This window comes from Enterococcus columbae DSM 7374 = ATCC 51263 (genome assembly GCF_000406925.1).
Lineage (GTDB): Bacteria > Bacillota > Bacilli > Lactobacillales > Enterococcaceae > Enterococcus_E > Enterococcus_E columbae.
Genome location: NZ_KE136349.1, coordinates 1 through 57,671, shown reverse-complemented (window position 1 = coordinate 57,671; position 57,671 = coordinate 1). Strand labels below are relative to the sequence as shown.

53 protein-coding genes, 1 rRNA gene and 1 pseudogene (1 of these 55 running past the window's edge) are annotated in these 57,671 nt (G+C 37.3%); 47 read left to right on the top strand and 8 right to left on the bottom strand.

Annotated features, from left to right (window positions below):
- The 7 genes from RK02_RS08005 to RK02_RS07975 all read left to right on the top strand — a co-directional run.
- Positions 1-833, top strand: the final stretch of a protein-coding gene (locus RK02_RS08005) for a macro domain-containing protein (RefSeq protein ID WP_016183730.1). It extends 1,240 nt beyond the left edge of the window; 833 of the gene's 2,073 nt are visible here — the last part of the coding sequence; its start codon lies beyond the left edge, outside the window; it ends in the stop codon at positions 831-833.
- Positions 834-1,027: 194 nt separating this feature from the next.
- Positions 1,028-1,489 (top strand): phosphate-starvation-inducible PsiE family protein, encoded by a 462-nt coding sequence (locus tag RK02_RS08000; protein ID WP_016183729.1) that lies wholly within the window; start codon positions 1,028-1,030, stop codon positions 1,487-1,489.
- 186 nt (positions 1,490-1,675) lie between these two features.
- Complete coding sequence (locus RK02_RS07995; RefSeq protein ID WP_016183728.1) at positions 1,676-2,020, top strand: hypothetical protein; 345 nt, start codon at positions 1,676-1,678, stop codon at positions 2,018-2,020.
- A complete protein-coding gene (locus RK02_RS07990; protein WP_016183727.1) occupies positions 2,014-2,442 on the top strand; it encodes a biotin/lipoyl-containing protein in 429 nt (142 codons plus the stop codon). The genes RK02_RS07995 and RK02_RS07990 overlap by 7 nt, the downstream gene beginning before the upstream one ends.
- Before the next feature lie 43 nt (positions 2,443-2,485).
- A complete protein-coding gene (locus RK02_RS07985) occupies positions 2,486-3,880 on the top strand; it encodes an oxaloacetate decarboxylase subunit alpha (RefSeq protein WP_016183726.1) in 1,395 nt (464 codons plus the stop codon).
- Positions 3,881-4,048: 168 nt separating this feature from the next.
- Positions 4,049-4,678: a nitroreductase family protein gene (locus RK02_RS07980; protein WP_016183725.1), complete on the top strand. Its 630-nt coding sequence runs from the start codon at positions 4,049-4,051 to the stop codon at positions 4,676-4,678.
- 190 nt (positions 4,679-4,868) lie between these two features.
- Positions 4,869-6,188, top strand: a complete 1,320-nt coding sequence (locus RK02_RS07975; RefSeq protein ID WP_016183724.1) for an FAD-dependent oxidoreductase — start codon at positions 4,869-4,871, stop codon at positions 6,186-6,188.
- Positions 6,189-6,238: 50 nt separating this feature from the next.
- Here RK02_RS07975 and RK02_RS07970 read toward each other — a convergent pair whose 3' ends face one another.
- Positions 6,239-6,583, bottom strand: coding sequence for a winged helix-turn-helix transcriptional regulator (locus tag RK02_RS07970; protein ID WP_016183723.1), 345 nt, complete (start codon positions 6,581-6,583; stop codon positions 6,239-6,241).
- Between the two features lie 194 nt (positions 6,584-6,777).
- Here RK02_RS07970 and argF point away from each other — a divergent pair, with 194 nt between their 5' ends.
- The 27 genes from argF to RK02_RS07835 all read left to right on the top strand — a co-directional run bounded on the left by argF (position 6,778) and on the right by RK02_RS07835 (position 37,226).
- Positions 6,778-7,794, top strand: coding sequence for an ornithine carbamoyltransferase (gene argF / locus RK02_RS07965; RefSeq protein ID WP_016183722.1), 1,017 nt, complete (start codon positions 6,778-6,780; stop codon positions 7,792-7,794).
- A 327-nt stretch (positions 7,795-8,121) separates the two neighbouring features.
- Positions 8,122-8,271 carry a teichoic acid D-Ala incorporation-associated protein DltX gene (locus RK02_RS07960; RefSeq protein ID WP_016183721.1) on the top strand — a complete coding sequence of 50 codons (150 nt, stop codon included), beginning with the start codon at positions 8,122-8,124 and terminating at the stop codon, positions 8,269-8,271.
- Between the two features lie 11 nt (positions 8,272-8,282).
- Positions 8,283-9,800 carry a D-alanine--poly(phosphoribitol) ligase subunit DltA gene (gene dltA / locus RK02_RS07955; RefSeq protein ID WP_016183720.1) on the top strand — a complete coding sequence of 506 codons (1,518 nt, stop codon included), beginning with the start codon at positions 8,283-8,285 and terminating at the stop codon, positions 9,798-9,800.
- A complete protein-coding gene (gene dltB, locus RK02_RS07950; protein WP_016183719.1) occupies positions 9,797-11,002 on the top strand; it encodes a D-alanyl-lipoteichoic acid biosynthesis protein DltB in 1,206 nt (401 codons plus the stop codon). The genes dltA and dltB overlap by 4 nt, the downstream gene beginning before the upstream one ends.
- A 27-nt stretch (positions 11,003-11,029) precedes the next feature.
- A complete protein-coding gene (gene dltC, locus RK02_RS07945) occupies positions 11,030-11,263 on the top strand; it encodes a D-alanine--poly(phosphoribitol) ligase subunit DltC (RefSeq protein ID WP_016183718.1) in 234 nt (77 codons plus the stop codon).
- Between the two features lie 9 nt (positions 11,264-11,272).
- The gene (gene dltD / locus RK02_RS07940) at positions 11,273-12,556 is read left to right on the top strand and encodes a D-alanyl-lipoteichoic acid biosynthesis protein DltD (protein ID WP_016183717.1); all 1,284 of its coding nucleotides are present in this window, start codon (positions 11,273-11,275) and stop codon (positions 12,554-12,556) included.
- Positions 12,557-12,689: 133 nt separating this feature from the next.
- Entirely contained in the window at positions 12,690-13,553 is an 864-nt protein-coding gene (locus tag RK02_RS07935; RefSeq protein WP_245555705.1) for a DMT family transporter, read from the top strand.
- Between the two features lie 174 nt (positions 13,554-13,727).
- On the top strand, positions 13,728-14,762 hold the full coding sequence (locus RK02_RS07930; protein ID WP_016183715.1) for a LacI family DNA-binding transcriptional regulator: 1,035 nt from the start codon (positions 13,728-13,730) through the stop codon (positions 14,760-14,762).
- Positions 14,763-14,939: 177 nt separating this feature from the next.
- Positions 14,940-16,196, top strand: coding sequence for an extracellular solute-binding protein (locus RK02_RS07925; RefSeq protein WP_016183714.1), 1,257 nt, complete (start codon positions 14,940-14,942; stop codon positions 16,194-16,196).
- 29 nt (positions 16,197-16,225) lie between these two features.
- Positions 16,226-17,098: a carbohydrate ABC transporter permease gene (locus RK02_RS07920; RefSeq protein WP_016183713.1), complete on the top strand. Its 873-nt coding sequence runs from the start codon at positions 16,226-16,228 to the stop codon at positions 17,096-17,098.
- A gap of 19 nt (positions 17,099-17,117) precedes the next feature.
- The gene (locus RK02_RS07915; protein ID WP_016183712.1) at positions 17,118-17,942 is read left to right on the top strand and encodes a carbohydrate ABC transporter permease; all 825 of its coding nucleotides are present in this window, start codon (positions 17,118-17,120) and stop codon (positions 17,940-17,942) included.
- Positions 17,943-17,981: 39 nt separating this feature from the next.
- The gene (locus RK02_RS07910; RefSeq protein WP_016183711.1) at positions 17,982-20,159 is read left to right on the top strand and encodes an alpha-galactosidase; all 2,178 of its coding nucleotides are present in this window, start codon (positions 17,982-17,984) and stop codon (positions 20,157-20,159) included.
- A 65-nt stretch (positions 20,160-20,224) separates the two neighbouring features.
- Positions 20,225-21,673, top strand: coding sequence for a sucrose phosphorylase (gene gtfA, locus RK02_RS07905; protein WP_016183710.1), 1,449 nt, complete (start codon positions 20,225-20,227; stop codon positions 21,671-21,673).
- A 1,289-nt stretch (positions 21,674-22,962) separates the two neighbouring features.
- A complete protein-coding gene (locus RK02_RS07900; RefSeq protein WP_026231401.1) occupies positions 22,963-24,414 on the top strand; it encodes an aminotransferase class I/II-fold pyridoxal phosphate-dependent enzyme in 1,452 nt (483 codons plus the stop codon).
- A 5-nt stretch (positions 24,415-24,419) separates the two neighbouring features.
- On the top strand, positions 24,420-25,259 hold the full coding sequence (speE, locus tag RK02_RS07895; protein ID WP_016183708.1) for a polyamine aminopropyltransferase: 840 nt from the start codon (positions 24,420-24,422) through the stop codon (positions 25,257-25,259).
- The gene (gene speB / locus RK02_RS07890; protein WP_016183707.1) at positions 25,259-26,107 is read left to right on the top strand and encodes an agmatinase; all 849 of its coding nucleotides are present in this window, start codon (positions 25,259-25,261) and stop codon (positions 26,105-26,107) included. The genes speE and speB overlap by 1 nt, the downstream gene beginning before the upstream one ends.
- Before the next feature lie 23 nt (positions 26,108-26,130).
- Positions 26,131-27,333, top strand: coding sequence for a saccharopine dehydrogenase family protein (locus tag RK02_RS07885; protein ID WP_016183706.1), 1,203 nt, complete (start codon positions 26,131-26,133; stop codon positions 27,331-27,333).
- Positions 27,333-28,481: a carboxynorspermidine decarboxylase gene (nspC, locus tag RK02_RS07880; protein WP_016183705.1), complete on the top strand. Its 1,149-nt coding sequence runs from the start codon at positions 27,333-27,335 to the stop codon at positions 28,479-28,481. Before RK02_RS07885 ends, nspC begins: the two co-directional genes overlap by 1 nt.
- Before the next feature lie 829 nt (positions 28,482-29,310).
- Complete coding sequence (locus tag RK02_RS07875; protein ID WP_016183704.1) at positions 29,311-30,210, top strand: hypothetical protein; 900 nt, start codon at positions 29,311-29,313, stop codon at positions 30,208-30,210.
- Positions 30,211-30,300: 90 nt separating this feature from the next.
- Positions 30,301-30,837, top strand: a complete 537-nt coding sequence (locus RK02_RS07870) for a signal peptidase I (protein ID WP_245555703.1) — start codon at positions 30,301-30,303, stop codon at positions 30,835-30,837.
- Positions 30,812-31,648, top strand: coding sequence for a SipW-dependent-type signal peptide-containing protein (locus RK02_RS07865; protein WP_016183702.1), 837 nt, complete (start codon positions 30,812-30,814; stop codon positions 31,646-31,648). The genes RK02_RS07870 and RK02_RS07865 overlap by 26 nt, the downstream gene beginning before the upstream one ends.
- 18 nt (positions 31,649-31,666) lie before the next feature.
- Positions 31,667-32,443 (top strand): hypothetical protein, encoded by a 777-nt coding sequence (locus RK02_RS07860; RefSeq protein ID WP_245555701.1) that lies wholly within the window; start codon positions 31,667-31,669, stop codon positions 32,441-32,443.
- Entirely contained in the window at positions 32,440-33,828 is a 1,389-nt protein-coding gene (locus tag RK02_RS07855; RefSeq protein WP_016183700.1) for a collagen-binding domain-containing protein, read from the top strand. Before RK02_RS07860 ends, RK02_RS07855 begins: the two co-directional genes overlap by 4 nt.
- 37 nt (positions 33,829-33,865) lie before the next feature.
- Complete coding sequence (locus RK02_RS07850) at positions 33,866-35,017, top strand: hypothetical protein (protein ID WP_016183699.1); 1,152 nt, start codon at positions 33,866-33,868, stop codon at positions 35,015-35,017.
- Positions 35,018-35,209: 192 nt separating this feature from the next.
- On the top strand, positions 35,210-35,923 hold the full coding sequence (locus RK02_RS07845) for a hypothetical protein (protein ID WP_245555699.1): 714 nt from the start codon (positions 35,210-35,212) through the stop codon (positions 35,921-35,923).
- Positions 35,924-36,052: 129 nt separating this feature from the next.
- Entirely contained in the window at positions 36,053-36,760 is a 708-nt protein-coding gene (locus RK02_RS07840) for a hypothetical protein (RefSeq protein ID WP_016183697.1), read from the top strand.
- Entirely contained in the window at positions 36,747-37,226 is a 480-nt protein-coding gene (locus RK02_RS07835; protein WP_016183696.1) for a signal peptidase I, read from the top strand. The genes RK02_RS07840 and RK02_RS07835 overlap by 14 nt, the downstream gene beginning before the upstream one ends.
- A 278-nt stretch (positions 37,227-37,504) precedes the next feature.
- Here RK02_RS07835 and RK02_RS12145 read toward each other — a convergent pair whose 3' ends face one another.
- Positions 37,505-37,639, bottom strand: coding sequence for a putative holin-like toxin (locus tag RK02_RS12145; protein ID WP_018451797.1), 135 nt, complete (start codon positions 37,637-37,639; stop codon positions 37,505-37,507).
- Between the two features lie 467 nt (positions 37,640-38,106).
- Here RK02_RS12145 and RK02_RS07830 point away from each other — a divergent pair, with 467 nt between their 5' ends.
- Genes RK02_RS07830 through RK02_RS07820 form a run of 3 tightly spaced genes read left to right on the top strand, consistent with a single transcriptional unit; the run spans position 38,107 to position 42,173 of the window.
- Positions 38,107-38,571, top strand: a complete 465-nt coding sequence (locus tag RK02_RS07830) for a MarR family winged helix-turn-helix transcriptional regulator (RefSeq protein ID WP_016183695.1) — start codon at positions 38,107-38,109, stop codon at positions 38,569-38,571.
- Positions 38,564-40,300, top strand: coding sequence for an ABC transporter ATP-binding protein (locus tag RK02_RS07825; protein ID WP_016183694.1), 1,737 nt, complete (start codon positions 38,564-38,566; stop codon positions 40,298-40,300). Before RK02_RS07830 ends, RK02_RS07825 begins: the two co-directional genes overlap by 8 nt.
- Entirely contained in the window at positions 40,290-42,173 is a 1,884-nt protein-coding gene (locus RK02_RS07820; RefSeq protein ID WP_016183693.1) for an ABC transporter ATP-binding protein, read from the top strand. Before RK02_RS07825 ends, RK02_RS07820 begins: the two co-directional genes overlap by 11 nt.
- A 94-nt stretch (positions 42,174-42,267) precedes the next feature.
- On the opposite strand, the gene zwf is transcribed toward RK02_RS07820, so the two are convergent.
- The 5 genes and pseudogenes from zwf to RK02_RS07795 all read right to left on the bottom strand — a co-directional run bounded on the left by zwf (position 42,268) and on the right by RK02_RS07795 (position 48,138).
- Complete coding sequence (gene zwf, locus RK02_RS07815) at positions 42,268-43,791, bottom strand: glucose-6-phosphate dehydrogenase (protein ID WP_016183692.1); 1,524 nt, start codon at positions 43,789-43,791, stop codon at positions 42,268-42,270.
- A 331-nt stretch (positions 43,792-44,122) separates the two neighbouring features.
- On the bottom strand, positions 44,123-44,773 hold the full coding sequence (efaR, locus tag RK02_RS07810) for a transcriptional regulator EfaR (RefSeq protein ID WP_016183691.1): 651 nt from the start codon (positions 44,771-44,773) through the stop codon (positions 44,123-44,125).
- Positions 44,774-44,976: 203 nt separating this feature from the next.
- Positions 44,977-46,113 carry an RNA-guided endonuclease InsQ/TnpB family protein gene (locus RK02_RS07805; RefSeq protein ID WP_016183690.1) on the bottom strand — a complete coding sequence of 379 codons (1,137 nt, stop codon included), beginning with the start codon at positions 46,111-46,113 and terminating at the stop codon, positions 44,977-44,979.
- Positions 46,076-46,633, bottom strand: a pseudogene (locus RK02_RS07800) (IS607 family transposase); the annotation flags it as partial. The pseudogene RK02_RS07800 and the gene RK02_RS07805, both read right to left, overlap by 38 nt.
- 269 nt (positions 46,634-46,902) lie before the next feature.
- Positions 46,903-48,138, bottom strand: coding sequence for an aminopeptidase (locus tag RK02_RS07795; protein WP_016183688.1), 1,236 nt, complete (start codon positions 48,136-48,138; stop codon positions 46,903-46,905).
- Between the two features lie 320 nt (positions 48,139-48,458).
- Here RK02_RS07795 and RK02_RS07790 point away from each other — a divergent pair, with 320 nt between their 5' ends.
- Positions 48,459-49,049, top strand: coding sequence for a TetR/AcrR family transcriptional regulator (locus tag RK02_RS07790; RefSeq protein WP_016183687.1), 591 nt, complete (start codon positions 48,459-48,461; stop codon positions 49,047-49,049).
- 99 nt (positions 49,050-49,148) lie between these two features.
- Here RK02_RS07790 and RK02_RS07785 read toward each other — a convergent pair whose 3' ends face one another.
- Entirely contained in the window at positions 49,149-49,601 is a 453-nt protein-coding gene (locus tag RK02_RS07785; RefSeq protein ID WP_016183686.1) for a flavodoxin, read from the bottom strand.
- Positions 49,602-49,781: 180 nt separating this feature from the next.
- Here RK02_RS07785 and map point away from each other — a divergent pair, with 180 nt between their 5' ends.
- The 9 genes from map to RK02_RS07740 form a co-directional block, all read left to right on the top strand.
- Positions 49,782-50,546 (top strand): type I methionyl aminopeptidase, encoded by a 765-nt coding sequence (gene map, locus RK02_RS07780; protein ID WP_016183685.1) that lies wholly within the window; start codon positions 49,782-49,784, stop codon positions 50,544-50,546.
- Positions 50,547-50,598: 52 nt separating this feature from the next.
- Entirely contained in the window at positions 50,599-51,534 is a 936-nt protein-coding gene (locus RK02_RS07775) for a YihY/virulence factor BrkB family protein (RefSeq protein ID WP_016183684.1), read from the top strand.
- 2 nt (positions 51,535-51,536) lie between these two features.
- A complete protein-coding gene (locus RK02_RS07770) occupies positions 51,537-52,697 on the top strand; it encodes a glycosyltransferase family 4 protein (RefSeq protein WP_016183683.1) in 1,161 nt (386 codons plus the stop codon).
- Between the two features lie 263 nt (positions 52,698-52,960).
- On the top strand, positions 52,961-53,410 hold the full coding sequence (locus RK02_RS07765; protein WP_018451798.1) for a CopY/TcrY family copper transport repressor: 450 nt from the start codon (positions 52,961-52,963) through the stop codon (positions 53,408-53,410).
- Between the two features lie 60 nt (positions 53,411-53,470).
- Positions 53,471-54,010 carry a hypothetical protein gene (locus RK02_RS07760; protein ID WP_016183681.1) on the top strand — a complete coding sequence of 180 codons (540 nt, stop codon included), beginning with the start codon at positions 53,471-53,473 and terminating at the stop codon, positions 54,008-54,010.
- 139 nt (positions 54,011-54,149) lie between these two features.
- Complete coding sequence (locus RK02_RS07755) at positions 54,150-54,737, top strand: peptidylprolyl isomerase (protein ID WP_016183680.1); 588 nt, start codon at positions 54,150-54,152, stop codon at positions 54,735-54,737.
- A gap of 165 nt (positions 54,738-54,902) precedes the next feature.
- Positions 54,903-55,277 (top strand): CvfD/Ygs/GSP13 family RNA-binding post-transcriptional regulator, encoded by a 375-nt coding sequence (locus tag RK02_RS07750; protein WP_026231402.1) that lies wholly within the window; start codon positions 54,903-54,905, stop codon positions 55,275-55,277.
- Between the two features lie 177 nt (positions 55,278-55,454).
- On the top strand, positions 55,455-55,829 hold the full coding sequence (locus RK02_RS07745; RefSeq protein ID WP_245555697.1) for a hypothetical protein: 375 nt from the start codon (positions 55,455-55,457) through the stop codon (positions 55,827-55,829).
- A gap of 304 nt (positions 55,830-56,133) precedes the next feature.
- Positions 56,134-57,671, top strand: a 16S ribosomal RNA gene (locus RK02_RS07740); the annotation flags it as partial.

Below are 57,671 nucleotides of genomic sequence, written 5' to 3'. Positions count from 1 at the left end.
TAGAAAAGATGAAGGTACACGAAGAATATCATACCACCCCTAAAGAAGAAGTATTAACGACCGATGATGGCAAAACTTGGGAGCCGTTTCGTTTATTTGTTGAAAAGGACAAAGAAACCTTTGTTTGCTTTACTAGTTCGGATGAGTTTATGAAAGATGGTCAGGCTCGTGGTGTAATTTATCCCATTGCGTCAATTTTAGAATTAGCTCTAAAGACGCCAAATATTCAAGGACTATTAATCAATCCGTGGGGAAAACCATTTTTCTTATCTAAAGAACTAATCAAACTAATCTTTATTCGTAATCAAGATACAATGAAGAAAAGTCAACTTTATTTGGAATATGCGGATGTAATCCATTTACAGTCTGATTGTATTATCAATAATGTGAAGTTTTCAACTGCCGAAAAAGATACGATTGACTATGCTCTTCGCCAGTTGTGTGGTCCAGCAATATTACCCTACTATGATCAATTTGTGGACTTAGATCCAGGGGAAATTATGGTGTCCCCAGGGTTTGGTTCTAATGCAAAATATATTTTTCATACCGTGATTCCTGATTATCGTCTCGTTGCCAATGCAGAAGAATGTATTGTTGATAGTTACTGGGAGGCATTAGACCAAGCTAGAAAGTTTAATTTAAAGCTGATGGTTTTACCAATTTTTGGCTTTGGCAGTGCAGGCTTTCCACGTGAAAAGTTAATTCCATTAATTATAGAGACCATTGCTGATTGGATGTCGGAAAATCGCGAATACATCCTACATGTTGTTTTAAGCACCGATAATTACGAAGTGTATCAAGCCTTTCATCAATATCTAGAAGCTGAAGATTAATTAAAATAGTGAGTCTAAGTATTTTAGCTAGCTACAAAGTCCAATTGTCAGACTGATTATCAGGCATTTGAAAAATAGCCTAATCATAAAAATATCCAACTGATTACAAATATGTTATGATAAAAAGGGGATTAAGATAAAAAGGAGGAGGCTGAATCAAGGGGATTTTCCTTAGATTCAAGCTTAGATTGTGGATGAAAGAAAACCAATTTGAGAAGATGCAAAAGATCGTTAGTACTGTTGTCGATATTTTATTAGGCATTTTAGTGGTGATTATCATCATTGTGATGGGCGAAGCCTTATATTCCATTGTCCATGAAGTGATTCCATTAAAATCAACAGAGTCCTTGTATGTATTGATTGAAGAAGTCGCAACTTTATTTATTCTTTTGGAGATTATTTTGATGTTATTACGTTATGTCCGTGATGACCATCATATTCCCGTTAGATATCTAGTTTTAATTAGTATTACGGCTATTTTACGTCAATTATTACTGGCTCATGGTGGTGGATTAGAAACCTTATTTTTAGCTGGTGCGATTTTAGTCTTAGTGATTGTTCTATATATTCTTGAACATTTACGCTCATTTAGTAAGCCGGAGATTGTCGCTAAAAAAGTTTTAGAGAAAATAAAGGCGCATGAAAAAGAAGAATAAGCTTAGAGTCGTTTCTCTAATCAAGTTGATTAGGAAACGACTATTTTTATTTTGTGAAACAAAGTCCGACTGTCTACCAAATAAGACTTGATTTTTGTAATAAAATAAGCGTAAAATTATAACATAAACAAGGGAATAATTATTTATTACGAAACATTTGAAAACGCTATCAAAGAAGGTGAGTAGATGAGTTTGTTTAGTCGTTGGTTTAAGAAAAATAAAAAAAAGGCAACTTCTACAGATGAAAAGCCGGTGACTACTCCTTTAAAACAGGTTGATTATTTGGCCCTACCGACTTATACCTTAGTGACGGATGAGGAAGAAAAAAGGCGAGTGAGCTTGATTGCTAGTGCGTTAGCTGCAGATAGTCATCCGAATTCACAATTTGTAGTCAAACACATTTATCAAGTTAATCCAGCGATTAGTACAATCAGTATTATTGCTGCGAGTTTAGCTGCTGAGCAATACCCAGAAAGTAAGTGGAAAATCAAAGCCATTTATGAAAAAGTGAGTGAGGAAAAATCATGTTAAGAAAATTCAAAATAGCCATTGATGGAAAAGAGTATTTGGTCGAAATGGAAGAATTAGATGTCCAAACGAATCAGCCACTGAATCAGCCAAGTACGCCGCAGGGAGTAGTCAATACTCCGACACAAATGCCAATGAATCAGGCGATGTCAACACCACCAGTGCAATCAACAACAAAAGTAGCACAAGACCAAGATACGCTACCGGCTAGCCAAGAAGCATTATTGGCACCAATGCCAGGAAATATTTTAAAAATTTTGGTAGAAGTAGGACAAAAAGTGGAGGAAAACCAACCAATTTTAATTTTAGAAGCAATGAAGATGGAAAATGAGATTGTAGCGGATAAGTCAGGAATTGTTCAAGCGATTTATGTCACGCAAGGTGCAATGGTTAATCCTGGTGATCCCTTAGTACTCATTAATTAATTGCACATAAACAGCCAAAAATCAAAAGAAACGAGAGAAGCTTATGAATAGAATCATTCGTTTTACTGAAACAGTATTGCGCGATGGTCAACAAAGTCAAATTGCTACGCGCATGCCAACTAAAGATATGCTACCGATTTTAAAAACCATGGATCAAGCCGGCTTTTATGCGCTTGAGATGTGGGGTGGGGCGACCTTTGATGCTTGTTTACGTTTTTTAAATGAGGATCCTTGGGAAAGATTGCGCCAAATTAGAAAAGAAATTAAACATACCAAGCTACAAATGCTTTTACGTGGCCAAAATTTACTCGGCTATAAAAACTATGCCGATGATGTTGTGTACAAATTCGTCCAAAAATCCATCGAAAATGGGATTGACATTATTCGCATATTCGATGCTTTAAACGATGTGCGTAATCTACAAACAGCCATTACGGCGACCAAAGAAGCCGGTGGTCACTGCCAAACAGCGATTTCATATACGACAAGCCAAATTCATACGGTGGATTATTTTGTCCAACTAGCCAAGGAGATGGCTGCTTTAGGCGCTGATTCTATCTGTATCAAGGATATGGCGGGTGTCTTGATGCCGCAAGTGGGTTATGAATTAGTGAGTCGGATGAAAGCAGCCGTCGATTTACCTTTAGAGGTGCATACCCATGCAACGAGCGGCATTGCAGAGATGACCTATTTGATGTGTGCAAAAGCCGGTGCGGATATCATTGATACGGCGATTTCTTCTTTTGCAGGGGGGACGAGCCAACCAGCGACTGAATCTGTGGCCATGGCTTTAAATGAAATGGGCTTTGAAACTGGCTTAGCGATGCCTGTTTTACCTAAAATTGCGGAGCATTTTAATCCAATTCGTGATCGTTTCCGCAATGAAGGCTTATTGAATCCTAAGGTCAAGGATACTGAGCCAAAAACGCTCATTTATCAAGTTCCTGGTGGGATGCTATCGAACCTATTAAGTCAGCTAACTGAACAAGGATTAGCGGATAAATATGAAGAGGTCTTACAAGAGGTGCCAAAAGTGCGGGCAGATCTGGGTTATCCTCCGCTAGTTACCCCACTTTCACAGATGGTTGGTACGCAAGCCTTGATGAATGTGATTGCTGGTGAACGTTACAAGCTAGTCCCTAAAGAAATCAAGGATTATGTCAAAGGGCTCTATGGCAAACCGCCAGTAGCGATTAATCCTGAATTAAAGGTCAAAATTATTGGCGAAGAAACGCCGATAACCTGTCGACCAGCTGATTTAATTGCTGATCAGCTACCAGGTTTTGCTGAGGAAATCAAACAATATGCTAAAAGTGAAGAGGACCTCTTGAGCTATGCGCTGTTTCCACAACAAGCCAAAGACTTCCTCGGTCGTAGAGAAGATCGTTTTTATGATGTTCCTGTGCAAAACGTAACCGTCACCATTGAACCAACCTAATCAATCCATCCTTTGCCTATCAGCTTGGTAGTGCAAAGGATTTTTTTTAAAGCAAGTTTTTTTGTTAATTATTTTTTTTATGCTAAGATAAAAATATTCGTTGTAAAAAATCGGTAACCATTATCTGAAAAATGATGATGGTCACTAGTTTTGAAGGAGGATATTTTTATGTTACATAATAATGATTTTGCGCAAGTAGTTTTTGAACGCAAATCGATTCGAGTTTATGACCCAACTGTCAAAATTGCACATAGCGAAATGCACCAAATTTTAAGAGAAGCAGACTTAGCGCCATCTTCTGTCAATATGCAGCCCTGGCGCTTTGTAGTGGTTGAGTCAGCAGAAGGCAAGGAGCAATTGAAGCCTTATATTCGTTTTAACACGCGTCAAAATGAGACTTCAGCAGCGATGATTTTAATCTTTGGTGATATGCAATGCCATGAATATGCAGAGGAAATTTATCAAGCAGCCGTTGATCAAGGGAAAATGCCTCAAGAGGTTAAAGATCAGCAGTTAGCGGCGATTGTGCCGATGTATCAAAGCTTGTCAACAGAACAAATGCAACGAATTGTTCAGATTGATGGTAGCTTAGTGGCTATGCAATTAATGCTAGTTGCGCGTGCACATGGCTATGATACGAATCCAATTGGTGGCTTTGATGCAGACAATCTTGCTGAAGCTGTTGGATTAGATAAAGAACGTTTCCACCCAATTATGATCGTCTCTATTGGTAAAGCAGCTGAAGAAGGCTATCAATCAGTACGCTTACCAATCGAAAAGATTACAGAATTTAAATAAGTATTAAGGCTAAATGAGCTGCTTAGCTTAGTCTAGTGAGTTCAGTCTAATAATCGTTTGCGATAGGAGAAATGATTTCATTTCACCTAGTTGGCAAACGATTATTTTTTTTACTAGTTACTTTAAAGTACCTAATTGTCGCTAAGAAAATCACGTGTTAGCATAAGGATGAAGAAAGCGAGGGAGTTTTATGGAAACAATTCAAAATTTAATTATTGGCTTTGGTAAAGGTGGAAAAACCTTAGCAAAAAGCTTGGCAGCCAAAGGTGAAAAGGTAGTAGTTATTGAAAAAGATGCACAAATGTATGGAGGAACTTGTATCAATGTCGGTTGTATTCCATCAAAAGCATTAATTACGCAAGGTTTAAAGCAACGTAGTTTTACGGTGGCAGCTGCCAATAAAGCTGCTTTGATTAATAAATTACGGAATAAAAATTACCACATGTTAGCGGATGATCCCAATATTCAAGTAGTGGATGGAACCGCTCAATTTGTCAGTGACCATCAAGTGAGTGTGCAAACTACTGCAGGTAAGGAAGTTACTTATGAGGCAGAGCGTATTTTTATCAATACAGGTGCTACAGCGGTTATTCCTGAAATTGCCGGTCTAAAGCTAAGTGAAAAGGTAGGAACTTCTAAAGAATTGATGGCTTTGACGACTAAACCTGAGCATTTAGTGATTTTAGGGGCTGGTTATATTGGCTTAGAGTTTGCCTCAATGTTTGCTTCATTTGGTAGCAAGGTAACCGTTATTGACCCATTCGCGACTTTCTTACCACGTGAAGATCGCAGCTTTGCTGAAATTATTCAACAAGACTTAACGGAAAAAGGGATTGAATTTGTTTTAGGTACGAATATCCAATCAATTCAAGAAACGCAGCAAGTTAGCGTAGCCTTAGCTGATGGGCGGACCATTACTGGTGATTATTTATTAGTCGCAACTGGTCGCAAGCCAAATACTGATCAATTAGGCTTAGAAAATACGGCCATTAAGGTCAATGAACGTGGGGCGGTAGTTGTAGATGAAAAGCTACAAACAACCGTTGCGAACGTTTGGGCTTTAGGTGATGTGACGGGTGGATTACAATTTACTTATATTTCATTAGATGATTATCGTATTGTTGAAAATCAATTGTTTGGTGATCAATCAAGAACAACCAATAATCGTCCAGCTGTTCCTTATTCTGTTTTTATTGAACCACCGATTTCACATGTCGGCTTACATGAGTATGAGGCGCAAAAACAAGGGATTGATTATAAGAAATTTGTCCATCTAAATGCCAATGTACCAAAAGCACATATTTTAGAAAATGCAAAAGGCATGTTCCAAGTATTAGTTGATCGTCAAACGGATTTAATCCTTGGAGCCACCATTTATGGAGAAGAATCACATGAAGTTATCAATTTATTGACTTTAGCGATGAATGTGAAGGCAAGCTATCAAATCTTGAAAAATCAAATCTATACGCATCCAACAATGAGTGAAGCTTTAAATGATGTGTTAAAATAAAAAAACCAGCAAGGCTAAGTCAGCAACTTAGCTTTGCTGTTTTTTTGCTTTTAGTGACAGGCTAAATTTTCTTGGCCCCAGCTTTTCATCTGAGCGACAATTAAAAAGAGGTTTTTACCTTTTGGGGTTAAACCATAAGTCGATTCGACAGTATTTTGAATGGTTTGCTTTTCATTGGTAATGATGCCATTTTGTTCTAATAAATTTAATTGTTGCTTGATCATTTTAGGGGTACTACCTGGTAGACGGCGACATAATTCGCCAAAACGCAAATTATGCTGAGCAAGCTGCTCGATAATCTGAGGCACCCATTTACGACCTAATAAATTGGCTAGCGCTTCAGCCGGACAAGAAAAAGGAGCGACATCAGCATTTTCAAAGGTATAAGCTTGCATTATGACACCTACTTTTTTTCTTTCATTATAGTTTGGAAAACAAACAGATTCAAATGTTTAGCCAAAACATTTTCTGCCAACGAGTTTTTTTTGAAAAAATAATAGGAATATTTATACATAGTTATTGCAAAAAAAGAATTTTAGGCTTATAATTTCGTATAAATATACTGATTTTTTGTAAAAGGAGTGTTTTTATGCAATCTGTATTTCAAGGGAAGAGTTTTTTAGCGGAAAAAGATTTTACTAAGGATGAATTGCTGTATTTCATTGATTTTGCCGCACATTTAAAAGCATTAAAGCAAAAAGGCATTGCCCATCAATATTTAAAAGGAAAAAATATTGCATTATTATTTGAAAAAACCTCCACTCGTACGCGGGCCGCTTTTACTGTTGCGGCGAATGATTTAGGCGCACATCCAGAATTTTTAGGAGCGAATGATATTCAATTAGGCACGAAGGAATCCACTATTGATACGGCGAAGGTTTTAGGGAGTATGTTTGACGGCATTGAATTTCGAGGCTTTGCTCAAGAAACCGTAGAAACCTTAGCGCAGTATGCTGGGGTACCTGTATGGAATGGCTTAACCGATTTATGGCATCCCACCCAAATGATTGCCGATTTTCTTACGATTAAGGAACATTTTGGTAAAATTGCTGGCTTGAATTTGGCTTATTGTGGCGATGGTCGGAACAATATGGCAAATTCCTTATTGGTCACTGGCGCAATTTTAGGACTAAATGTGCGTATTGTTAGCCCTAAAGCATTATTTCCGAATCCAGAAATCATTGCTTTAGCCAAATCCTTTGCTAAAACCTCAGGTAGTGAGCTTGTCATTACCGATGATATTGATCAAGGTGTTTTAAAAGCGAATATCATTTACACGGATGTATGGGTCTCGATGGGTGAAGAAAGTCAATTTGCTGAAAGAATTGAGCTACTCAAGCCCTATCAGGTCAATCAAGCGATGCTAGAAAAAACGCAAAATCTTGATCAGTTTATTTTCTTACATTGTTTACCTGCCTTTCATGATACGCAAACGACGTATGGTCAAAAAATTGCTGAATTATATGGCTTAACTGAGATGGAAGTCACGGATGAAGTCTTTCAAGGCAAGTATGCCAAGCAATTTCAGCAGGCAGAAAACCGAATGCATGCCATCAAAGCAATCATGGCAGCTACCTTGGGCAATCTATTTATCCCTAAAGTATAGCTTTTAAGCCAAACACGTCTACATTCAGGCGTGTTTTTTGCTGCTTAAAAAGGCTTCATATAGATAAAAAAACAAATAATTATAGTGCTTTAATAACGATTGATAATAATAACTGAATTTTAGGCCCTTAGACTTAGGTGTTAAAAAAAGTGGTGTGTTATAATACATATTGAATAAAATAGGCAGATAACGCACACTGCTTTTATTTTTTTAATAATTGTTTAAATTTTATGTGAAAAAGTAATGAATTGTTAAAGAAATAAAAGTTTGATTGCTCAATTGCCTAAAGCTATCTATAATAACGGTGAAATGAAGGAGGAAAAATAAATGAATTTTTTAAAATCACGACCTAAATTAAATTATTGGCTATTTTTTACTGCTAAGACACTCTTTTATTTCGGGATTATTCTCGCTTTGATTTATTTATATCATTATAAAAATATTCAAGGTGGCAGTTTTATCTATAATGAGTTTTAGGAGTGAAAGCTATGGAGCAATTATCAATCATTCAACAAATTGATCAGTTTGCCTACAATCATCCGCAAAAGGTAGTCTATCAAGATCATGAAAAAGCATATACTTATCAACAATTAAAAGAAGCTTCAGATAAAATTGCTGGTTATCTGGCGCAGCATTTTCCTAACCGCAAGCCAGTGGTGGTCTTTGGTGAATTAGAATTTGAAATGCTAGCGGCTTTTTTAGGAGCAGTCAAAGCCGGGCATGCGTATATTCCGATTGAGCGGCATACCCCAACCCAACGCATTGAGTTAATTTTACAGACTGCCCAACCAACCTGTATCTTAGCAGTTGCTGAATTTACGGATATTCAGGTAGATTGTCCAGTCTTGGATTATGCCCAATTGATGCAAACAACAGTGGATCCAGCTAAGCTAGCTCAATTACAACCAGTTAGTGGTGCGGAAAACTTTTATATTATCTTTACCTCGGGAACAACAGGAGTTCCTAAGGGAGTGCAGATTTCACATGATAATTTACAATCCTTTGTTGATTGGGAGTTAAGTGATTTTGCTTTACCAAAGGAACCAGCCTTTTTATCTCAGGCACCGTATTCCTTTGACTTATCCGTCATGAGTATTTATCCAGCTTTGGCTTCAGGAGGTCGCTTAATTCCTTTACCTAAAGCAGTGGTGGATGACTTTAAGCAATTATTTACTCGTTTACCTGAGCTGGCGATTAATGTCTGGGTGTCTACACCATCTTTTATCGATATTTGTCTGATGGCACCAGAATTTGATCAAGCGCACTTACCAAAATTGAGTCATTTCTTATTCTGCGGGGAAGAACTAACGATTCAAACCGCGAAAAAGCTAAAAGAACGTTTCCCACAAGCACATATTTTTAATACTTACGGCCCTACTGAAGCAACGGTGGCTATCTCAAGAGTAGCCATTACTGATGAAATGCTTGCGAATGCTACGCGTTTACCGATTGGTTATGTGAAGCCTGATTCACAGGTAATTATTATGGAAGAAAATCAAGTAGTTGCTCCTGGTGAAATTGGTGAAATCGTCATCGTCGGACCAAGTGTTTCAAAAGGGTACCTCAATAATCCAACCAAAACAAGTGAAGCCTTTTTTGACTATCAGGGTCAACCAGCATATAAAACAGGAGATGCTGGTCAACTAACTGAGGATGGTTTATTGCTTTACAATGGTCGAATGGACTTTCAGGTAAAACTGCACGGTTATCGAATGGAGCTAGAAGACATTGATCATCATTTGATGCAGGTTTCCTATGTCGATAAGGCGACTGTCGTTCCCAAATATCATCAGCATAAGGTGCAGCAGTTGGTCGCTTTTGTGGTCGCTAAGCCTAATGAATTTGAAAAAGAATTTGCTCTAACCAAGGCGATTAAGGCGGAGTTAGCCCAATCGGTGATGGATTATATGATTCCACAACGTTTTATCTATGTAGATGAATTGCCACGAACAGCTAATGGCAAGATTGACCGTAAAGGCTTGATGAATGAGGTGAACTCTGCATGAGCTTTCCACACATGATTCCTTATGCCAATCCTAGTTATTTTGGGTACTTGTTATTACTGCTTTGGCCAATCGCTCTTTCTTTCTTAAAAGGCCGTCATCGACTATGGACCTATGAAGCACTCGTCACTTTATTCTTCCTTTATGTCAGCTTTGGTGGGGAGGATTATCGTCAAGGGATTGCCTTAATTGGCTATGTCCTATTTCAAACGGTGCTTGTCTGGCTATATTCGCTACATCGCCAGAAAGCAAATACAGCAATTGGCTTTTATTTAGCTGTTATTTTAGCAATTTTACCGTTGACCTTAACGAAAATAGTACCGTTTATCGATCATGGCAAGGTGTCGTTCTTTAGCTTTTTAGGGATTTCTTATTTGACCTTTAAGTCGGTGCAAATGGTCATGGAAATTCGCGATGGCTTGATTAAAGAATATCATCCTTATCGCTACATTCGCTTTTTACTCTTTTTCCCAACCATTTCATCTGGACCGATCGATCGTTATCGTCGTTTTGAAAAAGATGTGGAAACGACGCCAAGCCCAGAAGAATATGCTGATTTACTAGGCAAAGGAATCCAACGCATTTTCCTTGGTTTTTTATATAAGTTTATTATCGGCTATTATTTAGGCACCTTATTATTGCCGTTGGTTTCGCGCTTAGCCTTGATGTATCATGGCATTTCGCTGCCGCTTGTCGGTTATATGTATGTCTATAGTATGTATTTATTTTTTGACTTTGCTGGCTACAGCTTATTTGCAGTCGGGGTAAGTAATGTGATGGGCTATCAAACGCCAATGAACTTCCATTTACCATTTTTATCATGGAATATCAAGGAATTTTGGAATCGTTGGCACATTAGCTTATCATTTTGGTTTAGAGATTATGTCTACATGCGTTTGATGTTTACCCTCTTGAAGAAAAAAGTCTTTAAGAGCCGAATTGTTGCCTCAAATGTCGGTTATTTTGCCCTATTTTTATTAATGGGGGTTTGGCATGGCTTAACCTGGTATTATATCGTTTATGGCTTATATCATGCTTGCCTAATCTGTCTAACCGATGCTTGGCTACGCTTTAAGAAAAAGCATAAAGACAAAATCCCATCGAATAAATTTACGCATGGCTTAGCAGTTGTTGCGACCTTCCATGCCGTATGCTTTAGCTTTTTGATTTTCTCAGGATTTTTAGATCAACTATTTTTTAAATAATTTCAAATATGAATGGAGCGTTTAATCATGCAAGAAACAATTTTAACAATTTTAGAAGATTTAACTGGAACCGATGAAGTACGTAACAATTTAGACCTTGAGCTATTCGATGAAGGGTTATTAGATTCAATGGGAACAGTCCAACTATTAGTAGAATTAAGTGGCCAATTAGGTGCTGAGGTGCCGGTTTCTGATTTTGAACGTGAAGAATGGAGCACACCAAATAAAATTATTGCCAAAGTAACTGAATTAGTTGGCTAGGGGTTATTGATGAAAGCAAAACTTTGGACGATTTTTGGACCAATTTGCGCGGCTTTAGTCCTGTTAGCTGGATTATTTTTTAGCCCGATTGATTTTCATTTAGTCAATCAAAAGGAAATTTCCCAAGCTGCTACTTCTATGTCAGCGCAAGTAATCAAAGGCAATGCGATTAAAAACCGTGCCTTTGAGGAAAAGCACTATGTTCCATTTTTTGGTTCATCTGAGCTTAGTCGAATTAGTGCTTTTCATCCTTCAACCCTAGCTGAAAAATACCAACGTGGTTACGTCCCTTTTTTACTCGGTGCTCCAGGTACGCAATCATTGACTCATTTTTTGATGTTACAGTCGATGGGAAAGGAATTAAGTGATAAAAAAATTGTCTTTGTTCTTTCGCCACAGTGGTTTGTCCCAACAGGAGTAACGACGGATTATTTTGATCGGTACTTTTCTAAGCAGCAAACCTACCAATGGTTAGCTCAATTAACAACCATTAATCAAGAAGATCAATATTTTGCCAAACGCTTGTTGAATTATCAAATGGTGCAAAAGGATTGGCTGTTATATCCAGCTTTACAAAAAGTAGCGAACGGTCAGTATCCGAGCCATCTTCAGCTATTAGCCAGCCAATTGATGGAAAATTTCTATAAACATGAAGATCAATTATTTGGTGGTTTGGATTTAATAAGTAAACAAGAGCCAATTGAAAAAGCTAAGCGAATTTTACCTAAAGCTTATAGCTATGAAAAATTGGATCAGTTAGCGTACCAAATTGGCTCAAAAAGAGTGGGCAATACCCCATTTATGATTGATCGTCATTATTATCAACACAAGATTAGACCGTTATTACATGAATTAAAGGGAGCACAGCAAACCTTTGATTATCGCTACTCACCTGAATTTTCGGATTTTGAGTTGGTATTAGCGACCATGGCGAAATATCATATTCAACCATTGTTCATTATTCCACCAGTTAACCAAGAATGGAGTAATTACACCGGTCTTTCTCAGGAAATGCTACAGCAATTCGCTGAAAAAATTAAGTTTCAGTTAACGAGTCAAGGCTTTACCAATATTGCTGATTTTACGAATCAAGCAAATACGCCTTACTTTTTACAAGATACCATACATCTAGGGTGGCGTGGCTGGTTAGCAAGCGATCAGTATATTCGTCCGTTTTTAATGCAGAGTATGGTTAATCAAGCACCAAAGTACAAAATTCAGGATTACTTCTTTTCTAATCAATGGCAAGAAGCCAATCCGACCCAGCTACAAATTTTAAATAAGACAGCGTAGCTAAGGGTGTTGGCTTTACAAAAGCGTAAAGCTGTGTTAATAATAAACAACATAAGTACAAATAAGGAATGTTCTAATATTTAGACGTTCCTTATTTTGTTGGATTGAAAATGAAAATAAAGGTGTGATCGATGTGACCATAAATAAACGCCGAGGAATCACTATGATTATTCTTTCGGCCTTTTGCTTTGCGATGATGAATGTTTTCATCAAGTTATCAGGAGATTTACCGGTTTTACAAAAGAGCTTCTTTCGAAATTTTGTTGCGTTAATCATCGCATTGATTGTAATGAGACAAGAGAAAGTGGGCTTTATCGTCCCTAAGGAATCTAGAGGTTGGCTTTTTTTAAGAGCATTGTTTGGGACAATTGGCTTGATTGCTAACTACTATGCGGTGGATCATTTGGTTTTAACGGATGCATCGATGATTCAAAAGCTAACGCCCTTTTTTTCAATGCTCGCTTCTTTATGGATTTTAAAAGAAAAACCCGCACGTTATCAGTGGTTAGCGATGCTGGTTGCTTTAGTGGGCATGCTTTTTGTGGTGAAACCAAGCTTTCATAATACGCAGTTGTTTGCTTCCTGCATCGCTTTAATTGGTTCGATGGGAGCAGCACTAGCTTATACCATGGTGCGCAGGCTATCATTTACCCCAATTAAGGGCGCGAGTATTGTTTTTTACTTTTCATTGTTTTCCTGTGTAAGCGTGCTGCCTTCGATGATTATTGATTTTCATGTGATGACGTTACCTCAATTGACTTATCTATTAATTGCAGGATTAATGGCGGCAGGTGGGCAATTTTCAGTTACAGCCGCTTATCAGGCAGCTCCGGCTAAGGATATTTCGATTTTTGATTATTCGCAAGTATTGTTTGTCGGTATCTTCGGTTATCTATTGTATCAGGAAGTACCTGATTTTTGGTCATTGATTGGCTATGTGATTATTTTTGCAACTGCCTATGGGATGTATCGGATAGGTAAACGGAAAGCACTTTAAACAGGAAATATTTTTGTTTAAGCAACGTTTCTTTTGGACGTTGCTTTTTTAGGTTATTAACCAAAGTAGTCCGAGATTATTTGAAATAGCTAAGTAAACGCTGTTGATTTGTTCACTAAAAAATGGTAGAATGTTTACTGTGATGAAAACGCTTATAGAAAGGAGTTGAAGAAAATGGCAGGGATTCGTACAGTGGCTAAGCGTGCAAAGGTTTCACCGGCAACGGTATCACGTTTTTTAAATGAAGATGCAACATTAAAAATTACCGATGAAACCAAGCAACGTATTTTAGAGGCCGTGTCTTATTATGACTATAAACCTCGAGAAAGAGAACGAAAAAAAGTGTTTGAAATAGGAGTGTTGACCTCGGTATCAGAAATTCAAGAGTTAGAGGATCCGTATTTTAGATCGATTCGCGTTGGGGTGCTAACCGAGTGTAATCAAAGTGAGGTTGAAGTCAAAAAAATACTATATTATCAAGCAAGTCAAGAATTTGATCTTTCACAATTAAAAGATTGTGGGGCGATTTTAGTGATTGGCCGTTTTCAAACGGAGGTATATGCCGAATTAATACAAATGAATAGCAATATTGTAGCCATTGATGTACCGAGTGAGGAGATTTCATTCCCAATTGATACAGTTTGTACTGATTTAGCCAAAGCTACAGTTGCACATCTTGATCGGCTTTATCAAAAAGGACATCGAGAAATTTGTTTTATTGGAGGTCGTAAAAAATCATTAGGTAAAGATGGTTGGATACTAACGGACGATCAAGAAGTACGTTATCAAGCCTATTTGAAATGGATGAAGCAATACGACTTACAATCAGCTGTTGACTGTTACATCGGCGATTGGGGCTATGAAGAAGGCTATCGCTTAACTGAAGAATTATTAGCGAAGCGACACGATCATTTACCGACAGCAATTGTCGTCGCTAGTGATCCAATGGCGGTAGGCGTTTATCGGGCGTTACAAAGAAAAGGTATTCGCATTCCAGAAGATATTTCAATTGTTAGCTTTGATGATCTGGAGGTTGCGCAATTTTTGACACCAACATTAAGTAGTGTGGCGATTTCAGCTGAAGAGATTGGCAAAGTTGCGGTGCGTTTAGCCAAACAAAGGTTAACAGGGGAACGGAAAATTCACATGAATGTTGAAGTTGGATATCAAATTCAAGTTCGTGAAAGTGAACGTTCACTTAATGAATGAAGGATTTATACATACAAAGAAAGCGAATCTATCAGGGTTTTAAGCCGAAAGATTCGCTTTCTTTTTCGTTTAGTAAAAAACAAAAACTTTTTACCAAGTAAACTATTGACATTTATTCACTAAACAGCTATAGTATAAGTGTAATAAGAAAGCGTATCCAAACGAGGAGGATGTCAAATGAAAATCGCAAAAAAATTACTTGTAGGTATCAGTGTCTTAAGTGCGGTCGGTTTATTAGGTGCTTGTGGGAACGGTTCTAAATCTGCTAGTAGCAGTAAAACGACTGAGATTGAATTCTTCAATCAGAAAAAAGAAATGCAACCAACACTGCAAAAAATCATTAAAGAATTTGAAAAAGAAAATCCAACAATTAAGGTTAAGTTTACCAACGTACCTGATCCAGGTAAGGTCTTAAAAACACGTATCGCTAGTGGTGATGCGCCAGATATTATCAATATCTACCCACAAAACACAGATTTCCAAGAGTGGGCAAAAGCGGGTACTTTTGAAGATTTAACTGGTAAAGATTTCTTAAGCAACTTAAAAGCAGGGGCTGCAGAAACTTATGCTGTCAACGATAAAATTTATTCTGTACCATTAACTAATAATGCTTGGGGCTTCTTCTACAATGCTGATAAATTTAAAGAATTAGGCTTAGAAGCACCTAAAACTTGGGCAGATTTTGAAAAATTAGTTGCAACGATTAAAGAAAAAGGTGAAACACCATTTGCTTTAGCATTAACGCAAAATGATTCTTGGACTTTAAATGGTTATCATCAATTAGCTTGGGCAACTGTCGCTGGTGGTTTTAAGGCAGCGAATGATGAATTGGTTCGTAGCCCTAAAGATGGAATCAAAACTTCAAGTGAAATTTTCCAACAAGTAACAAAGGAATTAGATTTATTACATGGTAACGGTCAAAAGAATGCAACTGGTGCGACTTATGATGATGCAATCGCTACTTTTGCTAAAGGAGATGCTTTAATCTTCCCTAATGGTATCTGGGCTTTACCAGCAATCAACAATCAAAATCCTAAATTTGAAATTAAAATGTTTGCTTACCCAGGTGTAAAAGCTGATCAACAATTAACAGTTGGTGCTGCTGACCTTGCTTTATCTGTTTCAAGTAAATCTAAACATAAAGCTGCTGCGAATAAATTCTTAGCATATATGACAACTAAGAAAGCAATGCAAAAATATTATGATGTTGATGGTTCACCAACTTCAGTAACTGCTGTTGATACAGAAGGTAAATTCCCAGAAACAGAAGGCGTTACCCAATATGTATTTACAGACAAACAAATCGTATGGTTGCAAAAAGAATGGACTTCTGAAGAAAAATTCTGGCATGCAACAGTGAACTATGTAAATTCTCAAGACCAAGATCAATTGGCAAATAATCTAAATACCTTCTTTAATACAATGAAGAAATAAGTTTAGAGTAAAAAAGGGGCACACACATCATGTTTAAAAAGGGGTTTATCAATCGTACTTGGGCCTGGTTATTTTTAATTGTACCTATTGCCTTACAGTTAATCTTTTTCTATGTACCAATGGTGCGTGGATTCTTCTATAGTTTAACTGACTGGACTGGGTTAACATCTGATTATCATTTTATCGGCTTTAAGAATTTTCAGGCAATTGGCTCTGATCCTTATTTTATGAAATCAGTCGGCTTTACAGTAGCTTTTACTATTGCGCTGATTGTTGGTGAAGTTGTGCTTGGTATTGCAATTGCGCGTTTATTAAATCGCAAGGTGAAAGGAGTAGGCTTTTTTAGAACAGCCTACTTCTTCCCAGCAGTACTTAGTACGGTAACTTTAGGTTTGATTTTTAAGCAATTATTCAATTACGGTTTACCACAATTAGGCGAAAAATTAGGCATTGATTTTTTAACACAGAATTTAATTGCAAATGAAAAAACGGTATTTTGGGGTGTGCTTTTTGTGGCACTATGGCAAGGTGTAGCAATGCCAGTTGTCATTTTCTTAGCAGGCTTACAAAGTATTCCCGAAGATATCTTAGAAGCAGCTGAAATTGATGGTGCATCACCTTGGCAAAAGTTCCTAAGTATCGAAATACCTTATCTATTACCTTCATTAAGCATGGTCTTTATTATGGCATTGAAATCAGGGTTAACTGCCTTTGACTTAATGTATGCCTTAACAGGTGGTGGACCAAACGATAAGACGACTACCTTGGGGTTATTAGTTTATAACTATGCATTCCAAAACAACCAATATGGTTATGCCAATGCAATTGCAGTTGTCTTATTTGCAGTCATTGCTGTGATTTCAATTATCCAAATTACTTTATCTAGAAAATTTGAAGTATAGTACTTAGGAGGAAAAAAACATGAAACAAAAAGGCTCGGTTTTTAGCTATCTTATCTTAATATTAGGTTTCTGTATGATTTTCATTCCGCTGTACTTTACGGTATTAAGTTCATTTAAGGAAACCAGTCAGATTACCGGAAATTTCTTCGGTTTACCAAATCCGTTTACAACAGATAACTTTCAACGACTTTTAGATGATGGCATTAGTCAATATTTCTTAAATTCAACAATTATTTCTGTTGTCTCAATTCTATTAATTACCTTTTTTGTACCAATGGCAGCTTTCTCCATTGCACGAAATATTTCTAAAAAGAAAGCATTTGGTTTAATGTATTCATTTTTAATCTTGGGAATTTTCGTTCCATTCCAAGTAATTATGATTCCAATCACTACTATGATGACGAAGCTTGGTCTTTCAAATATTCCTGGATTAATCATTTTATATTTAGCTTATGCAATTCCGCAGACTTTGTTCTTATACGTTGGTTATATTAAAACTTCTATTCCAGAAGAATTAGATGAAGCTGCTGAAATCGATGGTTGTAGCAAGTTTAGAATGTATTTTCAAATTGCCTTTCCATTGATGAAGCCAATGCATGCCACTACTTTGATTATCAACGCTTTGTGGTTATGGAATGACTTCTTACTACCATTATTAATCTTAAATAAAGATAATTCTAACTGGACATTACCGTTATTCCAATACAATTATCAAGGTCAATATTTCAGCGATTATGGTCCATCATTTGCGTCTTATGTTGTCGGTATCGTTGTTATCCTAATTGTTTATTTGATTTTCCAAAAGAATATTATTTCAGGAATGACGAATGGTTCGGTAAAATAAAAATTGCTCGACAGATGGGCATATAAAAGGAGAAGTCCAATGATTATTTTTGATGAACAAACACGTGTTTTTCATTTAACAAATGAAAAAATTAGTTATCTAATCCAAATTGAAGATTTTGATTATGTTACACATCTTTATTTTGGTAAAAAAATCGGTCAATACTCTAATCTACGTAAATATCGTCGGATTGATCGTGCTTTTTCACCAAATCCAGAAGGTTGGCAAGATCGCTGTTTCTCACTGGATACCATGCTGATGGAATATCCAGCTCACGGTGGGGGGGATTTCCGTGAGGGAGGTCTTCGCTTGAAATTTGGCGATGGCAGTAAAGTGAGTGATTTTCGTTATGACGGTTATCAAATTCTTCAAGGAAAACCAGCTTTAGCCGGATTACCAGCGACCTATGTTACGGCCGATGACCAAGCGGAAACTCTAGAATTATATCTAGTAGATGCTTTAAGCCAGTTGCGTTTGACATTAAGTTATACGATTTTTGCTGATCAAGCAGTGATTACAAGACATACTAAACTAGAAAATCTAGGGACTGAAACCGTTGAGATTAATCGTCTAGCCAGTGGGGTGTTAGATTTTTATGCTCGTGATTTAGAGGTCATTCAGCTAAACGGTGCTTGGGGCCATGAAAGACAGATGACGCGTGAAGCGATTTATCAAGGTATCAAGGTTTATGATAGTAAACGTGGTGCAAGTAGTCATGAACAAAATCCTTTTGTAGCTTTAGTTGAGCCAACGACAAGTGAATTTACTGGTGAAGCAATCGGTTGTTGTTTAGTATATAGCGGCAATCATGAAACAGTGATTCAACAAGATCATTACCGTCAAACACGTGTCATTATGGGGATTAACAGCTATGATTTTGCTTGGCAATTAACACCAAAAGATAGCTTTACTACACCAGAAGTGGTCTATACGTATAGTGATGCTGGTTTAAATCAAATGTCAGCTACCTTCCATGATTTATTTAATCAACATCTTGTTCGTGGTAATCATCAGTTCAAAGAGCGTCCAACCTTAATCAATAACTGGGAAGCGACTTATTTTGACTTTAATGAAGAAAAAATTATGGAAATTGTCAACGAAGCTAAAGCGCTAGGCATTGAAATGTTTGTCTTAGATGATGGTTGGTTTGGTGAGCGTGATGATGATTATCGTTCATTAGGTGATTGGTTTGAGTATGAAGAAAAAATCAATTTACAACGTTTAGCTGAACAAGTTCACGCCAAAGGAATGAAATTTGGTCTTTGGGTAGAACCAGAAATGATTTCAGCTAACAGTCGTTTACACGAACAACATCCAGACTGGGTATTACATGTACCAAATCGTGGACGTTCACTTAGTCGTAGTCAACACGTGTTAGATTTCTCACGTGAAGACGTGCGTGAAAACATCTATCAACAATTAAAAGCGATTTTTGATCGGGTGCCAGTTGATTATGTGAAATGGGATATGAACCGTAATATGACTGAAGTCTATTCCTTATTGTTATCTCCTGAATGTCAAGGTGAAGTTGCCCATCGCTATATCTTAGGATTATATGATTTTCTTGAACGTTTAGTGAACGAATATCCAACTATTCTTTTTGAAAGTTGCTCAGGTGGTGGCGGACGTTTTGATGCAGGAATGCTTTATTACATGCCGCAAACCTGGACCAGTGACAATACCGATGCGATTGCTCGCTTAAATATCCAGTATGGAACTAGCTTAGCCTATCCGATTTCAACGATGGGTTCTCACGTTTCAGCTGTGCCTAATCATCAAACCCATCGCAAAACTAGCCTAGCTATTCGGGGAAATGTGGCAATGTCTGGGGTATTTGGCTATGAATTAGATTTAACCAAATTAACTGAAGAAGAAAAAGCGGAAATTAAAGAACAGCTAGTCTTTTACAAGGCACATCGTCGGTTATTCCAATTTGGTCGTTTTATCCGTTTAGTTTCACCGTTTGATCATAATACTTGTGCTTGGATGTTTGTTGATGAACAAAAAGACGAAGCGATTGTCTTTTACTTTAGAAAATTAGCGCAAGCCTCAAGTCCAGTAGAAACCATTCGCTTAGCCGGTCTTGATCCAGAAAAAGTTTATACCTTAAATGGCAATGACATTACTGGTGCTGAATGTATGTATTTAGGTCTATATATTGATGAAACTTTAATGGGCGATTATGCAACACAAATGTTCCATCTAAAAGCAAAATAAAAATTTTTTAGCAGATTTACTGATAAGGTAGGTCTGCTAAAAATTTGAGAAGGGAAGTCAATTTGATGAAAATTAAAAATGAAGCAATGCTAATTACCTATTGTGATAGCTTAGGGAATAACTTAAAAGATTTGAATCAAGTCTTAGATCAACACTTGCAAGGCGTGGTTGGAGGAATTCATCTATTGCCGTTTTTCCCATCAACTGGTGACCGCGGTTTTGCGCCAAGTGATTATACGGTCGTTGATTCAGCCTTTGGTACTTGGCAAGAAGTCGAAGCACTAGGTGAAAAATACTATTTAATGTTTGATTTTATGATCAATCATATCTCACGGGAATCAAAATTTTTCCAAGATTTCAAACAAAATCATGAAGCCTCACCTTATAAAGAGATGTTTATTCGTATTCACGAATTCTTCCCTGAAAATCGGCCAACGCCAGAAGATATTGATTTGATCTACAAACGCAAAGACAAAGCACCGTTTCAAGAAGTGACTTTTGCCGATGGTACGACTGAGCAAGTGTGGAATACCTTTGGGGAAGAACAAATTGACCTTGATGTAAATAAAGAAGTAACCAAGCAATTTATCAAGGATACACTTAAGGACATGGCCAGTCATGGTTGCTCATTAATTCGTTTAGATGCCTTTGCTTATGCCATTAAAAAGCTTGATACGAATGATTTCTTTGTCGAACCTGAAATTTGGGACTTACTTGATGAAGTGCGTGAAGAAGCAGCTAAATATAACTGCGAATTATTACCTGAAATTCATGAGCACTATACTATTCAAATGAAAATTGCTGATCATGATTATTATGTGTATGATTTTGCTTTACCGATGATTACCCTTTATTCATTATATAGTGGTAAGACCAATCGACTAGCTAATTGGTTAAAAATGAGCCCAATGAAGCAATTTACGACTTTAGACACGCATGATGGAATTGGGGTCGTTGATGCTAAGGACTTATTAACCGATGAAGAATTAGATTACACTTCAGAAGAATTGTATAAAGTCGGCGCCAATGTGAAGAAAATTTATTCCTCTGCGAGCTACAATAATTTGGATATCTATCAAATTAATTCAACTTATTATAGTGCGCTAGGTGATAATGACCGTAGCTATTTATTAGCCCGCGCGATTCAATGTTTCGCACCAGGTATTCCTCAAATTTATTATGTGGGCTTACTGGCTGGTAAAAATGACCTCGAGCTGTTAGAAAGCACAAAAGAAGGACGCAATATCAACCGTCATTATTATAGCCTAACTGAAATTGATGAAGAGGTAAATCGTCCAGTAGTCAAAGCGCTATTTGATTTACTACGCTTTAGAAATCGCGCAGCTGCTTTTGATTTAGCAGGTGAAATCACTGTAGAAACGCCGAGTGAAGAAACCATTATCATTACACGAAAAGATGCAAATGGCGATCGTGCAGTATTAACAGCTAATTTGCAAACCAAAGATTTTACCGTTACACATAATGGAGAATTAGTCTTACAACAACTAGACTAAGCATTATTTATCCGTAAAAAATGGATGTATCCTAGCAGAAAAGTTGGTTGTATAGTAAAAAAACAGAGCAAATGTTAAAATAATGCTTGCTCAATTAAACGTTCCATGTTACTATTTCTCTTGCAATGATTTATTGCGAACGAGAGAGGCTGAGTATGACTTTGCCAAACTTATTGCTGCCAGTTAAGTGGGCAGATTTGATGTAGTAAAGGGGCTATCGCGCCCATTGAAGAGACAGTTTAATACGGTCGACTCAAATTTTTTATAACATAATGTGATGGATTTTGGATCATTATGCTTGTGAAAACGATTAGTAAGAGTGGTAAAAGTATTGTACTAAATAGACTCTAACGTTCTATCAATAATAAAGAGATAGGGTTTAATAGGATAAATAATGTCTAGGTATCACTATGCCTTACAACCAACCCTTGATGAAATAAAATGAAGAAATCGAAACTCAAGTATTGACACTAAACCATCAATACTTGAGTTTTTTATTTTAAGGATGCTAGGCAACTTGCCCAGACATGAGAAAATTCGAGTGTTACTCAGTCTTGAAGAAATTAAAAAAAGGAAAAAATTTATTCAAGACTGAGGCGAATTTTCGCCATGTCTAGTTGACTAGCACAGATTGCTTAAGGATGTTAGGCAACTTGCTTAGCTACGAGAAAATTTGAGTGTTACTCTCCGGTTGAAAAATAGAAGGATATCAATTTTTTCAAACGGAGAGGCAAATTTTCCGAGTAGCTAGGCGTTGAACACTGATTACTTTAGGATGTGAAGCAAGTCGGTCAGCTCCGAGCAAATAAGCTCCGGTCTGGCAGAAAAATCCACAGCTTTAAAGATTTTACTAGCCAGACAGGCTTATTTGACGAAGGAGTTACTTGCTGAGCACTGATTACTAAAGGATGTGAAGCAAGTCGGTTAGCTCCGAGCAAATAAGCTCCGGTCTGGCAGAAAAATCCATAACTTTAAAGATTTTACTAGCCAGACAGGCTTATTTGACGAAGGAGTTACTTGCTGAGCACTGATTGTTTAAGGATGCTAGGCAACTTGCCCAGACATGAGAAAATTCGAGTGTTACTCAGTCTTGAAAAAATTAAAAAAGGAAAAAATTTATTCAAGACTGAGGCGAATTTTCGCCATGTCTAGTTGACTAGCACTGATTGTTTAAGGATGTTCAACGACTTGCTTAGCTCCGAGCAAATTCGAGTGTTACTCTCCGGTTGAGTAAAAATGAATCAATTATCCTAAATATTTATCGAAAATGAATAGAGAGGTGAGCTTATATCATGCAATACAATCAAGAAGAAACGCCAATTGTCGATGCGTTATTAGCCTTGAAAAAACAACGTCTGGTGCCTTTTGACGTACCTGGTCATAAACGAGGCAAAAGTAGTAGTGACTTGGTGCAATTCTTCGGTGAAAAAACGATTTCTATTGATGCCAATTCAATGAAATTATTAGATAATCTAAGTCATCCGGTTTCGGTTATTAGAGAAGCAGAAACCTTGGCGGCACAAGCTTTTTCAGCAAAACATGCCTTCTTTATGGTTAATGGTACGACACAAGCTGTGCAGAATATGATTTATGCGACCGTTCAAGAAGGCGATAAAATCTTGCTGCCAAGAAATGTACATAAAAGTGTGATCAATGCCCTAGTAATGTGTGGAGGAATTCCAGTCTATGTGCAGACACCTTTACAAAGAGAATTAGAAATCTCAACAGGGATGCCTTTTGAAAGTGTCAAACAGACCATTGATCAACATCCCGATGCGAAAGTCATTTTAGTGAATAACCCGACTTATTATGGCATTTGTTCCGATTTAAGACGAATTACTGAATACGCTCATGAAAAAGGACTATTGGTCTTAGTCGATGAAGCGCATGGTACCCATCTGTATTTTGGCAAAGGACTACCAATTAATGCGATGGCAGCAGGGGCTGATATGGCAGCGGTCAGCATGCATAAATCAGGTGGCTCATTAACCCAAAGCTCATTCCTTTTATGCAATGAATCGATGGATCCTGAATACGTGCGGACGATTATCAATTTAACCCAAACGACAAGTGCCAGTTATCTTTTGATGGCCAGTCTTGATTTAGCAAGACGCAATTTAGTGCTAAATGGAGAAGAAATCTTTAAAAAAGTGGTAGAGCTATCCCAATATGCTAGAGATGAAATCAATGAGATTGGCGATTACTATGCTTATTCGACTGAAATCATTGATCGTGAAGGCATTTATGATTTCGATGTGACGAAATTATGTATCAAGACGACAGGGATTGGTCTAACGGGTAGTGAGGTGTATGATTTACTGCGTGATGAATACAATATTCAGGTCGAATTTGGCGATACAGCGAATATTTTAGCCTATATTTCAGTAGGTGATCGGATTCATGATATTGAGCGTTTGGTTTCAGCACTATCGGATATTCGCCGTCGTTACAAACGTGAATCACGTGATTTATTAGTCTTTGATATTGCTAAAACGGATGTAGTGATTTCACCACGCAAAGCATTTTATGCTGCGAAGGCTAGTCTGCCTTTAGAAGAGAGTATTGGCGAGATTTCAGCTGAGATGGTGATGTGTTATCCACCGGGGATTCCAATTGTGGCACCAGGCGAATTGATTACCAAAGAAGTTGTCGAGCATATTTTATACGCCAAGGAAAAGGGTTGTTTCTTAATGGGGACAGAAGATCCGGAAGTGGCGGCTATTCGGATTGTAAAGGAGTGAAGTAGATGGATTTATGGTATTCAGAATATCATGTGGATGATGTTCGTCTATCGATTAATGTGGAACGTGAAATCTATAGCCACCACACAGAATATCAACATATTGCGATTTTAGATTCAAAAGAATTTGGCCGCATTTTGACCTTAGATGGTGAGTTAATTAGTACGGAAAAAGATGAGTTTTTCTATAGTGAAATGATGGTGCATGTACCCATGGCGGTGCAGCCAGAAATTAAAAAGGTTTTGGTTATCGGTGGCTGTGATGGGGGCGTTTTAAAGGAATTATGTAAATATCAAACCATTGAGCATATTGATGTAGTGGAGTTGGATGCGCAATTAGTCCAAATCTGTCAGCAATTCTTCCCACCAACGACTGAAGCCTTTCAAGATGAGCGTGTGCATTTGTCGATTCAAGATGCTTTAAAATTTGTCCGCCGTAAAGAAGACGAATATGACTTGATTATTGTCGATTCGGCCAATCCGTTTGGGGTTAACGAAAGTTTATTCACTCGTGAATTTTACGGTAGCTGTTATAACGCTTTAAAAGCCAATGGTACCTTAATTAGTCAGCATGCCAATGCTTTTTACCAAGAAGATGTAGAAGCGTTTATGCATATTAGAAATCGCCTAACTTCGGTCTTTGAAAATAATTTTGTCTATATGGCAAGTATTCCGACCTATGCAGCCGGCTATTTATTATTTGGCTATTCCTCTAAGCAAAGCCAGCCTTTAAATGATTTAAAGGCAGCACAATGGGAGGGCCTAGCGATTCCAACTAAGTTTTATAATGTCGCTTTACACCAAGGCGCATTTGCTTTACCAAATTATATTAAGGAGATGATGTGATGTTACAACCAAACGTAGAAACCTTTATCGCTTGTGATGCTTCCTTAGAAGAAGCAAGCACTGTCCTTTTTGGGGCACCGTATGATTCAACAACTTCTTATCGACCAGGTACCCGCTTTGCAAGTAAAGCGATTCGTGGGGAATCATTTGGATTAGAAACTTATAGTCCTTATCAAGATAAGGATTTAGAAGACATCAAGGTCTTTGATTCCGGAGATTTGGAGTTATCCTTTGGTCGTGTCGATTTGGCATTAGCTGATATTCGCAAACGTGCTGCGGAAATTTTGGCTTTAAACAAACGTCCCTTTATGATTGGTGGCGAGCATTTGGTGACCTTGCCAGCTGTTGAGGCAGCCTTTGAAAAATATCCAGATTTACAGGTGATTCAATTCGATGCCCACACAGACTTACGCGATGATTACCTAGACGCTAAATTATCCCATGCGACAGTGATTCGTCGGATTCATGATTTTTTAGGCGATGGCAAGATTCATCAATTCGGTATTCGCTCTGGTGAACGTGCCGAATTTCAATTTGCCAAAGCGCATACGAATTTACACAAATATAGTTTAGCTGGTTTAAAAGAAACGGTCGCAGCCTTAAAAGATACACCGATTTATTTAACCATTGACCTAGATGTTTTTGATCCAGCTGCTTTTCCAGGAACTGGGACACCGGAAGCTGGGGGCATTTTCTTTATGGAATTTATCGAAAGCTTAAAGCTACTTAGTCAGTTAAATATTGTCGCTTTAGATGTCAATGAGTTATCACCAGCTTTAGACCAAAGTGGTGCTTCAACTGCTTTAGCATGTAAAGTCGTGCGTGAATTATTACTAGCAATTAACTAACAATAGAAAAGAGGAATAAAAATATGGCAAAAGCTCTAATTATTGGCGCAGGTGGCGTCGCAAGTGTAACCGTACATAAATGTGTACAAAATAGTGAAGTCTTTGAAGAAATTTGTATCGCTTCAAGAACTAAGGCAAAATGTGATGCCTTGAAAGAAAAATTAGATGGTCAAGGTTGCAAAATCTCTACTGCGCAAGTCGATGCCAACAATGTCGATGAATTAATCGCTTTAATTGAAGCGTTCAATCCAGATATCGTGATTAACTTAGCCTTACCATACCAAGATTTAACGATTATGGATGCTTGCTTGGCAACGAAGACACACTATCTAGATACTGCCAACTATGAACCAGAAGATACAGCCAAATTTGAATACAAATGGCAATGGGAATACCGTGAAAAATTTGAAAAAGCGGGAATCACTGCCATCTTAGGCTCTGGCTTTGATCCAGGGGTAACCGGTGTCTTTTCTGCTTATGCCCAAAAACACTATTTTGATGAAATTCATCAAATTGATATTCTTGACTGTAACGCAGGCGATCATGGCTATCCATTTGCGACCAACTTCAACCCTGAAATCAATATTCGTGAAGTATCCGCAAAAGGCAGCTACTGGGAAGATGGTCATTGGGTTGAAACGGAACCAATGGAAATCAAAAAAGTATATGACTTCCCACAAGTAGGCCCACGTGATATGTACTTATTACACCATGAAGAAATCGAATCTTTAGCTCTGAATATTAAAGGGATCCAACGTATTCGCTTCTTCATGACATTTGGTCAAAGCTACTTAACTCACTTGAAATGCTTAGAAAATGTCGGCATGACCAGCATTGAACCAATTATGTTTGAAGGCAAAGAAATTATTCCATTACAATTCCTAAAAGCCGTTTTACCTGATCCAGCTTCTTTAGGCCCACGTACCAAAGGAAAAACCAATATCGGTTGTATCTATCAAGGAGTAAAAGATGGCAAACCAGTGAACTACTATGTTTACAATGTATGTGATCACGAAGCATGCTACAAGGAAGTCGGCTCACAAGCGGTTTCTTATACAACTGGGGTACCAGCGATGATCGGTGCGATGTTAGTAGTCAACGGTACTTGGAACAAACCAGGTGTGCATAACGTAGAAGAATTAGATCCAGATGCTTTCATGGAAGCACTAAATCAATGGGGTTTACCATGGGTAGAAGACTTCAATCCTACTTTGGTGGAAGACTAATGGAACCGATGATTAAATGGGACGCCTATAGTGTGCCCACACCAAGCTTTGTCGTTGAAGAAAAGTTATTGCGTAAAAATCTTGAAATCTTAAAGCGTGTCCGCAAAGAGAGTGGGGCGAAAATTTTACTAGCCCAAAAAGCTTTCTCTATGTTTCACTTTTATCCGTTGATTAGCGAGTATCTGGATGGTACCACTGCTAGTGGTATCTATGAAGCACGCCTAGGCAAGGAACAATTTGGGAAAGAAACCCACGTCTTTTCCCCAGCCTATCGTCAAGAAGAGCTACTTGAATTATTACCGATTTGTGACCATATTCTATTCAATTCGCTCTCACAATGGAAACGATATAAAGAAGTTGCCTTAGCTAGTGGGAAATCATTTGGTCTAAGAGTGAATCCAGAATGCTCGACCCAAGAAGGGCATGCAATCTATGATCCTTGTGCACCCGGCTCACGCTTAGGGATTTTGGCAGAAGATTTAGCAGGTGAAGAGCTAACTGGCATCGATGGCTTGCACTTTCACACGCTTTGTGAGCAAAACGTCGATGATTTGATTACCACCTTACAAGCCTTTGAAGAAAAGTTCGCCCAATATCTGCCTAAAATGAAGTGGGTGAACTTCGGTGGAGGACACCATATAACTAGAGCTGACTATAAGGTAGACACGCTTATTGAGGTAATTAAAACGTTTAAAAACAAATACCAAGTAGAAGTCTACTTAGAACCGGGTGAGGCGATTGCCTTAAACGCCGGCTATCTAGTCGCAAGTGTACTAGATATTACCCAAAATCATGGAGTGACAAATGCCATCTTAGACACTTCAGCAACCTGTCACATGCCAGATGTCTTAGAAATGCCTTATCGCCCACACATCATCAATAGTGGTAAACCAGGGGAAAAGGCGTATACCTATCAATTGGGTGGACCGACTTGTTTAGCTGGAGATATCATCGGCAGCTATTCCTTTGATCACGAATTACAAATTGGTGATCGTCTGATTTTCTGCGATATGGCGATTTACTCGATGGTAAAAACCAACACCTTTAACGGAATGCCACTAGCAAGTATTCTAGCGGTTGATGCCCATAATCACTGGCAGGTCGTTCGTCAGTTCGGTTACGAAGATTTTAAAATGCGACTTTCTTAAATCAAGGTCATTCAAGCAAGCGATTTGTTTAGCTGAGTACAGCTAAACAAATCGCTTGCTTTTTATATGGAACAAAAAAGGGTGGTTCCGTAAATACATTATAATAGAAGAAACTAGCATTTTTTTACAAATGTACGTGTTTTATTGATTGAATGAAAGTAAAATTGTTAGTTAAAGCTGGGAAAAAGTGGGACGGTTTCCATAACGCTTTTCATTAGTGAAAGAGTGCCTTATCTTGTAAAATAATCGAAGTAAAATGATTTACGTATAGCAATTTTTATGAAATAAAACGTATGGAAACTTTACAAATCAACGTTTAATTATCAAAATAGATCTAAATTTCTTTATATTTAAGTTAAAAAACATAACTTATATAATAGATATATAGTATAGTGAAAGTATTCACTTTCACAAAAATGAATATCTATCAAACGCTCAATCCTTTATATATCAACCTATTTCTGATTTTAGGTTAACGAAAAATGAATATTTTTTGTTTCAACATAAGTTATTGAAATTATTTAATCAAAAAAATTATATTTTTAAAAAATTTTTTGTAAACAATTATGTAAAGAAATTTTTAAAGAAATGTAAAGAAAAAACCTTATAAATTGGGGTAAAATAGTTTACTTTTCGAAGAGAATAAATAAAATAACTATTAAATAAATTTAGTTATACATGTAAAAATATTGTTATATAAGTGTTTTTTATTATTTTTCTACTTGTCAAGTCAATTTAGAATGTATATAATCTAATCTGTTGAGAGGATAGCTCGACAAATTTTATGTGGAAAACTTATGTAAAAACAGAAAGGAAAGGGATTTAACACATGTCAACAAACAAAAAAATGTTAGGGAAAGAATCAAACAAAAAGAATGCGCATCGTCGCTACTCATTGCTATTATTAGCATTATTATTTATCGGCTTTGCAACTTACGGAACTTATGCTTACTTCACAAGTTCAACTTCAACTACTAAAGGTCATTTAACGTTGAATGGTGCGAAACAGTATACATTAGGTACTGATTCTGGTTCTGCAAGTAATCAAAATGGGATTGCTGATAGTACATCTGATACAGTAGTTAATCCAGCAAGTACAGATTCTTCTGGTAATAGTAATGGAGATGGATCTACAAGTACTGTAGGTGAAAATGGAGCAAATAACTTCAAATCTTTCCATGAATTTGACTGGATTTATGTAGGTAACAAAGAAGGTCAATCAGATTTATCAAACTTATTAGTAGCTTCAGATAAATTAACTCAATTCAACAAATATGTTACTGAAACAGCAGATGGAACTGTAGGTAAGATTTTCTCAAATGTAACTGGTGGTGATATCTTCCGTAAAACTGTTCGTCTAAAAGTTAATGGAGATTCTACTATTCCTGCAACAGCTAAGATTGAATGGAAAGGTACTGATACTACATTAAATAATGTAACTGGTGCACTTTATTATCGTAAGGCTGCGCAAACTACTTTAAATTCTGAAACTACTTTTAATGTAGCTGCTTTTGCTGAAGGTTTTGATTTCACTGCAACTAGTCAATCAGTGACTTTATCAGATAAAGTTAAAGCAGGAGATTACATTGATGTAGAATTAGTTGTAATGGTTAAGGATGATGCTACTGCTACTAACTTGTTATTAGCTAAGATTGCACGTCAAGTAACAATTACATTAGCTCAAGATACAATGTTAAGTGGTGCTTCATCAGCTGCACAATCTAACTAATAATATTAACGAATAATAGGTAAAAGGATGCTGAGGCATAATTGGATGCTTGGAAAAGCATCCTTTTACTGTATTTATGAAAGTGAGATTATGAAGAAAACAATACATGGAATTTTAAATATATTAGGTACCATTTTGATTTTCGTAGTCTTAATCGGTATCTTAGTCAATGCAAATTCTGCGCCAAATGGAAAGGGCTTTTTTGGTTTTAAGGGCTATACAGTATTAAGTAATAGTATGCAGCCGACCTTTTCAGCTGGGGATTATGTCGTGGATAAGATGGTTGATTTTAATTCAATCAAAAAAGGCGATGTCATTTCTTATAATATCGATGATCATACCGTGGTTACGCATCGTGTAAAAGAAGTAACTGCTAAGGGCTTAACCATGCAAGGGGATGCCAATAATGCGGTGGATGACTTTACAGTAACTAAAGATCACTTTATTGGTAAAATGATTTTTATTATTCCAATGCTTGGTCGCCTTCCTGAATTATTATTACACCCATATCTATGGATTGCTGGTGCAGTCTTAATTATGTCAATTGTCATTTATAGTTTTTTCAAAAGAGGTTCTGAAAAGGGAAAGGAGCAAGAAAACTATGATGAAAATGCAAAAACTGAGTAAATATGTGAAAACACATAAATTGGTAAGTTTAGGTGTTGTCGCTAGTGCAGCAGCTTTAGTCGCAACTGGCGTGGGTACGTATTCTTATTTCAGTGATTCAAAAACTGCGAATACTAATTTAACCTTGAATAAGGGGACGGTAAAACTTAGTGATGTTAATGATCCTGGTTGGACTTATCTTGGGAACACATCGAATGTTGAGGGGAGCTCTACAGAGGAGTCTGTTACAAGTGCTTCTAATTATGATATAGGTCAGCTAAGTGACTTAAATACTACACCGCCTTATTCTGGCAAATATGTGAATCCAGATTTAAAGCTTGGTGAAAAAAATGTGGAAGATTGGTCGAAGGTACAAACTGGCAATAATTTTTCTCAAATAGTTCCCGGGGATACTTTTAGAAAAAAAGTCACCTTTACTTATAGTGGTAGTAATGCAGCTGATTTATCGATGAAGTTAGTATGGAATCATCAGAGTACAGAAAATGATAACTGGACTAAATTTAAGAAGACATTCGACTATATTGTTAAATATTCCGTTAATAATAAGGATGGAGTAAGTTTGGTAACAAATATTAGTGGTCTTAGTTTACCTAAATATAGTGATATAACAACAACGGGCGTGTCATTATCGGATATTCAGATAAAAAAAGATGACACGATTACAATTGCCTACACAATTAGGATGAAGACCAATGACTATAATGATATTGCTCAGTTTGGAGACCTACCACAACAAGTAACTACTCAAAATGGTAAGGAAATTTACGATGGTATTGAATTAACAGTTAAGAATCATCTAGAGAAAAAATAATAAAGTGGGTGATTACTCTTGAGAAAAAGAATTATATTCTCACTTTTGGGTATAGTGATGATTGTATTGCTTCTTGTATCTAGTTATCATTTTACTCAGGCTAGGTTACTATCTATGAAAACGGCTCGAACTAATATAAGTTTGAACAAAGGCTCGGTACATTTTTCAGATTCTATCAGTGATTCAAATTGGAAATATGTTGGTAATTATAAGGAATTTAAATATGATCAAGAAACAAAAAAAACTATTATTTCAATTGATGATATTTCAATGACTGACTATCAAAATGTGCCTATCAATGGTGATTTACTCAATCAGGATGGAACGCCTTTAGCATTAGATAAATCAAAAATAATAACAAGTAATACTTTCAAAAATGTAAAACAAGGAGACACTTTTTATCGAGTATTTGATATAGAATACAAAAAAGATGACACTAGAAATAATCCTGCTGTTTATACGATTAATATGACTAATATGACTAATCAAGATGAAAATACTAAAGAAAATAATTTTCAAATTATAGGTAAATATTATGTCATTGATCCTAAAGCACAAAAAACCGATCGAGAGATTTTTAACAGTGGTGCACTATTTTATTCTTCCTTATGGCCTGTAAATGATAGTAATGATAAATTTATAAAAAATGGTCAGACACTTAGAATTATGGTTTTATTGAGATTTAACAGTGATGATAAAAACGGTACACTTTTTGAACAGAGCTTGCCAACAATTACTATTGATGCACATAATTATTTACAAAAAATATATTCTGGAAAGGAAGATAAGAAATGACAAAAAGAAATGTTTGGCTATTATTGTCATTAATTGTTGTTTTTATCTTCACCTTTAAATTTACTTGGGCATATTTAACAGATGCTTCGGAGATTAAAGAGGAAAAGATTAGTGTTACTTCCATGAAAACTACTGGATTAGAATGTTCATTTAATGTACAAAATCTTGATTTTAGTAATACAAATTCTTCTGATTCTAAAACGATAGACATGACTATAAAAAATGGCACGTCTCTATTTTTATCAAATATTCAATTAGCGGTAAATTTACAAAATAGCAACAAGAATAATATTGAAAATTGGAATTCATTATATAAAGTTGAGTATAGTTTAGATGGTGGAACAACTTGGAATTCAGATAGTCCAAATATTTCGTTAAACAAAGAAAGCGGAAAGCCGGATGGTAATCTTTCATTAAAGGTTCGTTTTACTCAAATTTCTGACGTAACCGCCAATTTGGATGTCAATCATTTTAGATTTGATATAAGCGCAACTTCTGTCGGTGGTGCGTCTATAACAACTTTGATAAAATATTTATCACTTACACCACGGAGTTCAGGAATTTATAATGACTTACCTGAAGATTTAGGTGATTTAGGAATTGCTGGCTATTTCCATATATTTGCCAAAGATAGAGTATCATACTCTGTTTCCCAGGAAAATAATATAAATATTGTTACTAAAAATGCTATTATGAAAGCAGATTTTAATTCTAAGGGCTTAATCAATTATTTTGCAAATAGTTTGAGTGTGAATACACAGGTAGTTTCAGATAAAAATTCAAAATTTATTTTTGGTAATAGTGTTGATTATTCAAATATTAAATTTACTAATCCTCCAATAATTATGAAAGATGCTGTGAATAGTAAATATATCGATATTGATAGTGAATTTACTAAATTAACATCACTAAGTAGTGAAAAGATCAATGACCGTGCCAAGACTATTTCAGCATTATCATTCAATGATAAAAATAATCAACAGATAGATGTTACTTCATCTGATAATAAGGATTATGTTCTTTTGAAGTTACCAATTTCGTATTTGTGTAATAATTTAACCTCATTAAATATTGTTAATTCTACAAATAAAGTCGTTATTATCAATGTTTATGAAGATACGAACCTAACGGAAGTATCAATTACTCCTGAAATCAAGTATAATGGTACTTCGTCTCCTCAATCTGCTGGGGTATTGTGGAATTTTTCTATGAGTGGTGTTAGCAAATTAATAATAAAAAATAGTTTTGTTGGGACAATTTTAGCCCCTAATATGTCGGTAGATGTTGAGAGTAATGGACATGTACGAGGTGGAATTATTGCTCAAAATGTTGAGATTAGATCATCAACAGGTAGAATTAAATTACCAGCGTTTCATTTAAGTTAAAAATTTTCTCGTTAGTCTATTTGAAAGGACAACAATCATGTCAACAAAGTTAAAAATGTTATGGAAGGAATGGTTAGCGTCAGGGAATACGCAGGATGAACAAGCCAAACGGCGTAGAAGATATTCGTTGTTACTACTATTACTATTGTTTATCGGTTTTGCGACCTATGGAACGTATTCTTACTTCACCACTTCGACTAGCCTTGCTAAAGCCAAGGTAAAGCTAGATGATGGCAAGTCGGTTCAACTGGGTGATGGGAATGGTACGGTCAATAGTGGCGATGGTACAGCAAGTGCAGGACAAGCAGTCAATACTGCCAATCCTGTCCTTGCTGGCACAGCGACACCGCAGAATAATGCATCCAGCACGAATCAAACACCTACTACCAATAGCACACCTCAACAAAGTGGTATTGGCACTGGTTATCAGCAAGAAAACCAACCAACCACGCCAAGTGATGGGGGAAATGCTAACGGTGGAGATAACAGTAGTGGAGATAGCGGTGATAATGGGGGCACAACGCCTGATAATCCAGGCACGACTCCAGACGATAATGGGAATACGCCAACGAATCCAAGTAATCCTGACGATACCAATAACAACAACGATAATTACAAGCAATTTGGCGAATTTGATTGGGTGTATGTCGGTAATACGATGGCAAATGTAGCACCTAGTTTAGTGGATACCTTCAAATTGTCAAGTTATAATCGTTATTTAGTGGGAACGGATGGGATGACCTTTAACAACGTAACCGGTGGCGATGTCTTTCGTAAGACTGTGCGTTTAAGGGTGACAGGGACATCTAAAGAAAAGATTGCAACCGTTATTAGTTGGGGGCACGTAGCCAATGAAGCTTTGGAAAATATTACAGGAGCTTTATATGTGAAAAAAGGGCAGTTAACAGCTGATGGAGAAGCGCCTGCCTTTTCAGCAGATGGGTTTCAGACAGCCTTTGCTTCTATTCCAACTGATGCAGATGCAAGCTATACGGATGAGGCAATCAGTGTTTCAGCCGGTGAATATCTCGATATTGAGCTAGTTGTAGCAGTTAGAAATGATGCGAAAATCATTCAAGATGTACCATTAGCCAATATCTTGCGTGAAATTACCGTAACTCTTACGCAAAATGAAGGCAGTATTTTAGATCGTGCCTTCTCCAATTCAGATTTATCTTTAGAAAAATAAGATAACTTTCTAATCATTCTTTGCGAATAGATAGAGCAACAGGTTAGCTAGTACTTGTTGCTCTATTTTTTTGTTTTTTTACTATTAAGCCTTTCACTTTTTAACCGATAAATAAATATGCAACAAATTTTTATGGTGGGCTAGATAAAAAGCTGTTGTTACATTATTTTATATTTAGAAAGAAATGATTCAATGCATCATCCGTCGTGGAATAATAAGAAAATACTGTATGTATTATTGGTGGCTGTATTTATTTCGATGTTTCTTTCAACCTATGCGTTAAAAATGCATATTAATAAAAGGAATCTACCGAATGGTCACTATTTAGCCACGCTTGTAGAGGACAATCCGATCTACAATCAAGCGAGCTATCGAGAAGATAAGGTAGCCAAGGAGTTATCTGAAAGTGAGTTATTGCACTACGGACAAATGGTTTTTGATGAGAGTCAGCAGCCGACAGTGGTTCGACTTTTACAACCTGAAAAATTGGCGGCTTCAGCTAATCACCCTAAAGGACATTTGGAGGAAGTGGATTTTTACATTTCGCAAAAGCAACAGGTTCTTTGGTATGTGTTGACTTATCCGTTAAATGCCACGTTTAAAGAAAAGCTACCGGAAATTTTTGATCTAAAGGTGGACTTTCAAGCGAATTTAAAAGAAAGTGTAGTGTACGCTGATGTAAAGGTGCAGCCTGATATTGAGCCAGCAACCTTTATGGGTTATTTACCGGCTTTGCATGATTTATTGCTAGAGGAGTTTAACAGTAAAGAAAAGCTAAGACTACAAATGAATTTGCATACTGATACTGGTGAATATCTTTACGATCGCAGCTTCCAAAATCGGCTAATCTACATTCAACCGGTAGAATCGACTGATCAATCACAAACTGAAAGTAACCAGGCTTAGAATTTTTTACTAATATCCTTCTATAATTTTAATGAAAAATTCCTAACAATTTTATCTTTTAGGTTGCTATTTATTTTAAGTTTCGCTACATTAAACTCGTGGGAGTAAAACAAGAAAAGATGTGATGAAATGTCTAAGGGGATTCATCTGCCAAGATGGATTGCTTACGTTGGGGTTTTTATGATTTTTATCACAATGATGGCGACTAGTTATCAATTGAAGAAAAATGTCAACAAGGCGAATGTCACAAACGAAAACTATTTGGCAACCTTAGTAAAAGAAGATCCATTGTATAATACTTCGGTTTATCATGAGGTCATTATTGATCGACCAATGAGTGAGACTGAGTTGATTGATTATGGAAAGGAAATTTATCAGTATGCCAAACGTCCACAGGTGATTCGTTTGATTCAGCCAGTAAGCAAGGAATCCTTTGATCCACTCGATCAACCGGGGGAAGTGCAGGAGATTGATTTTTATATTTCTGCTAAAACACAGATTTTGTGGTATCGAATGATTTATCCATTGCAGGCGATTTTTAAAGAGAACTTATCGAATATTTTTGATTTAGCAATTGAAACGAATGTAGATTTGAAGCATTTAGTCATTTATGCTAAGGTGGATGTCAAGGCTGGAGCGACTCCTAGCAAGTTTATGAGTTATCTGCCGACTTTACATGAGCAGCTTGTCAGTGGAACCAAGACAGAAAAGCCGATTGAGCATGTCAAAATGACATTGGAGACTGATTCAGGTGAATATATCTATGACCGAACGAATCAAAATGAATTAATTCACGTAAAAAAATTAACAAATGAGGGTAAAGATGGCAAAGGTTAGAATCGTATTGAATGTACTATTAACTGTTTTAGTGGTATGTGTCTGTAGTTTAGCAGCCTTGAACTATTTTTCAGCACCACAGCGCGCAGGTTTGTTAGGGTATCGAGGCTATACGGTAATTAGTGGTAGTATGGAGCCAACCTTAAAAGTAGGGGATTATATTATCGTAAAAAGTAAGCCTTTTGAACAAGTGCAGGATAAGGAAATTATCAGCTTTAAACAAGAAAATGTTTTGGTAACGCACCGTGTGATGCAACACGTTGGCGATAAATTGCAAACACGTGGGGATGCCAATAATGTCAATGACTTGGTAGAGGTAACTGCGGATGATTATGTAGGTAGTTATCAATTTAGAATTCCTCAGCTTGGTCGTTTGATGATCTGGCTACAAGATCCACTCATTTATAGTATTGTCATGGCTGTAATTGCCTTGCGTATTGCTGTGATGTTGATTTTGAAAAAATAAGCTTAAGCCCTAGTACCCTCGAAGTGAGTAGGTATTAGGGCTTTTTTGTAGGTATGCTGATTTGATTTAATAAGAGGGTTCTAGCTTGACCAAAACAGGTCCATGCTAGTCTTTAATATCATAAAAATTTTTTACATAAGCCAAAATATGTGCTATGATGTAGATGAAAAGAGGAACTGCTTGCAACAGTCCCTCTAGGTAATAAGCCGTTTAAGACGGTTGCAGAATTTTAATGACAAAAAATAGCCGTTTTCAACTCCGCAAAAGTTATAGGACGGTTATTTTTTGTTTATGTTTTTGATTAGTGTTACCACTAAGGCAATCAGAGCAAGGATAAACGTTCCAAAGTTTATCATTAAGCCCAATGCTTCAGCAATAGACAAAATGCTTCTCCTTTCAGTTAGATTTTGCATAAGCATCACCTACCTTGATTGGATTTGCAACCGTCATAACTTCTTATTACTTAATGATTATACCAAAATAGTTGTCTGTTGTAAGCTGGCTAGATGAATCAAGGCTGGCTTTTTTTTGAGCTTAATCTGCTAAAACAAGTTCAACGATTGCCCAAAGAGTCTGGAATGATTTTGTTCCGGACTTTTTGCGTTTATGGCTGTGAGGCAAGTTAGTTAACGCTAAGCAAAGTAGCTTTGGTCTGGTAGAAAAATCCATCACTTGAAAGCTTTTGTAGCTAGCCTGACTAGCTTGCCGAAAGCTTGATTTACTGAGGTGACTTATTTTTATTAGGCAAACTCATTTAGATTATTAGTTAGCTATCCTAATCTTTCTTAAAATTTTCAATAACTATTGAAAATGAAATGAATGGCAGTATAATGAAATAGTTACTTAAAGTAATTATTTTTGATAAGTAAGGAGAATAATGATGGATTGGGAAGTTTCTGAACGTTATATTGCCGCCTGTATTTTGGCGAAAAAGACACTGCAATTTTTACCAGTACCACCAAAGGATTTACGTCGTCAGCAAATTTATCAGTTAAAGGTGTTGTATGATTTAATGCAAAGCCAAGAGTCAGTGAAAATCAGTGATGTGGCGCATCGCATTGGTACGACCATGCCGAGTGTGACCAAAAGCTTTGGTGAACTAGAACAAAATGGTTATGTCAAAAAAGTGGAGAATCCAGAAGATCGCCGGATTATTAATGTTGAATTAACCAAAAAAGGCCAAGCAGCTTATCGTGAATTAATCTATGATTTTCATGTGGACAATGCACGTTTACTAGCAGATATTGATCCTAAAGCGATTGAGATAACCATTCAGACGATTCAAACGATTTATCAAAAAATGCATAATCATCAACGTTTAAAGGAGGACGATTTCTTTGTATAAAACATTAGCTAAATCTTTGCGTCAATATGTGAAGCCCTCGGTATTGACAATGATTTTTTTAGCCGGAGAAGTCTTTGCTGAAATGCTTTTGCCGTTTTTGATGGCGAAGGTTTTAGACCAGGGTTTTGAGCAAAAGGATATTCACTATATTATCCAAATCGGTTTAATGATGTGTGTGATTGCACTAATCTCTATGACGTTTGGTATTTTAGGCGGAAAATATTCATCCGATGCATCAGCAGGTTTTGCTGCCAATTTGCGTGAAGATATTTATAAAAATATCCAAACTTTCTCATTTGAAAATATCGATCGTTTTTCGACACCGAGTTTAATTACTCGTTTAACGACAGATATTACCAATATTCAATTTGCTTTTCAGATGGTATTGAAAACGGTGATTCGTGCACCATTTATGATTGTGTTTGCCTTTTTAATGGCGGCCTATACGAACTGGCGCTTATCTTTAATTATTTTAGTGGTTATTCCCATTTTAGGGGCGGCCTTAATTGGTATCGTATTTAAGGTGCATCCTTATTTTGTTAAGGTGTTTCGTCAATACGATCATTTGAATCAGACCGTTCAAGAAGTGATTAACGGTGTACGAGTGGTGAAGTCGTTTGTTCGCGAAGAAAAAGAAATCGAACGCTTCCACGATGCTTCTGACAAAATTAAACAAGTCTTTATGAAAGCAGAAAAAATTATCGCTTTAAATAGTCCGGTGATGCAATTGGCAATTTATAGCTCATTATTAGCGGTTTATTGGTTTGGAGCGAAGTTTGTAGTGTCTGGGGCGATGAGTGCGGGTTCTTTGACCTCATTTATCATGTATATGATGCAAATTTTAAGTAGCTTGATGATGTTTTCAATGATTTTTGTGATGATTGTCATTTCAGAAGCTTCATGTGAACGGGTAGCCGCCGTACTAACCGAAAACTCTACTTTAACCAATCCAGAACACGCAGTTGAACAACTAGCAGATGGTTCGATTGAATTTAAAAATGTATCGTTTAAATATTATCCTGAAGCAGAAGAAGCCGATTTAGCCAATATTGATTTACAGATTGCTTCTGGTGAAACAATTGGGATTATCGGGGGAACAGGTAGTGGGAAGTCTAGTTTAATTCAGTTGATTCCAAGACTTTATGATGTAACTGAAGGCGAGGTATTCGTCGGTGGTCGTAATGTGAAGGAATATGATTTGGTGACATTACGTGATCAAATTGCCATGGTGCTACAAAAAAATACGCTATTTTCTGGTACGATTTTAGAAAACCTGCGTTGGGGAGATGCGACTGCTACGCTTTCTGAAGTTCGACGCATGGCCCAATTAGCGCAAGCGGATCAATTCGTTACGACCTTCCCTGAGCAATATGATACAGTATTGGATCAAGGCGGGACCAATGTTTCAGGTGGTCAAAAGCAACGACTAACAATCGCGCGTGCATTACTGAAAAAACCGAAAATTTTAATTTTAGATGATTCTACGAGTGCTGTGGATACCAAGACTGATGCGAAAATTCGTCAAGCCTTTAGTGAAGAAATTCCGAACACGACCAAAATCATCGTGGCGCAACGTGTTTCTTCGATTCAGGATGCGGATAAGATTATTGTTATGGATGAAGGTAAGATCAATGGTATTGGTACCCATGAAGAATTACTAGCCAATAACCAAATCTATCGTGAAGTCTATGAATCACAGGTGAAAGGGGGACGTATCAGTGAAGAATAATGGCATGCAGCCAAAGGTCAATCCTTTAAAAATCTTTGGTCGGATTTTATCTTATGTAGGGAAGAAGTATCGTTGGCGTTTAATCGTGGTGTTAGTTAGTATCGTGATTAGTGCAGCGGTGAATGCGATTGGGATTAGCTTTACCAAACAATTAATTGACCGTTATATCTTACCGTTAATCGGCCAAAAGCAGCCTAATTTTCTCCCTTTAGCGCAAGTGATTGGTTTGATGGCTTTGTTATATGCTTCAGGCGCGTTATTGACTTATGTGTATAACCGTACGATGGTTACTGTTTCACAAGGGGTATTAAAAGATATTCGTGATGAAATGTTTGCTCATATGGAAAAGCTACCTGTTCGCTATTACGATAGTCATGCGACAGGAGATATTATGAGTCATTATACCAATGATACAGATACCTTACGTCAAATGATTAGTCAATCCATCCCGCAAACCCTAGCTGCTTTAATTAGCGTGCTTTCTTTGATTATTGCGATGTTTATGATTGATGTACCTATGACCATTTTTGTTTTGTTTATGGTCGGCTTAATGGTCTTTGTGATTCGTAATCTAGGGGCCAAAAGTGGCAAATATTTCTCCTTGCAGCAAAAGGCTATTGGTGAGTTAAATGGTTATATTGAAGAAATGATTGAAGGTCAAAAGGTCGTGAAGGTCTTCAACCACGAAAAGCCAGCCATTCAGCAGTTTATTACGTTAAACGAAGAGCTACGTGAAAATTCCACCAAGGCGAATACCTATGCTAATATTATGATGCCAATTATGGGGAATATCGGTAACTTTATGTATCTATTAACTGCAGTGGTGGGCGCGATTTTTTCTATTACTGGGGTTACGGCTCTGACTTTAGGAAGTATTGCTTCATTTGTGCAATTTACGAAATCTATTACCATGCCGATTTCCCAAATTTCACAGCAATTTAATGCAATTATCCTTTCCTTAGCAGGTGCGCAGCGTATTTTTGAATTATTAGATGAAGTACCAGAAAGTGATGAAGGTCATGTTGAGCTAGTAAATATTGTGAAGGCTGAAGATGGCACGATGAAAGAAAGTGTCAAGCGTACAGGTCATTGGGCTTGGAAACGTGTGGATGCAACAGGTCAAGTGCAATATACTGAATTAAAAGGCGATGTACGCTTTAATGAAGTGACTTTTGGTTATCGTGAGGATAAGACGATTTTACATGAAATCAATCTTTTCGCTAAACCTGGTCAAAAAATTGCTTTTGTCGGCGCTACAGGGGCAGGTAAAACTACCATCACCAATTTGATCAATCGTTTTTACGATATTCAAAAAGGACAGATTACCTATGATGGGATTGATGTGAAGCAAATGAAAAAAGGCGATTTACGTCGTTCGCTAGGGATTGTTTTACAGGATACCCACTTATTTACTGGTACGATTAAGGAAAATATCCGTTATGGTAAGCTTGATGCAACCGATGAGGAAGTCTATGCAGCAGCGAAATTAGTCAATGCTGATCACTTCATTCGTCAATTACCAAAGGGCTATGATACAGAGCTTTCTGGCGATGGGGGTTCACTTTCTCAAGGGCAACGGCAGCTATTAGCAATTGCTAGAGCGGCGGTGGCTGATCCACCGGTGTTAATTTTAGATGAAGCTACTTCAAGCATCGATACCCGGACGGAAAGTATTGTTCAAGCAGGGATGGATTCATTGATGAAGGGACGGACGGTCTTTGTGATTGCCCATCGTCTATCCACTGTTCGTAATTCTGATGCGATTATGGTATTAGATCAAGGACGCATTATTGAACGTGGTACCCATGATGAATTAATTGCTAAGCAAGGTGAATACTATCAATTATATACAGGCGCAGTCAAATTAGCGTAAAACAAAAAAGAACCAAGCAAGGCTTTCCTTGTTTGGTTCTTTTTTAGCTCTTTTTCGTTCTAGGCTTTATTCCATCATTGTTAACCTAGGTTGTTTACAATTCGCCACGTTCACGATACCAGTTGTCTGGTTGCCAAACCCATTCAAAACCATCTTCAGCAATTAAATGGAAGGCTTCATCTGGTCCCATGGTGCCGGCTGCATAAGTTGGGATTTCAGAGGTCGTATCATTATCCCAAGCTTTACGAATTTGATCGACAATCTTCCATGATTGTGCCACCTCTTGCCAATGTGTAAAGTTGGTACCATCGCCATTTAAGCTATCTAAAATAAGCTTTTCATAGGCTTCTGGGGTGTTGGCGATAATTTCTGCACTATTGCGATAGTCTAATTTAACTGGTAGTAGGTTAAAGTTATTGCCAACCTCCTTACCATTTAGGGATAAAGAGAACCCTTCTGTTGGTTGAATATAAATGGTTAAAACATTAGGTTCAGGTTTTTGTAGATTTTGCTTCTCCTCATCAAAAGAATGTGAGAATAAATTAATCGGCACTGATTTGAAGACGATATTAATCCGTGTGCCTTTTTCAGTCATGCGTTTACCCGTGCGCACATAAAACGGTACGCCTGACCAACGGAAATTATCAATATAAAAACGACCAGCGACAAAGGTTTCAGTGCGTGAATCAGGGTTGACATTTTCTTCTTCTTTATAGCCCTGATACTTACGACCGGCAATTTTACCTTCAACATATTGACCACGAACAAAGTTTTTCGCTACTTCTTCTTCGTCATAAAGGCGAATGGCTCTCAACGCTTTGATTTTTTCTGAACGGATTTCGGCTTCGTTAAAGGCAGCTGGTGGATCCATTGCTAATAAAGCCAATACTTGTAAAATATGATTCTGCACCATATCCTTCAAAGCACCACTTTGATCATAATAGCCGCCACGTTCTTCAACTCCTAGATTTTCTGCTAGGTTGATCTGAACATTATCGATATAGCGATTATTCCACATTGCTTCAAAAAGCATATTGGCAAAACGCACCGCTGAAATACTTTGAATCATTTCTTTTCCTAGATAGTGGTCGATACGATAGATTTCTGATTCATCAAAAACATTGGTAATTTCTTTATTTAAAGCCTCAGCAGTTGCAAAGTCAGTACCAAATGGCTTTTCGATAATTACTCGATGATAGCCTTCAGAAGTTAACATTCCTTGAGATTTTAAATGATTCACAATGGTACCAAAGAAGGTCGGGGACATCGCTAGATAGAATAAACGATTTCCATCTAATTCATATTCACGATCTAATTCATCGGCTAAATTTTTTAATGTTGCATAGTGATTCGTATCATTCACATCATGAGACTGATAATAAAAATGAGATGCAAAAGTCACAGCTTGCTCTTCACTACTTGCTAAATTTGCAATCGAAGCTAAAATCACCTCACGATATTTCTCATTGGACCAAGGCCGTCTTGCTGTACCAATAACCGCAAATTGATCTTTCAAATGGCCCTTTTGGTATAAACGAAACAACGAAGGATACAACTTACGCTGCGCCAAATCCCCCGTACCACCAAAAATCGTAATCAAAACCTTTTTTTCTTGCATAAAATCACTCCCTTAATAATAGAGGCTATGTGCCAGCTCGCTCAGGCACGAGCAAATAAGCTTCAAAGGGATGGAAAAGTCCGTTATTTTTAAGACTTTTACAGCACTTTGACTTATTTGTCGAGTGACTAGCTGGAACATGCCGTTTGGTATAGAGGCTGTCAGGCGAGCGTTTTGCTATGAGTAAATAAGTCTAACTAGCCACAAAAAGTGCGCAACTTTTAACACTTTTTGGGGATAGTATTATTCCCCGAATAGCAGCTCGCATGACGCTATTAATTTTGAAGCTACCCTGCTTCATTTGGTTAAATCATCAATCAAATTCCTAGGTTTATTCAACCAAGTCAACAAAAATGGTACTAGCAGCTTTAAAGCTTACAGCGATTTGTTTACTTTCATTTTGAATAGTGATAGGACCTTCATAATCGGCAATTGCAGTAATCGTATAAACTTCTTGTAGATTCAAATTTAAAGAAACTAGATAATCTAATAATTCTTTCTCATCTAGGACCCGAGCAATTTTTATCTTACTACCGATTGGATAGTCACTGAGGGTTTGTCTTTTTTGTTCGTTGATGATGGCCGATTGCGCTGGAATTTTACCGCCATGTGGACAAAATTCAGGAAAGCCAAGATAGGCCTCTAATTTGTTGGCTAATTCATCAGAGGTTACATGCTCTAAAACTTCAGCATCATCATGAACATCATTCCAGGAATAATGCAGATGCTCAACTAGAAAAACCTCCCAAAGCCGATGTCTACGCATTAAGTCACTAGCTTTTTGGGCGCCAGCGTTGGTTAATTGCACTCCTTGATAGGGAGTATGTTTTACTAATTGTTCCTTTTCTAATTTTGAGATCATCTCGCTAACTGAAGCAGCAGATACGCCTAAACCGGCAACAATTTGCTTATTACTGATTTTGGCTTGATCGCCACCGAGCTCTAAAATCAGTTTAAGATAATCTTCGCGATTGGGTGTCATGGACATCCCGTTGCCAAAAATCTATAAATATTTCTAACCAACTATACAAGTTGTCAGATTGATGTTTATTTCCTGTTTCTACGTGTCCGATTTTGCCACTTGCTCGCTACTCTCGTTTGCTTTAACACTCCGCAGGCGTTAATTCGGATACAACGAATCCTACATATCTACGTTTCTGTTCTGTTTCAGTAGAAGCTCGTAGATTACGCACTATAACTTGCTAAATTCAGACTTGCATTATAATCTCTATCCGCTATATATCCACATTTATCACAATGGTACGTGCGATCTGATAATTTTAAGTCTACTTTTTTATGCCCACATTTATGGCATAACTTAGAACTCGGATAGAATTTATCTGCTTCCACTAATTCAATGCCATAGTCCTCACACTTATATTGAAGTTGGCGTTTGAACTCATAGAATTTTTGTTGTGCAATTGATTTAGCTAAGTGCTTATTTTTCATCATTCCTTTTACATTCAACGTTTCTATAACGATTCTTGATGGTTTGGTTTTCACTATCTCTGTTGTCGTTTGATGTAAATGATTCTGACGAATATTCGTTAGTTTTCGATGGATATGCCGAATTTTCTTTTCTAATTTATAGATGTTACACGTTTTGACAAATCGGTTTCCCTCCTTATTCATATCGTATTTTCGAGAGACTTTACGCTGTAACCTACGTAATCGTTTCTCAAGTTTTTTTACTTTTCCTGTCTTGTTAATATTTTTGTAGACTTTCCCATTAGAAACAATGGCTAAGTCTTTGATTCCAAGGTCAATTCCCAATGTTTCACCTGTTAAGTTCTGCTTTCGTTGTTCTTCCTCAATTCCAACTGAAACATACCAGTACTTTCCATCAAAACTGATTCGTGGATTGGAATACTTCGTATTCATCGGTAGTTGCTCGCTTGTTTTTACCCAACCGATTTTTTCGAGTAACACTGATTTTGACTTCACTTTCAGCTTAATGTTGTCATTATAAAAAGCTGGTTTCGATTTCTTTCTTGACTTGAAACGTGGTTTTTCAGCCTTTAAATGGCTTTTGCCTGTTATACCATCAAACCACTTTTTATAAGCGTCACAAGCATCTTTTACTGCCTGCTTGGCAATATTATTGGAAACATGATTCAACCACACATACTTTGGACGTTTCTTCATTTTTGTAATGTGCTTGCGCAAATCATTATTGCTGATAAATTTTCCACCAAACCGATGGTTCATTTCTTGCATTTTCAATGTCCAGTTAAAAATCCATCGAGCAGTCCCAGCTGATTGCCATAGTTGCTTTTCTTGTTCTTCAGTCGGGCGCAACCTTACTTTTTTTGCTCGTATCATCTTCCATTAACTCCTTAATCATCTTCTTAGCTTTATTCGCTCGTTTTCCTTGTAATTGACAACTAAAAACTGTAACAATCTGGATTAAGTCCTCAACAAGTTCCTGTTCCTCGGTCTTTTCTGTGTGGTCAATGATTTCTATTTCTGTCTCATATTTATTACAAAGATTTTCAATAAGTTCATAACCAAATCGGACTAAACGGTCTTTGTGCAGAATGACTATCTTGTCTATTTCGCCATTAACAATTCTATTCATTAATTGATTTAATCCTTTTTTATTGTAGTTGATTCCACTATCAATATCTTGAATAATGTCAAATTGATACTCTCGTGCAATCATGCAAGACTTAACGTTCTCAATTTGACGTTCTAAATCGTCTTTCTGCTTGTTTGAACTTACTCTACAATAACCGATAGTTATCCGCTTTGGTTTCTTTCTTCCAGCAATTCCTAAGAATTGATTTCGTTGTTCTTCAGAATAATAACGAGTACCACCTTGAGAAACGTGAGCGGGCTTTAATTCGCCTCGACAATTATAATTATGTTTTTATAAATATTTATATATAAGTTAACTGTTGGACCCCTCCTCTTATGTACTCGATTTTATCAAAGAAAGCTTGATTTTACCATGCTAGTGCTAAAAATTTTCTGCGTAAAAAGTGAGGCGAAAAAAGCAAACGTTTTATTAGCTGGTAGGTTATGGAAACAAGCGAGCTATACATGAAAGAAGACGAAAAAATTCAAGTGATTTTGAATTTTTCGTCTTCGGGTTCAATTGATAAACTTGTGCTAAGCCCAATCACCGTTTCTAAAGATTGCTACTTTTGAGCCGTCTTGGCGAATGCCGTCAATGTTCATTTGATCTGAACCAATCATGAAATCAACGTGCGTATGACTACGGTTTAGACCAGCTTTCTTCAATTCTTCGTCACTCATTTCAGTTCCACCTTGGATACTAAAGGCATAAGCTGAACCAAGGGCTAAGTGATTTGAGGCATTTTCGTCAAATAAGGTGTTGAAGAAGGTAATGCCTGATTGTGAGATAGGCGATGGATCTGGTACAAGTGCTACTTCGCCTAAATGTTTGGCGCCTTCGTCGATTGCAAGCAGATTGGCTAAAACATCTTGACCTTTATCAGCTTTAAAATCAACGACTTTACCATCTTTAAAGGTAAAGTGCATCCCTTCAATAATATTACCAGCATAGCTTAATGGTTTCGTTGAAGTAACTGTTCCGTTGACATTATTAGCATCTGGTGCGGTAAAGACTTCTTCTGTTGGCATATTGGCCATAAATAATTCGCCACGAGCATTGACGCTGCTAGGTGCTTCCCAAATATGATTTTTTGGTAGACCAACTACTAAGTCAGTTCCTGGAGCAGTGTAGTGTAAAGCAGTAAATTGTTCGTCATTTAACATTTTGGCTTTTGCTTGTAATTTTTCATCATGTTCCATCCAAGCTTTGGTTGGATCTGGTGCATAAATGCGAGTTGTTTTAAAGATTTGGTCCCATAAAGCATCGATGGCTTCTTCTTTGGATAATTCTGGGAACACTTTTTTAGCCCAGCCTTCGCCAGCTGCTGCCACCACGGTCCAGCTCACTTTATTGGCTTGAACCGCATTACTTAATGTTAGAAAAGCTTTCCCATTGGCCTTGTTAAAGGTAGCTAAGCGATCACTATCTACACCAGCTAGTGCAGCGGGATCAGAGGAGACTACGCTAATACGACTAGCACCTTTTTCTAACCAATAGTCCGCTTCTTTTAATTTATAATCCGCAACTTCTGATAAGCGTGTTTCATCAGCATGTAGCAAATATTCTTTTTGAATCGTTTCGTCAGCCCATTGTAATAAGACCTCGCTAGCCCCAGCTTCATAAGCTTTTTTCGTGATTAAACGGGCAAGAGGGGCTTGATCAACTGCGATACGCAAGACAACGGTGTGGCCCTTTTGGACGTTTACCCCAACCTTGACAATTAATTCCGCATATTTTTCTAATAATTCATTAAAATTTGCTAAGGTCATTTCCTTCACCTCGTAATCTTTTTCGTGTCAATAATCATAACATACTATAGATGAAAAATATAGTTGTCTGCTTGAGCGTGAGAATAGAAGGTTAATCTTAGTAGATAGTTTTTGAGAAAATCTCTCATCATCTTCGTTTTTTTGTAAAAAGCAATTATTTTCTTAACTAACTATTTTTTTCTAGTGTAATATAATGAATTTTATATAAATTAAAGAAATTTTATAATCAATAGTCATAAAAGTGTTTTGCAATAGTAAAAAAACGTGGTAAAATATTTGTAGGGTGTTTTGAAAGCGATTTATGAAATGGAGGGATTTACATGGCTCGAAAGAAGACGATTACCAAGGATCAAATACTAAAAGCCACCTATGAATTGGTAGAAAAAGAAGGATTAGGCAAGTTTACGGCGAGAAATATCGCTGCGAAGATGAAATGCTCAACGCAACCAATTTATTTAGAGTTTAAAAATATGGATGACTTACGTTCAGCGTTAATTGGCAAGATTTTTGAACACTTAGAAGAAGATGTTTTTCCACGTGAACATACCAATGATCGGTTAGTGGATTTTTGTTTAAATTATATTGATTTTGCAACCAAAGAAAACCATTTATACCGTGCTTTATTTATTGTTGGTCATGGTGGTGAGCCTGTGTTACAAGGTTTTTCATTTGAGTATTTCAAAAAATTGGTCATTGCGGATGAGGAATATGCTAAGCTACCAGAAGCTGAGGTAGAGAAATTATTTGTTAGCTTATTAGTGGTTGCTAGTGGTATTTCTTCAATGATTTATTCAGGGGTGATTGCACCAAGTCAAGAGCAAACGGTTCGTGTATTAAAAGAAGTATTGGCTACGGTGCAACAAAAACAATCAGCCTTTGATTTAAATTATATTGCTGCAGCATTTAAATAAAATAGTGGGGAACTTTTAATTGCTTTTCAAGACAAATCCTAAGTGGTGAAATGAAATAAAAATAAAAAATAGTGGGCCGTTTTTGGCACCACTATTTTTTTAAGCATTTTCTTCAACAGCATTAGCTAATGCTTTAGCGAAGGCTTCTAGGTTTTCAATGTCTTCGTCTTCAGCATTTAATTCGACCTTGACACTATCGGCACCTTTTGTAGCCCCAGTGCTTAAGAAGGCTTGTTCGAAATCATCGACTGATTTACAGAAATAATCATAGAAGGTATCTCCTGAGCCACAAACCCCAAAGATTTTACCACTTAAATCTAATTCAGGTAAGCTATCATATAGGTCGACAATTTCATCAGGTAAGTCACCGTCGCCATAAGTATAGGTTGCGACAATGCACAAATCAGCATCTAAAAAATCTTGAGCATCAACATTTGAGCATTCATCGATTTCAACGTCAAAATCTAAATCTTCTAATGTTTCAGCGACAATATCGGCAATCTCTTCTGTATTACCCGTTAAACTTGCGTATACAATTTTTGCTAAAGGCATAAATATTCTCTCCTCATCATCTAATCGTTAACTTGAGCGTATAACAAAGCACTTAAAAAGTCAATGATTGAGGTTCATCAAGGATTTTGCTGCTTGTTTTCGTGAATATTGAAAGTATTTTGGAAAATGTGAAAACTTGTGTTAAAATGAACTGAATGAAGTTTTGAAAGGAAATGAAACATGATAACTTTAAAATCTGAACGTGAAATAGAAATGATGGCACAATCTGGTGCATTACTAGCTGATGTGCATAAACATTTACGTGATTTTATCAAACCTGGGATTACTAGCTGGGATATTGAGGTATTTGTTCGCGATTATATTGAATCGCATGGAGGAGTTGCTGCGCAGATTGGCTTTGAAGGTTATAAATATGCGACCTGCTGCAGTATTAATGATGAAATCTGCCATGGCTTTCCACGTAAGAAAGTGTTAAAAAATGGTGATTTAATTAAGGTAGATATGTGTGTTGATTTAAAGGGCGCTATTTCAGATTCATGCTGGAGCTATGCTGTTGGCGAGGTCTCTCCAGAAGTGCAACGCTTGATGGAAGTAACGAAAAAAGCGATGTACTTAGGTATTGAGCAAGCTCAAGTGGGTAATCGAATCGGGGATATCGGTCATGCGATTCAAACTTATGTTGAAGGAGAAGGGTTTGGTGTGGTTCGTGACTTTATTGGTCATGGCATTGGACCTACCATTCATGAAGCACCATCTGTTCCGCACTATGGTGAAGCGGGTAAAGGCTTACGCTTAAAAGAAGGTATGGTTATTACGATTGAACCAATGGTAAATACTGGAACTTGGAAGATGAAGATGGATCCAAATGGTTGGACAGCTCGTACGCTAGATGGTGGATTAAGCTGTCAATATGAACACAGTTTAGCCATCACTAAAGATGGTCCTAAAATTCTCACTTCTCAAGGAATTGAAGGAACCTACTAGAAAAAGAGATGAAGAAAGATAAGTTAAAAACAGAAAGGTCGAATACATTGTGATGGGCTTTGGACAGAAAAAGCATCGTCAGGAAATCAAGAAGTTTATTGAGTTAATGCAAAGTCGGATCCAACAGTCTGAAATGGGTGTGACTTCTTCAGTTGTAGCTTATTATTTGTTGCTTTCCTTTTTTCCGTTATTGATTGCGATTGGTAATATTTTGCCGTTATTACACATTGATCAAACACAAGTGTTGAGTATGATTAAGACGATGATTCCGAATCAAATCTATGTTTTATTTGTTCCAGCAATTAAGGCCTTACTGACCAATGGTTCAAAAGAATTGCTCTCGATTTCAGCGGTGGCAACGTTATGGTCAGCGAGTAAAAGTATTAATGCTTTACAAATTGCGATGAATAAAGCCTATGGAGTGACTAGACCGACGAATTATTTTGTGATGCGATTCATCTCTATGCTTATGCTTGTTCTATTCTTTTGTGCCATTATTGGCGTTATGGTAGTCATTGGGTTTGGTAAGGTGGTATTAGATGGAATCCAACCATTTTTGGAGATTCCTGATTCAATTATCAATACTTTCCAGACAGTAAAATGGCCATTAACCGCAATTATTTTGCTAACCATCTTGACGTTGATTTACTGGATGGTGCCGAATGCAAAAATAGGGATTCGTTCGGCTTTTCCAGGGGCAGTGTTGGCAACGATAGGTTGGTTAGCCCTGACCCAAATTTTTGGGATTTATATGAAGTACTTTGCCACGAGCTTTAACGGTTATAAAATTATCGGAACATTTATGATTCTGATGATGTGGCTAAAATTTGCTGCGATGGTAATTGTATTTTGTGGAGTAGTGAACACCGTCATTGCTGAATATCGCAGTGGTGGAGATTTGAGGCAACGGCGCGATCCGATTGAAATGCTCACCCAACGGATTAAGGCCCGTCTTTTACATTCAAATGATGAAGAAAGCGAGTCGTAGGAATGGATTTTACTTTTAAATTTATTTTACATTTTCTAGCTACTATGATGCTTTCGGTTGTATTGACGCCTTTAGTGAAGTTACTCGCTTTTCAAATAGGTGCAGTTGATCAGCCGGGAGCTAGGCGAATTAACAAAAAAGTGATGCCGACAATTGGTGGTTTAGCCATATTTATTGCATTTACTTTTGGTTGCTTTTTGCAATTTCATAATTATGCGTTTATGCATCGTGTCTGGGGAATTTTATTTGGGGCAGTCATCGTGGTCGTTACTGGTTTAATTGATGATGTCAAGGAGCTTTCGCCCGGACAAAAATCAATTGGCTTGTTATTAGCAGCCTTGGAAATCTATTTTATTGCTGGGTTACGTATGGACACTATCAGCATTCCGTTTATAGGTATGTTCCATTTAGGCTGGTTTAGTTTGCCAATGACGGTGATTTGGATATTTGCGATTACCAACGCGGTCAATTTAATCGATGGGCTAGACGGTTTAGCTGCCGGGGTATCTATGATTGCTTTATCAACGATCGGTATTGTTAGCTTTTTCTTTTTACCAGATGCAATTGGTCCGTTTATGGCGATGTTTATTTTTCTATTAGTTGCGGCTATCTTGGGCTTTTTCCCCTATAATTTTCATCCAGCAACTATTTTCCTTGGGGATACTGGTGCGCTGTTTCTCGGTTTTATGATTTCGGTTGTTTCTTTACAAGGCTTGAAGAATGTGACCTTTATCTCAGTATTAACGCCGATGTTTATTTTAGGGGTGCCGATTACGGATACCGTGTTTGCAATTATTCGGCGTAAGTTTAATAAACAGCCGATTTCTTCAGCGGATAAAATGCATTTGCATCATCGCTTACTATCACTAGGCTTTAGTCATCGTGGGGCGGTTCTAACCATTTATGGATTAGCCTTAACCTTTGCTTTTATTGCCTTATTGATGAATTATGCAAGCAAACCGGCAATTGTTTTAATGGTTGTTTTTACCACTATCGGTTTAGAGTTATTTATTGAATTAATCGGTCTGGTTGGAGAAAATCGTCAGCCTTTATTAAAGACCTTGAAATTTTTTGGAAACAGTGAATATCGTCACGAATATCTTTTAAGACGCTATGAAAAGAAAAAAGCTGAAAAAGAGCAAGAAAAACAAGACAAAAATTAGGCATTCAGTTAGAGGGTAAAGAGAGAAGTGGATACTTCTGCTCTTTATCCTTTTGTTTTGCTTGTAAGTATAAAATAATATTTTTTTCATGGTATAATAAGTGTTAGAATTTGTGTTGTATAAACGGCATCAATCGAGCCGCTATTCGGTAAATAAGCCAAGTTGCTGAAAAAATCTTAAAATATGGAGGATTTTTCCATCCACTTGGAACTTATTTACTCATAGCAAACCGCTCGCTTGATAGCCTCTGGATTGGGGGAGTGATGGTGGAAGCGAGACATTTAAAAATTAGCGATTCTGAATGGGAGGTTTTGCGAGTGTTATGGGCGAATCCTCAGAGTGATTCTAAGACGGTTTGTGAGATTTTAGGTGAATCTAAGGAATGGCAAAATTCGACAATTAAAACTTTACTTGGTCGTTTGGTAAAAAAAGAAGCGTTGGCGACGACCAAAAAAGGCAATAAGTTTTACTATTCTCCGCTTGTTTCTGAAGATGAGGTAATTGTTAGTGCGACAGAGACTTTGTTTTCACATATTTGTGCGAAAAAAATTGGTCAAACCTTAGCCGAGATGATTGAGCAAGCTCCCTTGACTGCGGATGATTATCAATTAATTCAAGAAGTTTTGTCAAAAAAAGAAACGGTCTCAACAATAAAATGTAATTGTATTCCTGGTCAGTGTAACTGTAAGGAACATCAAAATAAAACGATTTAGAATATAGAACATTTACTTTGCGTATCGTGTTCGCATGATTACTAAGAAAGGATGAAAAAAATGGAATTGAAGAAATTAGAGGTGCCTACTTCATCAATTACTGAAGTGAAAAAATCGCCAATGGATGTTTTCCAACAGGCAAGAGATAGTGGAACGGGTGTCTATATTTTTAACCGTGAAAAAATTGCCGGAGTGATGTTAACCCAGCAGCAATATGAAGATTTGTTAAATGAATTAGCTGCCCTAAGAGAACAACTAAAGGTGGAAGATGAGCCTTTAGTCATTTCGCCAGCTTTAGAAGGCCTAGAACAATTTGCTGAAACCATTCGTCAATCTTTAGTTACTGGTGCGAGTATTTCAGCTAAAAATCTCGATGAGCGCATGGTTGCATTTGGCTTTATTACCAAAAAAACTGGTTTTGGTGGCGTGGTTGAAATGCTGAATGAATTAAAAGAAACTGGTAAGCTGATTTATCATCTACGCAAAAAAGCAAATGATAAAAGTATTATTGCTGAAGTCATCGGTGAGCCGGATAATCAAACCCAGCTGTTTGATAAAATTATTGTCCGTAAAATTTATCTAGACAGTAAAGAGCGTTAAGTAAAGTGTAGTTTGGTTAGTGATTACTTTGGTTGGCTCATCCAGCAGCTGAAAGTTGACTTTTTTGGCCGACATGCATACAATCAAAGAAGAATTACGTTGTTATTGAACGTATCATTTTAGATTTAGGAGAGAAAATATGACACAATACCCACAGCTAGATTTAGCAAATCAAAAAGGCCCTAAAGCCTTAGTTAAAACAAATCGCGGAGACATTGAAATTCAATTATTTCCTGAAATTGCTCCCAAAACAGTAAAAAATTTCGTTGAATTATCTAAAAAAGGCTATTATGATGGAGTGATTTTCCATCGAGTGATTCCTGATTTTATGATTCAAGGAGGCGATCCAACCGGTACAGGTATGGGTGGTGAAAGTATTTACGGTGAAAAATTTGAAGATGAATTTAGTCCTTTAGCCTTCAATATTCGTGGAGCTTTATCAATGGCAAATGCAGGCCCAAATACTAATGGTAGTCAATTCTTTATCGTTAACAATGCCAATGTACCAGCTCAAATGATTGAGCAAATGAAGGCAGCCAACTATCCTGCAGAAATTATTGAAGCCTACCAAAAAGGCGGGACACCATGGTTAGATTTCCGTCATACAGTTTTTGGTCAAGTATTATCAGGAATGGATGTTGTCGATGAGATTGCCAATGTTCAAAGAGGACCACAAGATCGTCCAGTTTATGATGTAGTGATTGAAACAATCGCTATTAGTGAATAATTCTAGATAAGACATAGTTTAGCCAACTTACAAGCTAATATCTACTATCCTTACTTCTTAGCTTTTTAGCTTAGGTCTGTGGTAGTGGGTATTAGCTTTTTGTGATATAATGATTCAGCTACAATTGTTAAAATGAACAAATTTAATTAAAAGGATGTGTGGATGTTGGAATATAAGATTGGTCAAATTCTAGAAGGGACAATTACTGGGATTCAGCCATATGGCGCCTTTGCTTCACTTGATGAGCAAACCCAAGGACTGATTCATGTATCAGAAATTCAATCAGGATTTACTAAGAATATTCATGATGTATTGAAAATTGGGGATAAAGTTCAAGTACAAATTATTGATATTGATGAATATACGAAAAAAATCAGCTTATCAAGACGAACCTTAGAAAAGCAATTTGTGCATCATCATTATCGTAAAAAACGCTATTTTACCAATAAAAACAAAAAAATTGGCTTTAAAAAAATCGATCAAGAACTACCAAAATGGATTGAAGAAGCCTTAAATCAGCTGACTAACGAAGAAAAATGAAGCTAGTCGGTTAGCTGCTTCGATCAATTTTCATCGAAATTCAAAAATAAAATGTAAATTTTCTGAAATGTGTGATAGAATAGTAGCGTTAGTTGCCAACTGTACTAGAGTAATGAACTAATGCTTTTTGCCCAAAGCTATATGGGTAAGTCACTTATTTTTTGAATTTCAATCGAGGTGTCTATTTTGGAAAATAAACAAATCGCAGCTACGGTCATTTTAAACAAAGCGGATGGGAGCAAACGTTTCTTAATGCATCAAACTTCTGAACAAAGCACATTAATTGTTGCCAACGTTGATGAAGAAAAGACAGGATTGGCCAATGTTTTACAAGTGCTAAAGGAAAAGGTTGCAATTGATGTCTATCAATTACAGCTTGTGGAACTAACGAATGGAATTATTAAAGATAAACGTATGCCTATTTTTGTTTTTGAAATGAATGAAAACCAAGAAATGAATGTAGCGTTACCAACAGGCTTTACATGGCAAGATCCTCAATACTTTATGGATCGTATTGCTAAATTTGAAGTCAAAGGGATGCCACTTTTTTAAAAAAGTTTCAAAAAAGGCATTGACAGTTGGATATACACTTGCTATTATATAAAAGTCGCTGTGAGCGATACAAATACAAACAACAACTAAAAAATATTTTGAAAAAAGTTCTTGACTTTTATAAATTCAGGAAGTAAAATATAAGAGTTGTTGAAACAAAACAAAGTAGACCTTTGAAAACTGAACAAAAAAGCAAACCAATATGTGTAAGGCGCTTCTATTATATAGAAGCAAAAACAACATGCAAGCAATAGCTAGCAAATCAATTTTTTGAGCTTAACAATCATCATGATTGTATCAACTTTTTTATGAGAGTTTGATCCTGGCTCAGGACGAACGCTGGCGGCGTGCCTAATACATGCAAGTCGAACGCACTTTCTTTCACCGTAGCTTGCTACACCGAAAGAAAGTGAGTGGCGAACGGGTGAGTAACACGTGGGTAACCTGCCCATCAGCGGGGGATAACACTTGGAAACAGGTGCTAATACCGCATAACATTACTTTTCGCATGAGAAGTGATTGAAAGGCGCAACTGCGTCACTGATGGATGGACCCGCGGTGCATTAGCTAGTTGGTGAGGTAACGGCTCACCAAGGCAACGATGCATAGCCGACCTGAGAGGGTGATCGGCCACACTGGGACTGAGACACGGCCCAGACTCCTACGGGAGGCAGCAGTAGGGAATCTTCGGCAATGGACGCAAGTCTGACCGAGCAACGCCGCGTGAGTGAAGAAGGTTTTCGGATCGTAAAACTCTGTTGTTAGAGAAGAACAGGGATGAGAGTGGAAAGTTCATCCTATGACGGTATCTAACCAGAAAGCCACGGCTAACTACGTGCCAGCAGCCGCGGTAATACGTAGGTGGCAAGCGTTGTCCGGATTTATTGGGCGTAAAGCGAGCGCAGGCGGTCTTTTAAGTCTGATGTGAAAGCCCACGGCTTAACCGTGGAGGGTCATTGGAAACTGGGAGACTTGAGTGCAGAAGAGGAAAGCGGAATTCCATGTGTAGCGGTGAAATGCGTAGATATATGGAGGAACACCAGTGGCGAAGGCGGCTTTCTGGTCTGTAACTGACGCTGAGGCTCGAAAGCGTGGGGAGCAAACAGGATTAGATACCCTGGTAGTCCACGCCGTAAACGATGAGTGCTAAGTGTTGGAGGGTTTCCGCCCTTCAGTGCTGCAGCAAACGCATTAAGCACTCCGCCTGGGGAGTACGACCGCAAGGTTGAAACTCAAAGGAATTGACGGGGACCCGCACAAGCGGTGGAGCATGTGGTTTAATTCGAAGCAACGCGAAGAACCTTACCAGGTCTTGACATCCTTTGACCATCCTAGAGATAGGACTTTCCCTTCGGGGACAAAGTGACAGGTGGTGCATGGTTGTCGTCAGCTCGTGTCGTGAGATGTTGGGTTAAGTCCCGCAACGAGCGCAACCCTTATTGTTAGTTGCCATCATTCAGTTGGGCACTCTAGCGAGACTGCCGCAGACAATGCGGAGGAAGGTGGGGATGACGTCAAATCATCATGCCCCTTATGACCTGGGCTACACACGTGCTACAATGGAGAGTACAACGAGTTGCGAAGTCGTGAGGCTAAGCTAATCTCTTAAAGCTCTTCTCAGTTCGGATTGTAGGCTGCAACTCGCCTACATGAAGCCGGAATCGCTAGTAATCGCGGATCAGCACGCCGCGGTGAATACGTTCCCGGGTCTTGTACACACCGCCCGTCACACCACGAGAGTTTGTAACACCCGAAGCCGGTGGGGTAACCGCAAGGAGCCAGCCGTCTAAGGTGGGATAGATGATTGGGGTGAAGTCGTAACAAGGTAGCCGTATCGGAAGG

What these genes read in the sequence shown, in the direction of transcription:
- RK02_RS08000 (WP_016183729.1), top strand. Translation starts at nt 1,028, where the DNA reads ATGAAAGAAAACCAATTTGAGAAGATGCAAAAGATCGTTAGTACTGTT.
- RK02_RS07995 (WP_016183728.1), top strand. Translation starts at nt 1,676, where the DNA reads ATGAGTTTGTTTAGTCGTTGGTTTAAGAAAAATAAAAAAAAGGCAACT.
- RK02_RS07990 (WP_016183727.1), top strand. Translation starts at nt 2,014, where the DNA reads ATGTTAAGAAAATTCAAAATAGCCATTGATGGAAAAGAGTATTTGGTC.
- RK02_RS07985 (WP_016183726.1), top strand. Translation starts at nt 2,486, where the DNA reads ATGAATAGAATCATTCGTTTTACTGAAACAGTATTGCGCGATGGTCAA.
- RK02_RS07980 (WP_016183725.1), top strand. Translation starts at nt 4,049, where the DNA reads ATGTTACATAATAATGATTTTGCGCAAGTAGTTTTTGAACGCAAATCG.
- RK02_RS07975 (WP_016183724.1), top strand. Translation starts at nt 4,869, where the DNA reads ATGGAAACAATTCAAAATTTAATTATTGGCTTTGGTAAAGGTGGAAAA.
- RK02_RS07970 (WP_016183723.1), bottom strand. Translation starts at nt 6,583, where the DNA reads ATGCAAGCTTATACCTTTGAAAATGCTGATGTCGCTCCTTTTTCTTGT.
- argF (WP_016183722.1), top strand. Translation starts at nt 6,778, where the DNA reads ATGCAATCTGTATTTCAAGGGAAGAGTTTTTTAGCGGAAAAAGATTTT.
- RK02_RS07960 (WP_016183721.1), top strand. Translation starts at nt 8,122, where the DNA reads ATGAATTTTTTAAAATCACGACCTAAATTAAATTATTGGCTATTTTTT.
- dltA (WP_016183720.1), top strand. Translation starts at nt 8,283, where the DNA reads ATGGAGCAATTATCAATCATTCAACAAATTGATCAGTTTGCCTACAAT.
- dltB (WP_016183719.1), top strand. Translation starts at nt 9,797, where the DNA reads ATGAGCTTTCCACACATGATTCCTTATGCCAATCCTAGTTATTTTGGG.
- dltC (WP_016183718.1), top strand. Translation starts at nt 11,030, where the DNA reads ATGCAAGAAACAATTTTAACAATTTTAGAAGATTTAACTGGAACCGAT.
- dltD (WP_016183717.1), top strand. Translation starts at nt 11,273, where the DNA reads ATGAAAGCAAAACTTTGGACGATTTTTGGACCAATTTGCGCGGCTTTA.
- RK02_RS07930 (WP_016183715.1), top strand. Translation starts at nt 13,728, where the DNA reads ATGGCAGGGATTCGTACAGTGGCTAAGCGTGCAAAGGTTTCACCGGCA.
- RK02_RS07925 (WP_016183714.1), top strand. Translation starts at nt 14,940, where the DNA reads ATGAAAATCGCAAAAAAATTACTTGTAGGTATCAGTGTCTTAAGTGCG.
- RK02_RS07920 (WP_016183713.1), top strand. Translation starts at nt 16,226, where the DNA reads ATGTTTAAAAAGGGGTTTATCAATCGTACTTGGGCCTGGTTATTTTTA.
- RK02_RS07915 (WP_016183712.1), top strand. Translation starts at nt 17,118, where the DNA reads ATGAAACAAAAAGGCTCGGTTTTTAGCTATCTTATCTTAATATTAGGT.
- RK02_RS07910 (WP_016183711.1), top strand. Translation starts at nt 17,982, where the DNA reads ATGATTATTTTTGATGAACAAACACGTGTTTTTCATTTAACAAATGAA.
- gtfA (WP_016183710.1), top strand. Translation starts at nt 20,225, where the DNA reads ATGAAAATTAAAAATGAAGCAATGCTAATTACCTATTGTGATAGCTTA.
- speE (WP_016183708.1), top strand. Translation starts at nt 24,420, where the DNA reads ATGGATTTATGGTATTCAGAATATCATGTGGATGATGTTCGTCTATCG.
- speB (WP_016183707.1), top strand. Translation starts at nt 25,259, where the DNA reads ATGTTACAACCAAACGTAGAAACCTTTATCGCTTGTGATGCTTCCTTA.
- RK02_RS07885 (WP_016183706.1), top strand. Translation starts at nt 26,131, where the DNA reads ATGGCAAAAGCTCTAATTATTGGCGCAGGTGGCGTCGCAAGTGTAACC.
- nspC (WP_016183705.1), top strand. Translation starts at nt 27,333, where the DNA reads ATGGAACCGATGATTAAATGGGACGCCTATAGTGTGCCCACACCAAGC.
- RK02_RS07875 (WP_016183704.1), top strand. Translation starts at nt 29,311, where the DNA reads ATGTCAACAAACAAAAAAATGTTAGGGAAAGAATCAAACAAAAAGAAT.
- RK02_RS07870 (WP_245555703.1), top strand. Translation starts at nt 30,301, where the DNA reads ATGAAGAAAACAATACATGGAATTTTAAATATATTAGGTACCATTTTG.
- RK02_RS07865 (WP_016183702.1), top strand. Translation starts at nt 30,812, where the DNA reads ATGATGAAAATGCAAAAACTGAGTAAATATGTGAAAACACATAAATTG.
- RK02_RS07855 (WP_016183700.1), top strand. Translation starts at nt 32,440, where the DNA reads ATGACAAAAAGAAATGTTTGGCTATTATTGTCATTAATTGTTGTTTTT.
- RK02_RS07850 (WP_016183699.1), top strand. Translation starts at nt 33,866, where the DNA reads ATGTCAACAAAGTTAAAAATGTTATGGAAGGAATGGTTAGCGTCAGGG.
- RK02_RS07845 (WP_245555699.1), top strand. Translation starts at nt 35,210, where the DNA reads ATGCATCATCCGTCGTGGAATAATAAGAAAATACTGTATGTATTATTG.
- RK02_RS07840 (WP_016183697.1), top strand. Translation starts at nt 36,053, where the DNA reads ATGTCTAAGGGGATTCATCTGCCAAGATGGATTGCTTACGTTGGGGTT.
- RK02_RS07835 (WP_016183696.1), top strand. Translation starts at nt 36,747, where the DNA reads ATGGCAAAGGTTAGAATCGTATTGAATGTACTATTAACTGTTTTAGTG.
- RK02_RS12145 (WP_018451797.1), bottom strand. Translation starts at nt 37,639, where the DNA reads ATGCAAAATCTAACTGAAAGGAGAAGCATTTTGTCTATTGCTGAAGCA.
- RK02_RS07830 (WP_016183695.1), top strand. Translation starts at nt 38,107, where the DNA reads ATGGATTGGGAAGTTTCTGAACGTTATATTGCCGCCTGTATTTTGGCG.
- zwf (WP_016183692.1), bottom strand. Translation starts at nt 43,791, where the DNA reads ATGCAAGAAAAAAAGGTTTTGATTACGATTTTTGGTGGTACGGGGGAT.
- efaR (WP_016183691.1), bottom strand. Translation starts at nt 44,773, where the DNA reads ATGACACCCAATCGCGAAGATTATCTTAAACTGATTTTAGAGCTCGGT.
- RK02_RS07805 (WP_016183690.1), bottom strand. Translation starts at nt 46,113, where the DNA reads ATGATACGAGCAAAAAAAGTAAGGTTGCGCCCGACTGAAGAACAAGAA.
- RK02_RS07795 (WP_016183688.1), bottom strand. Translation starts at nt 48,138, where the DNA reads ATGACCTTAGCAAATTTTAATGAATTATTAGAAAAATATGCGGAATTA.
- RK02_RS07790 (WP_016183687.1), top strand. Translation starts at nt 48,459, where the DNA reads ATGGCTCGAAAGAAGACGATTACCAAGGATCAAATACTAAAAGCCACC.
- RK02_RS07785 (WP_016183686.1), bottom strand. Translation starts at nt 49,601, where the DNA reads ATGCCTTTAGCAAAAATTGTATACGCAAGTTTAACGGGTAATACAGAA.
- map (WP_016183685.1), top strand. Translation starts at nt 49,782, where the DNA reads ATGATAACTTTAAAATCTGAACGTGAAATAGAAATGATGGCACAATCT.
- RK02_RS07775 (WP_016183684.1), top strand. Translation starts at nt 50,599, where the DNA reads ATGGGCTTTGGACAGAAAAAGCATCGTCAGGAAATCAAGAAGTTTATT.
- RK02_RS07770 (WP_016183683.1), top strand. Translation starts at nt 51,537, where the DNA reads ATGGATTTTACTTTTAAATTTATTTTACATTTTCTAGCTACTATGATG.
- RK02_RS07765 (WP_018451798.1), top strand. Translation starts at nt 52,961, where the DNA reads ATGGTGGAAGCGAGACATTTAAAAATTAGCGATTCTGAATGGGAGGTT.
- RK02_RS07760 (WP_016183681.1), top strand. Translation starts at nt 53,471, where the DNA reads ATGGAATTGAAGAAATTAGAGGTGCCTACTTCATCAATTACTGAAGTG.
- RK02_RS07755 (WP_016183680.1), top strand. Translation starts at nt 54,150, where the DNA reads ATGACACAATACCCACAGCTAGATTTAGCAAATCAAAAAGGCCCTAAA.